A 40770-nucleotide genomic window follows, 5' to 3' on the forward strand; every position below is an offset into this window, starting at 1 on the left:
CAATCTGCTCGACCAGTGCCAGTTTAAAAGTCAGCGAGTAATCGCGCTGTGTCCGTTTCACACCTTGTCCCATCGGGCTCTCCGTTTATGTGGGGGAAAGGTGTAAACCATATTCAGGACGGGACACCACAATGAAAAAAGCCGCCCGGTCACAGACTGGGCGGCTTTTTTACTGGGAGCGACGGCATCACAGAAACGCTAGCTAACCTCGTACAGCTCCAGCGGCAGACCGTCTGGATCAGCGAAAAAGGTAAAACGCTTGCCGGTCAATTCATCCACCCGCACCGGCTCCACCTCTATCTGATGATGCTGCAAATGCCGCACGACCCTGTCCAGGTCGCTCACCCTGAACGCCAGATGGCGCAAGCCACAGGCCTCCGGGCGTGAGGGACGCTCAGGGGGGGCCGGAAAGCTGAACAGCTCCAGCTGACTGCCATCGGGCAGCCCCAAGTCCAGCTTCCAGGATTGGCGCGCCTCACGCAGGGTTTCAGCAATGATGGGCAGTCCCAACACCTGGTGATAGAAGTGACGCGAGCGGTCATAGTCGCTGGCGATGATGGCCACATGGTGGATGGCGTCAAACAATGGCAAAGACATGAGGACTCCAGTCAAACGGGCAGCCTGCGCTGCCCGTTTCATCTATCAGTTGAAGAAACCACCGAACCAGTCATCCAGTGCGCTGCGTGGCGATGGGCTGCTGCAGCTCATGGGCTCGGCCAGCCCGGCCAGCTTGGCAGGCACCTGCAGGCTGCCCGGGCAATCGCTGGCCACTCTGGCCCCGCTGGCGCGGGAGAAGTTGGCCCAGCTCACCCCTTGCGGCATCTTGATGGCAAGGCTGTTGACGCCACGCTGGCCCATGTAACCGCTAAACAGTTGCAGGGCGCCGTTGGAGCCTGTCAGCCCCGCCGGTGTGTTGTCGTCACGCCCCACCCAGACACTGACCAGCTCGTTGTTGTCCAGCCCTGCAAACCAGGAGTCACGCAGCTCGTTGGTGGTGCCTGTCTTGCCCGCCATGGTGGCGCCGGGGAACTTGGCGTTGAGTGAGCGGGCCGTGCCCTGGCTCACCGTCTTGGTCATGGCAAACAGGGTGAGCCAGCTGGTCTGCTCGTCCGTGACCCGCTTGGCGGTCTGATCATGCTGATAGAGAGTACTGCCATCGCTGTTGACCACGGCGCGGATGGCCGACAAGGGCTGGGTCATCCCCTGGTTGGCGATGGGCAGATACATCTGGTTCACCTCCATGGGGGAGAGGGCCACAGCCCCCAACACCAGTGACGGGTAGGGCTGGATCTCCTGCTCTACCCCCAGCTTGTGCAATGTGTCCACCACCTTCTCCAGCCCCACTTGCAGACCCAGGTTGACAGTTGGCACGTTGAGGGAGCTGGCCAGTGCATCCATCAAAGGCACGCTCTGGCGGAACTTGCGATCATAGTTCTGCGGTGTCCAGATCTGGCCATCCTTGCCACGAATGCGGATCGGTTGGTCCTTGAGCGGGCTCGCCAACGTCAGTCCGTTGGAGAGGCCGGTCAGATAGACGGCAGGCTTGACCAGAGAGCCAATCTGCCGGCGGGCATCCAGCGCCCGGTTGAAACCGGCGTAGCGCGGATCCCGGCCACCCACCAGTGCAACCACTTCACCCTTGTGCCAGTCGGAGACCACCATGGCCGCCTCCAGCTTCTTCTTGCCACGCTGCTTCTCGATGAGTGCCAGTCCCGATGCGACCGCCTGCTCGGCGGCATGCTGGGCGATGGGATCCAGGCTGGTGAAGATCTTGAGGCCGGACTGCTTGAGCAGATCAGGCCCGAAACGGCTCTGGATCTCGCGCTTGAGCAGGCCCATGAAGGCCGGGGTGCGGCCATAACTCATCTGGCCACGGGTAATGATGCCAAGCGGCTGCTTGCTGGCCAGCTCGTACTCTGCCGCTTGCAGGCTGCCGTGATCCATCAGCAGCTTGAGCACCAGATCACGACGAGCCTTGGCCCGCTCCGGGAAGCGCCAGGGATCGTAATAGGAGGGTCCCTTCACCAGCCCCACCAGCAGGGCGACCTGATCTATGTCCAGCTCGTTGACCGGAATGCCGAAGTAGAAGTAGGAAGCGAGCCCGAAGCCATACACACCCTGGGAGAAGTTCTGCCCCAGATAGACCTCGTTGAGATAGGCCTCCAGGATCTCGTCCTTGCTATAGCGGTAGTCAATCAGCACCGCCATATAGGCTTCCTGCAGTTTGCGCCACAGGCTGCGTTCGCGGGTCAGAAAGAAGTTCTTGGCCAGCTGCTGAGTCAGGGTACTGCCCCCTTGCACGGTACGACCGGCCAGCACGTTGGCCACCATGGCACGCATGATGGCCACCGGCGAGACGCCGCCATGCTGGTAAAAGTCGCGATCCTCTGTGGTCAGCAGCGTGATGAGCAGGCTGTCCGGCACCTCGGCGATGCGCACCAGCAGACGATCTTCCCGATCCTCGGTATTGAGGCGATCGAGCAGTACCGGGTCCATCTGGGCATAACCGAGTTGACGCTGGTTCTCCAGCGACTGGATCCCTTCCAGACGAGCGCCACTGAAGGTAAGGCGCAGGCCACGGGCACCGTCGGCGCCGTCATGGAAGGCGAATGGACGGCGGATGAGCTCGATACGATTGCCACTCACTGCGTACTCGCCCGGAGTATGGGGCTGGCGCACCTGCTTGTAGCTCAGCATGTTGAGCTCGCGCAGCATCTGGGCCTGGGAGAGGCGCTGGCTGGGATAGAGCTCCAGCGGACGACTGTAAACCATCACCGGCAGTTGCCACTTCTCCCCGTCAAAGCGCTCGCGCACCTTGGTATCGAGATAGATGCCAAATACCACCATGAAGGCCGCCACCACCAGGGAAAGCTTGAAGCCAAGCCAGAACAGCTTGCGCCAGATGGTGCGTTTGGGCGCCACCTTCTTGGGGGTGCGCTTGCGTCGTTGCGTTGCCATGAATCCTCTTTGCTATTCGTTATATCGCCATCGCGGGCATGATTACCGGTCGACTCATGCCGTCGACCCGACGAAAACCAAGGCTTTCGTCCCTGAACTCGTTTTTACTCTGTTGTCAGGCCCCTGATATGGCTCTGACCTTAATGGGAGAGGTTAATCCTGCAATCCCATCTTCTTCTTGGTGACCCTGGTTGGCATGGCTTCCAGCGGGTTATCCGGCCAGTAGTGACGAGGATAACGCCCCTTCATCTCTTTTTTTACCAAGGCGTAGGAGCCCGCCCAGAAGGCGGCGAGATCGGCGGTGATCTGCAGCGGCCGCTGAGCCGGGGAGAGCAACTCCACCACCAGCGCCACCCGTCCATCGGCCACGCACGGGGTTGTGCCTTGCCCGAACATCTCCTGAATACGCACCGGGATCACAGGCGCCTGGCCCGGCTGATAACGGATGCGTACCCGGCTGCCAGTCGGCGCCGTGAAGTGGCTCGGCAACGCCTCATCCAGCCGTTTGGGCAGCGGCCAGGACAGGGATTGACGCAGCACGTCGCAGAGATTGAGCCTTTTTAGCTGCTCCAGCCGGGTCATGCCACTCACCGCAGGCAGCAGCCACTCCTCGAGGCCCGCCAGCAGGCTTTCGTCGTCCATGGCAGGCCAGCCATCATCCGGCAGCCAGTCGCGGGCGCAACGCAATCGGGCCAGCAGCCCTTCGCTCTGCTCATCCCAGGGCAACACATGCAGCCCCTTGCGACGTATGCCCTGCAGCAAACAGCGCCCCTTCTGTTCATCGGAGAGATCCGTCAGCGGCCGCTGGCTCAGCACCAGTTCGCCGATCACCTGCTGGCGCTCGGCCCGTACCCGCTCCTCCCGCTCGTCCCAGTCGAACCACTGGCGCTCGCTTACCAGCTCCGGCAGCTGGCGCGCCAGCTCGTCCAGCTCCACCGGCTCGGCGATGAAGATGCGGCTGCCACGATCGTTTTGCCCCATCTCGATGGCGATCAGGGCTCCTTGTCCCTGGCATGGATGACCTTCTACCAGATCGCAGCTCACCCCACCACTGAGTTGATAGCGGCTGCCACTGCGCAACTTGCCGATCCGATCCGGCCAGGCGAGGGCGCAGAGCAACCCGAGCCATTCCCCCCGGGATTGGCGTTGAGAAGCGTCGGACCTGACACCGAGGCGTTCGAACCAGCGGGCCGCCCCCTGACGCAGGGCGCCCTGTCGGCGATGAAACAGCACGGAGAGGCGCTCCGATCCTCGCAGATCTTCTTCCAGCAGCGCCACCAGGAAAGCCGCATCGGCGACAATCCCTGTCAGACCCTCTGCTTCCAGCTCGCGGGCTCGCAGCAGCATGCGCGCCAACCGGGGGTGCGTACCGAACGCAGCCATGGCGCGGCCGGCGGGGGTAAGTTGTTGCTCACCCTCCGGCGTCATGGCGCCCAGGCTGACCAGCAGCCGCTGGGCGCTGGCCACGGCAGCGGCGGGAGGCATGTCCAGCAGTGGCAAGCTTTCTACTTTTGCCCCCCACTGGGCGGCATCCAGCAGCAGACCGGTCAGCTCCTGGGTCAGAATGTCGGGCGGACTCTGCTCGGCGAGCCGCTCTTGCACCTCGCCGCTCCAGAGTCGGTAGCAGACCCCGGGACCGAGACGGCCAGCACGGCCCGCCCGCTGGGTGGCAGATGCCCTGGCGATCTGGCGGGTCTCCAGCCGGGTGACGCCACTTTTCAAATCAAAGCTGGCGCGCCGCTCCAATCCGCTGTCGATGACCAAACTGATGCCCTCTATGGTAAGGGAGGTCTCAGCCACATTGGTGGTGAGCACCAGCTTACGCTGACCCGCAGGGGGCGGCTCGATGGCGGCCTGCTGGGCCGCCATGTCGAGGCGACCATAGAGGGGAGCCAGGCGCACGTCATCCGGCAAGCGCCCCTCCAGCCATTGCGCCAGCCGCTCTATCTCCCCCTGGCCTGGCAAGAACACCAGAGCACTGCCGGTATGGCTGGCCAGCGCTTCCAGCACCACGGCGCCCACCTGAGGATCCAGCCACTGCTGACGGTTGGCGGGACGGTAGTGGTAGTCGATGGGAAAGCCGCGCCCTTCGGAGCGGATGACGGGAGCATGGGGCAACAGACTCTCGAGCGCCATGCCATCCAGGGTGGCGGACATGATGAGCAGCTTGAGATCATCCCGCAGCCCCTGCTGGCTCTCGATGGCAAACGCCAGCGCGGTATCCGCATGCAGGCTGCGCTCGTGGAACTCATCGAAAATGACCAGGGAAATGCCGCTGAGCTCGGGATCCTGCTGCAACATTCGGGTCAGCACCCCCTCGGTGACAATCTCGAGTCGGGTCCGGGCGCTGGTACGACTCTCGCCCCGGACCCGCAAGCCGATGCGCTCCCCGACTTTCTCCCCCAACTGGCGAGCCAGGAAGCTGGCGATATTGCGCGCCGCCAGTCGACGGGGCTCCAGCATTATGATGCGACCGGGCAGCCGGTTCTGGCGCACCAGCTCCAGCGGCAGCAGAGTTGACTTGCCCGCGCCGGGAGGGGCCTGCAGGATCACGCTGGCATGGGCATCAATGGCGGCAAACAGCGCTGGCAGCACCGAAACAATGGGGAGTTGGGACAAAGCGGCAAACACCTTACGTTAGCGACCTTAAAACGGCGCCCATTCTGCCATAGCATTCGCGGCCACCGTGAGCAGATGTCGCCGGCACAGGCGACGGCAAGATGATCATCATGGCCGTCATCCCACTCGAACCATAGATATAAACGGGATAACAGGATGGCGAGACATGGCAGCGATGACTGCCATAGAATGGCGCCATGTTATGAGCGTAAAAAGGCATCCTCACCAAGATGGCCAAACTTTTCTTTGCCCTGCCCCTGCAACAGCTCGCCCCCGAGCTTATCGACTGGCGTGATCAGCGCCCCTGGCCCGGCCAACCTGTGCCTGAAGCAAACCTCCACCTGACGCTGGCCTTTCTGGGTGAAGCGGATCAGGTCACCACCGCCCGCCTGATGGCCGCCGCAGAACGTCAGCACTGTCCACCCCTTGCCATCACCCTCGATGAAACCGGCTGGTTCAGCCGCGCCAAGGCGGCCTGGGTGGGCCCCAAAACATGGCCCAACGAGCTCAATGTACTGGCCAGGGCCCTGCGCCGCCACGGCGAAAAGCTGGGACTGGGCAATGGGGAACAGGGCTACCGACCCCATGTGACCCTGTCACGCAAGGCGGGCGAGGCCCCCGCAGATCTGCCAGCACCTGACTTTGTGTTGCAGGCAGACCACTTCTGCCTCTATCAGTCGGTCACGGCGCCGGACGGGGTTCGCTATGAACCGCTCGCCTGCTGGCCCCTGCGCGCCAGAGAGAAGATGGCGTCGTGACAGTCGATCGCCCTCGCTTCCTGCCTATAAAAAAGAGAACCGCACCATGATCTTCGATCCCCCCCTGCAGTCCGGGCAGCTCATCTCCCGCTACAAGCGCTTCCTGACCGATGTGCGGCTCGACAACGGCGAGGTGATCACCATTCACTGCGCCAATACCGGCGCCATGACCGGCTGCGCCGACCCTGGTACCCGGGTCTGGTACTCCACCTCCGACAATCCCAAGCGCAAGCTGCCCCATAGCTGGGAGATCGCCGAGAGCCCGGCGGGCCACTTTATTTGCGTCAACACGGTGCGCGCCAACCAGATAGCCCGCGAGCTGATCGAACAAGGGGCACTGGCTCCGCTCACCGGTTATGCGAGGCTGCGCACCGAGGTGAAATATGGCGAAGAGAACAGTCGCATCGACCTGCTGCTGGAAGATGACGGCAAGCCGGATTGCTACATAGAGGTAAAGTCGGTAACCCTGCTCGATGAGCGGGAGCAGCCCGGCATGGGCTACTTTCCCGATGCGGTCACTGCCCGCGGTGCCAAGCACTTGCGTGAATTGATGGTCATGAAGGCAGCAGGTCACAGAGCCGTGCTGTTATTTATGGTTTTACACTCCGGAATCGTGAGAATGCGCCCTGCAGCACACATAGATCCGCACTATAGTCTGCTTATTGAGCAAGCAATTACAGCAGGGGTTGAAATTTTATGCTATCGACCCCATGTTGGGGTGCAGAGCATGGTGGCCCAAGATTTTATCCCGTTTGAATCTTGTCACCTGCTACCCGAGGGCAGCGAATAAATGTAGGTGTGGGTAACATAATTGGTACGGCTTGTTTGCCTACGCGTTACCCTTCTGCTATAGATGTCGCCCTCAATTTATGGATGGCACGGGTAGCGTGCTGAATTAGGAGACAGGGCATGCCAACAGGCGAAAACAGGAAATCTCTGGGCCCCCTGGCCGTTGCGGGTGTGGCGCCTTACCAGGAAAAACCGGGTGAGGAGTACATGAATGACCAACAAAAGGCACATTTTCGCAAGATCCTGGGAGCCTGGCGCAATCAACTGATGCAGGAAGTTGACCGCACCGTTGACCATATGAAGGATGAGGCAGCCAACTTTCCGGATCCCGTGGATCGTGCCGCGCAGGAAGAAGAGTTCGCTCTTGAACTGCGTACCCGCGACCGTGAGCGCAAGCTGATCAAGAAGATCGAGAAGACCTTGGTGCTGCTCGAAGACGATGACTTCGGTTACTGCGAACACTGCGGTATCGAGATCGGCATCCGTCGTCTGGAAGCCCGTCCGACAGCCGACCTCTGTGTCGACTGCAAGACACTCGCTGAAATCAAGGAAAAACAGATGGCCGGTTGATACCGACCACTGGCATAACTGAAAAAAGGGAGCTTGCAGGCTCCCTTTTTTATTGAGCTTTTCGCTGGGGCGTCCCAGAATGCAGCCTCAATGAACCGTTTGCCCGAATTGCCATGTCCGTGAATACAGTCCCGTCTCCCCAGACTCGCCCTTATATAGGCCGCTTTGCTCCCTCCCCGTCAGGCCCGCTCCACTTTGGTTCCCTGATAGCGGCGCTCGGCAGTTTCTTGCAGGCCAGGGCGCAGCAAGGACGCTGGCTGGTGCGGATCGAAGATATAGATCCGCCACGGGAGATGGCCGGTGCCGCCCCTCTTATCCTGCAGACACTGGAGGCCCATGGCCTTGAGTGGGATGGGGAGGTGATGTACCAGAGCCAGCGCCACGGCCGCTATGACGACGTCATAGCGCAGCTCTATCAGGCAGGGGATCTCTACTGGTGCCGCTGTACCCGGCGCGAGATCATGGCAGGCGGCGGCTTTTACAACGGTCACTGCCGCGCACTGGGGCTGGCGGCAGAAGGTTGCGCCGCCCGGCTGCGCCAGCGCCATCCCGTCTACCATTTCGACGATGCGCTGCAGGGACAAGTCTCTGTGCCCGCCGGTCTTGCCGATGAGGACTTCATCATCCGCCGCCGGGACGGCCTCTATGCCTATAACCTGGCTGTAGTGGTAGATGACATGGACTGCGGCATCACTGAGATAGTGCGCGGCGCCGATCTGCTGGAGCCCACGGTGCGCCAGATTGCCCTCTACCAGACCCTAGGGGCAAACGTGCCCACCTGGGTACACCTGCCGCTGGCGGTGCTGGCGGATGGCCACAAACTGTCGAAGCAGAACCATGCTCCGGCACTGGCGCTTGACGAGGTCAGGCCAGCCCTGTGGCAGGCACTCACGTTTCTCGGCCAATGCCCGCCACCCGAGCTGATGGCAAGCAGGATTGACGAGATGATCGGCTGGGGTATTGCCCACTGGCGGCTCGACCAAGTCCCATCCAGAGAGAAGATCAGCCTGGGCTCTCTGACATAGACAGCACAATTTTTTATTTAGCCAAGCCTGAAATTGTTGAATGAAGTACATCGTTTTTCATTTGGTCAGGCCTGAGCTATGATAGGCCGCTATTTTTTGGCCTCCCGTCAATTTAGAAGTCATGAAGAGGTGTACCATTTTTTCCCAGATCGCAAACTTTTGCCGCAAGGTGCTCGGCAAGGAAGACGGCGAGCAGTCGGTGGAGTCTCCCATCCCAGCCCACGTAACCGGGCAGCGTCGTACTTTAAGCCGTGACCAGCACCCTATCTCGCGCAAAGAGATCAGCGAGAATGCGCTCAAGGTGCTCTATCGCCTGAACAAGGGTGGCTATGATGCCTACCTGGTCGGCGGAGGTGTCCGGGATATTCTGCTCGGGAGAACGCCAAAGGATTTCGACATTGCCACCAACGCAACGCCGGAGCAGATCAAGGCGCTGTTCAGCAACTGCCGCCTGATTGGCCGCCGCTTCCGCTTGGCCCACATCGTCTTTGGTCGTGACGTGATCGAAGTGGCCACCTTCAGGGGTCACCACCATCAGGTCAATACCAGCAAGCATGTATCGGCCCAGTCTGATGAAGGCATGCTGCTGCGCGACAACGTCTACGGCACCATCGAAGAGGATGCCGAGCGCCGCGACTTTACCGTCAATGCCCTCTACTACAGTGCCCGGGATTTCACCCTGCACGATTTCGAAGGTGGCATAGAGGATCTCGCCCAGCGCAAACTGGAGCTGATCGGCGACCCCGAGACCCGCTATCGCGAGGATCCGGTGCGGATGCTGCGCGCCATGCGTTTTGCCGCCAAGCTGGACATGACCATCAGCCCGCGCAGCGCCGCCCCCATCAAGGAGCTGGCCCCGCTGCTGCAGGATATTCCGCCCGCCCGTCTGTTTGAGGAGACGCTCAAGCTGTTCCTGGCTGGCGATGGTCTGGCGACCTACAAGCTGATGCGTGAATACGGGCTGTTCCAGCCGCTGTTCCCGCAAGTGGCCGCTCTGTTCACCCCGCACGGCACCTCGCCGTTCGAGCAGTTCATCGAGCTGGCGCTGATCGATACCGATACCCGGGTGCGGGAAGACAAACGGGTCACCCCCGCCTTCCTCTACGCCACCCTGCTATGGGGCTGTGTCGAAGCCCGTGCCCGCGTGCTGGAAAACGAAAGCGGCCTGCCCTGGCACGACGCCTTCATGCTGGCGATCAACGAGGTGCTGGACAATCAGGTACGTATCATCGCAGTACCACGCCGCTTCACCACGGATGTCCGCGACATCTGGGCACTGCAGCAGCGCCTGACCCGCCGTCAGGGCCGTCATCCCGAGCGTGCCATGGAGCACCCGAAATTCCGCGCCGCCTACGACTTCCTGTTGCTGCGCAACCGGGTCGAGAGAGGCCTTGGCGAGCTCGCCAGCTGGTGGGAACGTTATGTGGAGTCCAACCCTGACGTACGCCCGCAACTGCAACGGGAAGCAACCCGCCGCCCTGCGAGCGGCGAGCATGCCCAAGCCGGTGAACCCCGCAGCGGTGACGGCGAGAAACGTGATAGCAACAGTCGCAGCCGTCGTCGCCCGCGCCGTCGCAAACCGAAAGCGGCGCAGTGACTACCAGCGTCATGACCGAGGTCTTCGTTGCCATCGGCTCCAATCTGGCTGACCCACTCGGTCAGGCTCGCTGCGCCGTCGCCGCACTGGCGGCGCTGCCGGAGTCCGAGTTGCAACAGGCTTCCTCATTTTACAGCAGCCGCCCCATGGGCCCTGCGGATCAGCCGGACTACGTCAATGCCGTAGTGCTGCTGACGACCCGGCTAGGCCCTTTGGCCTTGCTGGATCAATTGCAAAAAATCGAGCTGGGACAGGGACGTGTGCGCAAGGATGAGCGTTGGGGCCCGAGAACCCTGGATCTGGATCTGCTGCTCTATGGCGATCAGATCATAGGGCACGATCGCCTCGTCGTTCCCCATTACGGCATGAAGGAGCGGGAGTTCGTGCTGCTGCCCCTGGCCGAGATTGCGCCCGCTCTGGTGCTGCCCTGCGGCACCCCGCTCGCGGAACTGGTTGCCCGCTGCCCGACCAATGATCTTGCCATCATTGCCCCCGGTGCAGACGTTTAGGAGCCCTGAAACGTTATGAGCAAGATCACCACCGCCAGCCTGCTGAAGATGAAGCAGGACGGCCAAAAAATCACCGCCATCACCGCCTATGATGCCAGCTTCGCCAAGCTGTTCGACGATGAGGGCGCCCACGTGCTGCTCATCGGCGATTCCCTGGGCATGGTGCTGCAAGGGGGTCAGGATACCCTGGCCGTCAGCGTGGATGAGATGGTCTATCACACCCGTTGCGTTGCCCGTGGTGCCAGCAATGCACTGATCATCGCTGACATGCCGTTCATGAGCTATGCCACCCCGGAGCAGACCTACCAGACAGCCGCTCGCCTGATGGCGGCCGGTGCCCGCATGGTGAAGATGGAAGGGGGCGACTGGCTGTGTGACAGCATTCGCCACCTGACCCGCAACGGCGTGCCTGTCTGTGGTCACCTCGGTCTCACCCCCCAGTCCGTCCATGTGTTTGGCGGCTTCAAGGTGCAGGGGCGTGACGAGTATCAGGCCCAGGAGATCTACCGTCAGGCGCTCTGCCTGCAAGAAGCCGGCATCCAGCTGCTGGTGCTCGAGTGCGTGCCGGTCGCCCTGGCCGAGCGCATCACCAAGGCACTGCGGATCCCGGTGATCGGCATTGGTGCAGGCCCGGCCACCGACGGCCAGATCCTGGTGATGCACGATGCCTTCGGCATCACCTCCGGTTATGTCCCCAAGTTCACCAAGAACTTCCTGGCCGAAACCGGTGACATGCATGCCGCCATCCGGCTCTATGTGCAACAGGTGAGCGAGGGTACCTTCCCCGGCCCGGAGCACAGCTTCAACTGATCCAGGCCTCATGGACGGCAACGGGGGCGAAAGCCCCCGTTTCGCCATTCATGGCAGGCTGATTTAATCCGTATCCCTTTGATTTATTAACCCATATCTCTTTGATTAATCCGAAGGTGCACTGCTGATGTTGGTCGTTAACAATCCTCTCGTTTTACGTGAACAGATTAGCCTTTGGCGCCGTGAAGGGCGTTCCATCGCATTCGTGCCCACCATGGGCAATCTGCATCAGGGCCATCTCACTCTGGTTGAGCAGGCGCACAGCCACGCCGAGAAGGTGGTGGTCAGCATCTTCGTCAACCCGATGCAGTTCGACAAAGCCGAAGATCTCGCCAACTATCCGCGCACCCTGGAGCAGGATTGCGCTGCGCTGGAAGCTGCCGGCGTCGACCTGGTGTTCACCCCGACGCCGGAGATCATGTATCCGCAGGGACTGGCCAGCCAGACCTTCGTCGAAGTGCCGGGTCTCTCCGGCTTGCTGGAAGGGGCGCTGCGCCCGGGCCATTTTCGTGGCGTCAGTACCGTAGTGACCAAGCTGTTCAACCTGGTACAACCGGATGTCGCCTGTTTCGGCCAGAAGGATTACCAGCAGCTGGCGCTCATTCGCAAGATGGTGTCCGACATGGCCATCCCGGTCGAGATCGTCGGCGTGCCCACGGTGCGGGCCGAAGACGGGCTGGCGCTGTCATCGCGCAACGGCTATCTGACCGCCGCCGAGCGGGCCCTGGCCCCCGAGCTGGCGCGTACCATGAACTGGATTGCCGAGCAGATTGAAGGAGGCGATCACCACCTGCCCTCCCTGGTGGCCCAGGCCAGCCAGCGTCTCGACAACGCCGGTTTTCGCACCGACGCCATCGACATCGTCGATGCTGCTACCCTGGAGTCGGCCACCGACAAGAGCCGACATCTGGTGATCCTGATGGCAGCTTACCTGGGCAAGGCCCGTCTCATCGACAACCGAGTGGTAACGCTCAGCGCCTGAGCAACCCCGATCAGGAGAACTACATGTCCAAGAAGGTTTATTGCATCGCCCAGTTCCTGCCCAAGCCCGGCCAGGAACAGGCCCTGTTTCAGGTGCTGCAGGCACTCGAGCCAAACACGCTGCGGGAAGATGGCTGCCAGCAGTACATTGTCACCCGCCATATCCCCAGCCCGTTTGCCGAAGGGGAGAGCTTCCCCATCGTCTTCAACGAGATCTGGCGTGACATGGCCAGCTTCGAGGCCCACTGCCAGCGCGCCGAGATCAAATCCTTCTTCGAGCGTTACTGCCTGGCCGAGGATGGCCTGGCTGCCAAGTGGAACGTCTGCGTCTACAGCGACGAACCGGCGCAATATGATGCGCCCCTCCTCCGGGGCTAACCCTCATGCAGTAAAAAGGCGCCAACAGGCGCCTTTTTCATGGTTGCAACTCAGTGCCGCAATCCGGTCCCCCGGGAAATAAGCCACCAGGCCAACCCGTAGAGCGCGACTATGAAGCCGATGATGATGAGGTAGGCGGTGCCGAGCGGCACATCGGAGATACCGAGGAAGCCGTAACGGAAGGCGTTCACCATGTAGATGATGGGGTTCACCTGGGAGACCCCCTGCCAGAAGGGCGGCAGCAGGCTGATGGAGTAAAACACCCCGCCCAGATAGGTAAGCGGCGTCAGCACGAAAGTGGGGATGATGCTGATGTCGTCAAAAGTCTTGGCAAATATCGCATTGATGAGGCCGCCCAGGGAAAACAGGATCGAGGTGAGCAGCACGGTGAAGCAGACGCTGAACAGATGATGGATCTGCAACGGCACGAAGAACAGCGACACCAGAGTGACGATGAGACCGACACAGATACCCCGCGCCACGCCACCACCCACGTACCCGGCGATGATGATGTAGTTGGGCACAGGGGCTACCAGCAACTCTTCCACGTTGCGCTGGAACTTGGCGCTGAAGAAGGAGGAGGCGACGTTCGAGTAAGAGTTGGTGATCACCGACATCATGATGAGACCGGGCACGATGAACTCCATGTAACTGAAGCCCCCCATGTCACCGATGCGCGAGCCGATGAGGTTGCCGAAGATGACAAAGTAAAGGCTCATTGTGATGGCGGGCGGCACCAGAGTCTGGATCCAGATCCGGGTGAAGCGGCTTATCTCCTTGGCCAGAATGCTCTTGAAGGCGATGTAGTAGGTGGTCAGATTCATGCTTTTCTCCCCTCCTCGACCAGGTTGACAAACAACTCTTCCAGTCGGTTGGCCTTGTTGCGCATACTCAGCACCTGCACTTGCTGGCTAGACAACTGCTCGAACAGGCTGTTGAGGGACTGGCTCTTTTCCAGATCCACTTCCAGGGTGCGTTCATCCTGCATGCGGCCGTTGAACTCGGGCACGTTTGGCACGGCGGAGCCCGGCGCCAGATCCAGCATGAAGGTCTCGCGGCCCAGCTTGCCCAGCAGGTTTTTCATGCTGGTGTTCTCGATCAGCCGACCCTTGTCGATGATGCCGATGTTGCGGCACAGCATCTCGGCCTCTTCCAGATAGTGGGTGGTGAGAATGATGGTGACGCCCTGTTCGTTGAGCTCTTTGAGGAAGGTCCACATGGAGCGGCGGATCTCGATATCCACCCCGGCGGTCGGTTCATCCAGGATCAGCAGTCTGGGCTCATGCATCAGGGCGCGGGCTATCATCAGCCGACGCTTCATGCCGCCGGAGAGAGTGCGGGCCGGCATGTCGCGTTTGTCCCACAAGTCGAGCTGGCGCAGGTACTTCTCGGCGCGGATCTTGGCTTCCGCCCTGGGCACGCCGTAGAAACCGGCCTGATGGGTGACTATCTGACTCACCTTCTCGAACTGGCTGAAGTTGAACTCCTGCGGTACCAGGCCGAGCTGGGCCTTGGCCTGTTCGAGATCGCTGTCGATGTCGTAGCCAAACACCTTCACCTTGCCGGCGCTCTTGTTCACCAGTGAACTGATGACACCTATGGTGGTGGACTTGCCCGCGCCGTTCGGGCCGAGCAGGGCGAAGAAATCCCCCTGCTTGACGGTGAGATCTATGCCTTTAAGGGCTTCGACGCCCCCCTGATAGGTCTTTTTCAGGCCGCTGATTTCCAATGCGTTCATTGCAACCTCTGTGATGGCGGATCCCATCTCGATACAGAAAAGGCGGCCAAGGCCGCCTGCAGACAGAAGATGGCGCTAGACCACCTCGCCCGTGATCTTCCTGGACCTTGCTTACTCTTGCGGAACTACTTTGCCGATAAACGGCAGATTGCGGTACTTCTGGGCGTAGTCAATGCCACAACCCACCACGAATTCGTCCGGAATGGAGAAACCGATCCAGTCCACCGGCACCTGCACCTCGCGGCGGGACGGTTTGTCCAGCAGGGTGCAGATGGCCAGGGATTTCGGCTCGCGCAGTGACAGGATTTCACGCACCTTGTTGAGGGTGTAACCGGTGTCGATGATGTCCTCGACGATCACCACATCCTTGCCCTTGATGTCATCATCCAGGTCTTTCAGGATACGAACGTCACGGGTGCTGCGCATGCCGGAGCCGTAGCTGGAGGCAGTCATAAAATCCAGGGTAATGGGCAGCGGGGTCTGGCGGCACAAGTCGGCCAGGAAGACGCAGGAGCCACGCAGCAGGCCAATCATGACCACTTCGTCAGAACCCTGATAACGGGCGGTGATCTCTTCACCCAATTTGGCGATCCGGGCGGCAACATCGGCCTCGGAGATCATCACCTCGACAGTGTGTTTCATCACTTACTCCCTCATGGCCAAAGGGGATTTGGCCGTTCATTAACGTCAAAACCGAGGATTCTACCATCCAAGCCGAGAGGCGTCAGGCATACGTGATGCTTTTATCGGCTTATTTTAATTGATAGAGTTAGCAGGCCCTCGGGCATTATCGGTGACAATACTATAAACACCATAATCAATAACTATTAGATGAAAAAACTATGGAACCACGCGCAGAAATTAGACGTCGAACCCGGCTTTCTCCGGAAGCTCGGCGCAATCAATTGATGGAATGTGCCATCGAAGTGTTTTCCCGTCGCGGCATTGGCCGTGCGGGTCACGCCGAAATTGCAGAACAGGCCAAAGTCTCGGTAGCTACCGTGTTCAACTATTTCAACACCCGCGAAGAGCTGGTGGATGAGGTGTTGGCCGAGATCGAACGTTTCGTTCACCAGATGCTGGAACAGGCCTATACCGGCCAGGGCCCGGTCAAAGAGAGCATTCACCGTCACGTGAAGCTGTTTGTTGACGCCGCTTACGATCAGCCCGACCACGCCAGTATCTGGCTGGAGTGGAGCTCATCGGTGCGGGAAGAGGTCTGGCCCCGTTACGCCAAGTTGCTGGACAAGGCGCTGGAACGCATAGCGCCCCACTTGCAACAAGCCATGGATGCCGGTGAGATCCAGAGTGTGCTGTCCGCCCAGGACCTGGCTCGCTCCCTGACCGGCTTTGGTTACGTCATGATGCAGATGATCAATCAGCCACAACGCCCCTCACGGGAAGATGTGACCGATTTTCTGTTCAAGTACGTGACGGCCCCCATCCAGGCTGCATAACCCGCCTCGTGAATAAAAAGCGGCGCCGGACTGTTCAGGTCGGCGCCGCTTTTGTTTGTCTGCTATTTGTTCACATCTCGCCTCAAGATTTGGCGTAGCCCCAACGCTCTGTCAGGCCATGCTCGATCCCGAGGTGATCCAGGATCCGCGCCACCATGAAGTCCACCAGATCATCGATGCTTTTGGGCTCATGATAAAAACCGGGGGCGGCCGGCATTATAGTCACCCCGAGCCGCGCCAGTTTGAGCATGTTCTCCAGATGGATGGCGGAGAAGGGGCTCTCGCGGGGCACCAGGATCAGCTGGCCGCGCTCCTTGATCACCACATCCGCCGCCCGCTCCAGCAGGTTGTCGGAAGCGCCGTTGGCAATGGCCGACACTGTACCCATGGAACAGGGGCAGACCACCATCTGTTTCGGCGCCGCCGACCCTGAGGCCACCGGCGAGAACCACTCCTCCTTGCCGCAGGCCACTATCTGACCCTCTTTGGCGCCGTACTGGCGACAGAGGTAGGCGGAGAGATCCCTGGGGGAGCCGGGCCAATCCTGCTGCTGCTCTGTCTTGAGCACGACTCTGGCCGCCGATGAGGCCAGCAGATAAACCCGATAGTCCGCCTGCACCAGACACTGAAGCAGACGCAGGGCGTAGGGGGCGCCGGAGGCGCCGGTCAGCGCCAGGGTGACTTGTTTCAGCATGATGGTCCTTGGCTCTTCTGGCATGGGAACAAACAACCGCAAGGGATCAGCAACGACGTCATAGTTCGCCGTGGTAATCCTTGAGACGGGCGATCAGCTTGTCATGAATGCCGCCGAAACCGCCGTTGCTCATGATCAGAATATGATCGCCGTCGCGGCACTCGGCCACCAGGCGGTTGATCAGGGTCTCCAGCTCGTTGAACACCTTGGCCGGACGGCTCATGTGAGCGGTCACCTCCCCGAGATCCCAACCTATGTTGGGTGGCTGGAAGAAGAACACCTCGTCAGCGCCGTCGAAACAGGCTGCCAGCTCCTCCTTGTGGACTCCCAGCTTCATGGTGTTGGAGCGTGGCTCCAGCACCGCCAAGATGCGGGCCTTGCCCACCTTGGCACGCAGGCCGCCCAGGGTGGTCTCGATCGCGGTGGGGTGGTGGGCAAAATCGTCATAGACGCTGATGCCCGCCACCTCGCCCTTGAGCTCCATCCGCCGCTTGGGGGACTTGAACTGGCAGAGGGCGGCTATGCCATGCTCCACCATGACACCGGCGTGACGAGCAGCGGCGATGGCCATCAGACCGTTGTTGACGTTGTGCTCGCCGATGCACTCCCAGTGCACCTCGCCCTGCTTGCTCCCATCCAGCCACACCTCGAAGGCGGAGCCGTCGTCGGTCAGCTTGACCGCCTTCCACTTGGCGTCGTCCTGACCCACCAGCTCGACTTCGCTCCAGCAGCCCATCTTGCGCACCGCAGTGAGGTTGTCATCGGCCTGCGGGAACAGCACCCGGCCATTGCTCGGCACTGTGCGCATCAGGTGGTGGAACTGGCGCTGGATGGCGGCCAGATCCGGGAATATGTCAGCGTGATCGAACTCCAGGTTGTTCATCACCAGGGTGCGCGGATGGTAGTGAACAAACTTGGAGCGCTTGTCGAAGAAGGCGCAGTCATACTCGTCCGCTTCGATGACGAAGAAGGGCGCTGAGCCCAGACGGGCCGAGACCGGGAAGTTGCCCGGCACCCCACCGATAAGGAAACCCGGCTCCAGCTTGGCGTATTCCAGCACCCAGGCCAGCATGCTGGCGGTGGTGGTCTTGCCATGGGTGCCCGCCACGGCCAGCACCCAGCGATCCTGCAGCACATGCTCCAGCAGCCACTGAGGACCGGAAATATAGGGCAGATTGCGATCCAGCACATACTCCACACAGGGATTGCCACGGCTCATGGCGTTGCCGATCACCACCAGATCCGGAGCCGGATCAAGCTGGGAGGGATCATAACCCTCGGTCAACTCTATGCCCTGTTGCTCGAGCTGGGTACTCATGGGGGGATAGACGTTGGCATCCGAGCCGGTCACCCGATAGCCAAGCTGTTTTGCCAACACCGCCAGACCACCCATGAAGGTGCCGCAGATCCCGAGAATGTGAATATGCATACCGCTGCCTTTTCCAGTAAAGGGAGTGCGCATTCTAGGGGTTGTTGAGGTTGCGGCACAAGCCGCGGTCGCGACGAGAAATCACCAACCCCGGAGAAGGTGGCAGCAATTTGGCAGACCCAGGCTGCGCGACATCAGCCAACTCTGTCACAGTGCCCTCGAAATATGGTCATTTGACGCGACATCGCTATAATATCGGCCTGCAAACTTGACTCCAACACTGAAGGAAACGTCATGAGCCTGAACCTGGTACCGGCTGGCAAGAGCCTGCCCGACGACATCTATGTCATCATCGAAATCCCGCAGAATGCCGATCCGATCAAATACGAAGTCGACAAGGACAGCGGCGCCATCTTTGTTGATCGCTTCATGTCTACCCCTATGTTCTATCCGTGCAACTACGGTTACGTGAACGCCACCCTGTCTCTGGATGGGGACCCCGTCGACGTGCTGGTACCGACTCCTTACCCGCTGCTGGCCGGCTCCGTCATTCGCTGCCGCCCGGTTGGCGTGCTGAAGATGACCGACGAATCTGGCGAAGATGCCAAGATCGTGGCCGTTCCGCACTCCAAGCTGACCAAGCAGTACGACCACATCAAGGATGTGAACGATCTGCCCGAGCTGCTGAAAGCCCAGATCCAGCACTTCTTCGAGCGTTACAAAGAGCTGGAAGCAGGCAAGTGGGTCAAGGTTGAAGGTTGGGGCGACAAGGCCGCTGCCGAAGCCGAGATCGTTACCTCTGCCGAGCGTTACGCAGCCAAGTAAGCGTCTCTCTCGTTAAAGGGCCCCCGTGGGCCAATACCAAAAATTAAGGCGCCAATGGCGCCTTAATTTTTTAGGGCTTTCGCCCGCCTCAACGGCCGTGGTACTGAGCAGAAAGCTCGTGCACAGCGTTGACGAACACACCCGCGTGTTCCGGGTCAACATCCTGATGGATGCCGTGCCCCAGGTTGAAGACGTGGCCGTTGCCGCTGCCAAAGCCCGCCAGTATGGTCGCGACCTCTTCACGAATACGCGCAGGTGCCGCATAGAGCATGGAAGGATCCATGTTGCCCTGCAACGCCACCTTGTCACCGACCCGGCGCTTGGCGTCCGCTATGTCTATGGTCCAGTCCAGCCCCAGGGCATCGCAGCCGGTGGCAGCGATCTGCTCCAGCCACTGGCCGCCGTTTTTGGTGAACAGAGTGACCGGTACGCGGCGACCTTCGTTTTCGCGGATCAGACCGTCGACGATCTTGTGCATGTACTGCAGGGAGAAGTCGCGGTAATCCCGCGGGGTCAGCACGCCGCCCCAGGTGTCGAACACCATGACGGACTGGGCACCGGCCTTGATCTGGGCATTGAGATACCCGATCACGCTGTCGGCCAGCTTGTCCAGCAGCAGGTGCAGTGTCTGCGGCTCTGCATACATCATCTGCTTGATCTTGGTGAAGGCCTTGGAGCTGCCCCCCTCCACCATGTAGGTGGCCAGGGTCCAGGGGCTGCCGGAGAAGCCGATGAGCGGCACTTCGCCCTTGAGCTCGCGGCGTATGGTGCGCACCGCGTTCATCACGTAGCCGAGCTCGTCTTCCGGATCCGGAATGGGCAGCGCCTGCACGTCAGCCATGGATTTGATGGGTCGCTCGAAGCGCGGGCCTTCACCCTGTTCGAAATAGAGACCCAGCCCCATGGCGTCGGGCACGGTCAGGATGTCGGAGAAGAGGATGGCGGCATCGAGCGGATAGCGGCGCAGGGGCTGCAAGGTGACTTCACAGGCCAGCTCGGCGTTGCGGCACAGGGACATGAAGTCCCCCGCGACGGCGCGGGTCGCCTTGTATTCCGGCAGATAACGGCCAGCCTGGCGCATCATCCATACTGGTGTCATGTCCACGTCCTGGCGCAGCAGGGCACGCAGGTATCGATCGTTCTTCAGCTCTTTCATCCCAGTTCCTGAGTCATGTCATGCATAAAATGGCGGATATGATACCACTTTGTACGCGGTGGGGGACGGCCCAAAGATGCGGCCAGGCCGCTGCAAGCGCAAAGATGTGAAGGGGCGCAAACAAGCGCCCCGTTTTTACCCTGATGACAAGGTCAGACCGGCCTCAACCCTCTTCGGCCAGGCTCTGCTCAATCAAACGCCGCGCTATGGTGCCATGGGGCGGCAACCGTGGCAGCCGGTCGGCGGTGAAGAAATCAGCTGCCACCAGTTCATCGTCCTGCACCCGGATCTCGCCGCTCTCGTAGTCGGCGGTGAAGCCCATCATCAGGCTGTGGGGGAAGGGCCAGGGCTGGCTGGCCACATAGCGCACGTTGCGCACCCGGATGCCGCTCTCCTCGAACACCTCCCGCGCCACGCACTGCTCCAGGTTCTCCCCCGCTTCCACGAAACCAGCCAGCACCGTATACATGGGGTCCTCCACCTGATAGTGACGGCGATGGGCCGCCAGCAGGATCTCGGGCCCCTTGCGCACCGCCACTATGATGCAGGGGGAGATGCGCGGATAGACGGTGTGGCCAAGCTGGCACACCTGGGCCCACTCACCCGCCTTGGGGGCCATGGGGGCACCGCACTCGCCGCAGAAGCGGTGGCTGTGCCGAAAGGTCGCCAGCTGCCAGGCGCGACCCGCGAGACGAAATCCCTCTTCATCCCCCGCTACCATCAGCTGGCGCAACGGGGTGAAATGGCTGGCATCGGCATCAGCCCCCAGCTCCAGCAAATAGCAGGGCAGGCCATCCCACTCATCGAAACGCTCGAATGACGCCGGGTGAAAATGGGCAGGCAAACAGGCTCGGGGGCCTTGCGGAATATGGCCCTGTTCATCCAGCAGGACGAGGTGATCGCCCCCCAGTACGAACCAGCGGGCCTGTTCGGTTAATGGCATCAGATGCAGACTCTCGTTGAAAATCAGGTTGAAATCCCTTGTCGAGAACAGTGTGCAAGGCACGGACAAGTGGCGACCATATTACGGCCGGGCAGGCACCTTGGCGACCCCAAGATGGCGGATCCACCCCACTCCACGGCCAAGAAAAAGGCTGCCCGCAGGCAGCCTTGATGTAAAGACCTCAACGCCAATCAGGCATCGCCCATCGCCAGCAGGGAGGCATTGCCGCCCACCGCAGTGGTGTTGATGGTGCGGGTCTTCTCGGTGACGAAGCGGCCGAGGTAGTGGGGACCGCCCGCCTTGGGGCCTGTGCCGGAGAGGCCCTGACCACCGAACGGCTGTACCCCGACCATGGCGCCGATCTGATTGCGGTTGATGTAGACGTTGCCCACGTTGATGCGGCTGGCCAGCTCCTCGGCGTGGGATTCGTTGCGGCTGTGGATCCCCAGCGTCAGGCCGTAGCCGGTGCCGTTGATATCCGCAATCACCTTGTCCAGCTCACGGGCAGCGTAGCGCACCACATGGAGGATGGGACCGAACTGCTCCTTCACCAGCTCACGGATGGAACCAATCTCCAGCGCCGTCGGTTGCACGAAGTGACCCGCCAGCGTCGCGGATGGCATGGGGGCCTGGGCGATCAGACGTGAGCGCGGGATCATGTGCGCCAGGTGCGCATCCAGCCCGGCCTTGGCCTCGGCGTCGATGACGGGCCCCACGTCCGTGTTGTGCTCGGCCGGATTGCCCACTTTCAGCTCCTGCAGGGCGCCGGTCAGGATCTCCAGTACCCGCGGCGCTATCTCCTCCTGCAGGTAGAGCACCCGCAGGGCGGAACAGCGCTGACCGGCACTCTGGAAGGCGGCGCTCACCACGTCGCGCACCACCTGCTCCGGCAGAGCGGTGGAGTCGACTATCATGGCGTTCTGGCCGCCTGTCTCGGCGATGAGCGGCAATATGGCGCCATCACGCTGGGCCAGGGTCAGGTTGATGAGCTTGGCGGTCTCGGTGGAGCCGGTGAAACAGACGCCACCAATGCGGGCATCCGCCGTCAGCCTGGCCCCCACAGTGGCGCCATCGCCCGGCAGCAGTTGCAGCACATCGCCCGGGATGCCGGCCTGATGAGCCAGGGTCACCGCCAGATGGGCGATGAGGCCGGTCTGCTCCGCCGGTTTGGCGATGACGGTATTGCCGGTGGCCAGCGCCGCAGCGACTTGCCCGAGGAAAATGGCCAGCGGGAAGTTCCACGGGCTGATGCAGACGAAGACGCCCCGGCCCTGCAGGAACAGCTCGTTCTGCTCGCCGGTGTAGCCGGGCAGCAGGGTCGCCTGTCCCATCAAACCACGGGCCTGCAGCGCGTAGTAACGGCAGAAGTCCACCGCCTCGCGCACCTCGTCGATCCCATCCTGCAGCAGCTTGCCCGCCTCGCGAGTACAGAGCGAGATGAACTGCTCGCGGTTGGCTTCCAGCAGATCTGCCAGCTTCTCCAGCGCAGCTGCACGCACGCTTACCGGCGTCTCGCGCCAGCGCGGGAAGGCGGCATGAGCCGAGGCCAGCGCCTGCTCTACCGCCTGTGCGTCGGCCCAGTGGATCTTGCCCACCAGCTGGCTCACATCCTGCGGACTCAGCACTGTGCGGGCTTCGCTGCGCTTGAGGGTTTCGCCATCAACGATGGGCCCGGCCAGCCACTGCTTGCTCTCCAGCTCTTTCAAACGGGCGAAGAAGGGACGCTGGATGGAGACGATATTCATGTTGACGCCGCTGGAGTTCTTGCGGTCGCTGAACAGATTCACCGGCTGTGGAATGCGATCGTTGGCCAGACTGGTGTAGCGCTTGAGGGTGCGCAGCGGGTGTTCGGCCAGTGAATCCACCGGGGTGTTCGGGTCCACCAGCTTGTGAACGAAGGAGGTGTTGGCCCCGTTTTCCAGCAGGCGACGTACCAGATAGGGCAGCAGATCCTTGTGGGCACCGACCGGGGCATAGATGCGGCAGTGCAGGCCGGGATGGTCGTTCAGCACGGCATTGTGCAACTCCTCCCCCATGCCGTGCAGGCGCTGGAACTCAAACTGGCGATCACCGGCCATTTCCAGAATGCAGACCACGGTATTGGCATTGTGGGTCGCAAACTGGGGAGAGATGAAACCACGGGTCGGCTCGCTCAGCAGATAGCGGGCGCAGGCCAGATAGGATATGTCGGTACCCGCCTTGCGGGTAAAGAGCGGGTAGCCGGGCAGGCCAGCCTGCTGGGCATATTTCAGCTCACTGTCCCAGTAGGCACCCTTCACCAGCCGCACCGGGATCAGGTCCCCCTGCTCCCGGGCCAGCGCCGTCAGCCAGCAGAGTACCGGCAGAGCGCGCTTGGAGTAAGCCTGCACTACCATGCCGAGCTTGCCCCAGCCACGGTTGGCGTCAGAACGGTAGAGCTGCTCGAAGAGATCCAGTGACAGCTCGAGGCGGTCCATCTCCTCGGCATCGATGCTGATGGCCACGTCCTTGTCGCGGGCCAGGCGCACCAGACCCACCAACCGCTCGCTCATTTCGCCGAGCACCCGCTCGCGGTTCGCCACGTCATAGCGCGGATGGAGCGCCGACAGCTTGATGGAGATGGAGGGGGCCGGGCCGCCGTCGCTGATGCGCTCATTACCGACCGCCTCGATGGCGCGCTGGTAGTCGCCGAAATACTTGTCCGCATCGGCCAGGGTCAGGGCGGACTCCCCCAACATGTCATAGGTGTGGGTGTAACCCTTCTCGCGGGACTTGCGGCTCGCCTTGAGGGCCTCTTTCATGTCGCGCCCCAGCACGAACTGCTTGCCCATTATCTTCATGGCGGCATACATGGCGGAGCGCACCACAGGCTCGCCGAGCTTGTTGACCATGCGCCCCAGCATGTTGGCCGGATTGCCGTCCAGCTTCTTGTCCAGCTTGATGATCTTGCCGGTCAGCATCAGGCCCCAGGTGGAGGCATTGACCAGGGTAGAGTCGCTCTTGCGAAAATGGGAGGACCAGTTGGCGCCGGAGAGCTTGTCCTTGATGAGGGCGTCGGCGGTCTCTGCATCGGGGATGCGCAGCAGGGCCTCTGCCAGGCACATCAGTATGATCCCCTCCTGGGTATCCAGGCTGTACTCCTGCAAGAAGGCATCGATGCCATCTCCCGAACCACTCTCCTTGCGTACCTTGGTGACCAGGGCGCGGGCGCGCTGGGTCACCTGCTCCAGCGAGGCCCCATCCCCCGGCAACATGGCGGAAAGCTCCGCCAGATAGGCGTTTTCATCCACCACGTAATTCTGGGTGATGGCTTCGCGCAAGGCGGCCAGATCGGAGGGAATGTAGTCAGCAGCAAGCACTTGAGTAGCTTTGAACATAGGGGGTCTTCCTGTACGCCCGCAGGCTATATCGACGAAGGCGGTCGTGCCGCCGAAACGCCGATAATGTATACAATATCCACCCATAGATGAAATGAAATTGTTGCCTGTTATTAACAAAAATCGCTGACTGGCCAATTTAGCCCGTATTCAGACCAGTAGACGGCGAGACAGACAAGTTTATCGCCTTATTTTGTATACAATTTTATGCGAGGCAAAAAAGAGGGGCCGCTATTGCGACCCCTCTTCATCCGACCGACAGGAACCGTCAGTTCATCCAGCGCTCACCGCGACTGCGGCGGCGGGGCAGCATGGGCAACAGTATGCCAAGCAGGATGCCGCCACCCACCATGGCACCACCGCGGATGAACCAGTCCATCTGCATGTCGTGCTCCTGGTTGTCATAGCTGCGGGTCAGGGCCTCGTTCTGCTCCTTGAGGTTACCCATCTCCTCGCTCTGGCTGGCAAGCTGAGCCTTCAGGCTGTCGATCTCCTTGCTCTGCTCGGCGATCTTGCCATCCTTCTCGGTGAAGCGTTTTTCATTGTCACCGTTGAGGTTCTGCAGGCGAGCCTTGAGATCTTCCAGCTCTTGCTGGACCTGGGGCAGACGCTCGCGCAGGCTGATCTCGCCCTGCAGCTCGGCGTTCTTGATCCAGCCTTCACGGCCACGGCCGTCCACCACCTGGGTGAAACCGGCTTCGTTGTTCACCGCCTTTACTTCCAGCGGTTCACCCGCCTTGACGCTGCCGAGGATCCGGAACTGGGTACCCGGACCATTGTGGATGAAGGTAAAGATGTTGTCTGAGACATAACGGGTGTCGGCCAGTGCCTGTTGGGCACACAAGCAGATAAAGATCCCGAGAAGGGCGCGCATGGTCGATCGGTTCTCTTCTTTTGGTTAGGTGACAGGCCGAATGTTAAGCCGCCAGCGGGTCAAAGGACAAGCAAAGAAAAGCGCTTCCCCCCGAGCTGAGAGCTGACTCGCAACTTGCCCCTCACTCACGCGACCATTCCGGACGTCGCAGGCTATTTCTGTTTCAGTGCCTTCACCTCTTCGCGCAGGGCACGCAGCTCCTGAAGCAGCAGATCCTGCTGCACACTCTGTTGATGGCGCCACTTTTCCAGTTCGTTGTCACCCCGCCCGTGTTGCAGGAACAGGCTGGCCATGAAGCCGCTCAGGGCGCTGAACAGACCGACCCCGAAGATGATCATCAGGCTGGCGACGAAACGCCCCTCCTCGGTTTGCGGCACTATGTCGCCGTAACCAATAGTAGAGAGCGTCACCAGGGTCCACCAAAAGGCGTCATAGGCGTTGTGGATCTGGCTGCCGGGTCTGTCTCCCTCGACCCAGTAGATGAGTGCCGTGCCCACCCCGATTTGCAGGAAAAAGATCAGCAGTATCCCGGCCAGACGGCTCTCGTTTCGCCCCCTGCGCACTATGGCGAGCAGGTCCGGGTTGCTGCGCAGCAGCTGGATCACCCGGTAGAGCTGGATCAGCCTGGCCCAGCGCAACTGCTCCACCATGGGCAGACTGCCCGGCAGATAGAACCAGTTCGCCTTGAAGAAGGCTCGCTTGTCACTGGCACGGAACCAGCCATAGGTGAAATGGGCGAGGAAGACGTAGCAGATCAAACTGTCCAGATCATAAAAGAGGGAGAGCGTCTCGGGAGTGAAGTGGCGAGTCCCCAGCCAGCGGAATCCCACCAGTACCACTGAGACGATGGAGAGCAGGGCCATGAGCAGATCCATGGATCTCAGGCCAGAAGAGTGATGTCGCATACATTTTCCTACTTTAGGCACGGTGCGAATTAATAAAAAGGAAGATAATGCCGATAGTCCTGAGGACAAAGGAAAACCGGTCATTAAAAGGAGAAAAATTATGCAGTTAAACCCGCTGGAGAGGCGAATGAGCAATATCCGGCTGGTACCCAAAGTGGTACTGCTCATGGTGTTCAGTACTGTGCTGCTGCTGGCCAAGCTCTGGTTCGATGCCAGCAATCTGGAAACCACACTGCTTAGTGAGGGCATAGACGCGGACAAGGCCAACGCCATTGCCGATCGCCTGCTCTGGAGCGGCGTGATGGAAACCGCCGTGATGGGAATCTTCTTCGTCGTGTTGTTGCTGACCGGCTCCCGCCTCATGGTCAAGCAGGTGCACTATCTGGTAGGCCTGCTTGAGCGTTTCGCCCGCAAGGATCTGAGCCACAAGGTGCTGCTCAAGTCTCGTGATGAGTTCGGCGACATCGCCAAGGCCGTGGCCCACTCACAGGAGAATCTCAAGGAGGTGTTCGGCACCCAGCGCGTCGCCTGCAAGGAGCTCAATGACATCGCCTCCCAGGTCACCCTTTGCATGGAAGAGGCCAACGAGGCAATCAACGAAGAGTTCACCCAGATAGAACAACTGGCCAGCGCCATGAGCCAGATGGTGGGTGCCATCCGCGAGGTGGCCGCCCATGCGGAACAAGCTTCCCATGCCACCGCCGAAACCAGCCTGCTGGCCGAAGAGGGCAGCCGCTGCGTGGCGGCGACCGTCAACACCATAGATACCCTCTCCGGCAACATCCAGCGCTCCTCCAACGTGGTCAATCAGGTGGAACAGGGGGTCGAGCAGATAGGCTCAGTGGTGGATACCATTCGCAGCATTTCGGAGCAGACCAACCTGTTGGCCCTCAACGCAGCCATCGAGGCCGCCCGTGCCGGTGAGGCGGGTCGCGGCTTTGCCGTGGTCGCCTCCGAGGTGCGCGAGCTGGCCAACCGGGCCCAGGCCGCCACCGTCGAGATCCAGAAGATGATCGAGCAGTTGCAGGGCAATGCCCACCAGGCTGCCGAGTTGATGGCCCAGAGCGTGCAACAGGCCGACAAGGGGGTGGAGCAGGTGACCCAGGCCGGCGATCAGCTCGCCACCATAGTGCAGCGGGTACAGGGTGTGGCGGACATGAATCGCCAGATCGCGGCCGCCTCCGAGCAACAGAGCTCGGTGGCCGAGGAGATGAGCGGCAATCTGGAGCAGGTAAAACAAGTCGTGGAAGGTTCAGTGGTGGTACTGCGGGAGTTGCAGGAAGCCTCCGAGCTGGTGGAACATCACAGCCAGACGCTGGATACCCATATTCAGGCCTTCAAACTGGCCTGATGGCATAACGTGAGCCAACCTGTGGGCTCGTGGTGCCCGCTACCGAATACCGGATAACCCCTAGTCTGGCCCAGACAGGCCTCCGGCAATGCTGCAGCGGTAGGGACACACAAAAAAACGGCGCCTCTGTTAACAGAGGCGCCGTTTTTCCCATCAGTGGGTGAGCCCGTCAGGCGTCCGGGTCGAAATCCAGACTCAGGCTGTTGACGCAGTAACGCTGGCCTGTCTCGGTCGGTCCGTCGGGGAAGACGTGACCCAGATGGGAGCCGCACTGGCTGCAGGTGATCTCCACCCGCTTCATGCCGTGGCTGCTGTCTTCTGTGTAGGTCACTGTGCCTTCGATGGCTCGATCGAACGAGGGCCAGCCGCAGCCGGAGTCAAACTTGGCATCCGAGTGAAACAGCACGCTCTTGCAGCAAACGCAGAGATAGTCACCACTCTTGCGGTTGTGGAGCAAGGCACCGCTGTAGGGCTGCTCGGTGCCTTTCTCCCAGCAGACACGAAACTGTTCCGCACTCAGCTTGTTGCGCCACTGCTCGGGATTGTTGTTGCTCATACCGACTCCTTGCCATTAATCACGGCGCCCAGCATACCCAGTCAGGCCGCTTTGCTCTACCCCGCCAGCGGGAACTGTGATCCCGTTGGCAACACGGTGGCAACATCCGGTGTAACGGCGACCTCCTCTTTGGCCAAGGCAACCGCTGGCAACGAAACCCGCTCCAGCAACTTGAGGGAGTGGGCGCGGCCAACCGCCACCTGACGCTTGATGTCATCGGGCAGGAAGGGCAGGCCGTCATTGGTGGCCGTGTCTATGGTCTGGATCCACTCCAGCCCCTCCCCCGGTGGCGGCAGACGGAACTGGATATCGTAATCGCTGGCGTTGAACAGCACATACCAGCGCTCCCCTTCGCACTGCTGCATGCCGATGTCCATGGCAAACGCCTGTCCCATGGGGGCGTGCCAATCCTGATCCGTCAGCTGATGGCCGTCCGGATGATACCAGTTGACCTGATGGCAGCTGGTGGGTGCCCCGTTCCAGCTGTCATCGCTCAGTTGCAGATTGGCGAAGACGGAGGACTCCGCCCGCAGGGCCATCATCTGCTGGGTGAAGGCGAGCAGCCGCTCATCCTCCGGCCGCCACTGCCAGTTGACCCAGCTGATCTGGTTGTCCTGGCAATAGGCGTTGTTGTTGCCCAGCTGGCTGCGGCCCATCTCGTCCCCGGCCAGGAAGTGCGGTGTGCCCTGGGAGAGCAGCAGGGTGGCAATCAGGTTGCGCTTCTGCTGCTGACGCAGGTTGTTGACACAGGGATCCAGGGTCGGCCCCTCTACCCCGTGGTTGCTGGAGAGGTTGTTGCCGTGGCCATCCCGGTTGTCCTCGCCATTGGCCTGGTTGTGGCGCTGGTTGTAGGAGACCAGATCCTCCAGGGTGAAACCGTCGTGATAGCAGAGGTAGTTGACGCTGGTATGGGGAGCGCGCCAGTTCTTCGGGAAGAGATCCCGCGAGCCCACCAGCCGGGTGGCAAAATCCCCCATCTTGCCGGCATCGCCGCGCCAGAAGGCGCGCACCGTGTCGCGGTAACGGTCGTTGATCTCCAGCCACTGGCTCGGGAACTGGCCGAGGCGATAGCCGAACGGCCCTATGTCCCAGGGCTCTGCGATGAGCTTGACCCGCGCCAGCACGGGATCCGCCATCATGGCCTTGAAGAAGGCCCCCATGGGATCGAACTCCCCCGCCTCCCGCGCCAGGGTGACCGCAAGGTCGAAACGAAAACCATCCACCTGCATCTCCGTGACCCAGTAACGCAGGGCGTCCAGCACCAGCCGCAGGCTGTTGGGGTGATCCAGATTGACGCTGTTGCCGCAGCCGGTGACGTTGGCGTGACGACTGTAGTCGGGGCCGTGAGCCCCCGCCTCGAAGGCATAGTAGCCCGCATTGTCAAAGCCCTTGAATGACAAGATGGGGCCATCGAAACCGGATTCGGCAGTGTGGTTGTAGACAACGTCGAGTATGACTTCGAGCCCAGCCCTGTGCAGCTCGCGCACCATGGTCTTGAACTCGGTCACCGCCTCCCCCGCGCTGTAGCGCGGCTCGGGGGCAAAGAAAGCGATGGGGTTGTAGCCCCAGTAGTTGGTGAGCCCCAGCTGCTCGAGCCTGGGCTCGGACATGAAGGCCGCCACCGGCATCAGCTGGACAGAGGTTATGCCGAGGGACTTCAAGTGCTCGATGATCACCGGATGGCAGATGCCAAGGTAGGTGCCCCGCAGTTCGCTCGGCACCCCCTGATGCTGGCGGGTGAACCCCTTGACGTGGGTTTCGTAGATGACGGTACGCGCAGGCTCTATGCCCGGCTTGCCGACCCCCTGCCAGTCGAAGGTGTCATCCACCACCACTGACTTGGCCACCATGGCGGCGCTGTCGCCCTCATACAGTGTGTCATCCCAATGGGTCGCCCGGCTGAGCGCCCTGGCATAGGGGTCGATCAGCAGCTTTTGCGGATCGAACAGCATCCCCTCCTGGGGTGCACCATGTACCCGATAACCGTAACGCTGACCGGCCTTGACACCGCGCACATAGCCGAAGCGATATTGGCCGCGCCGGCCGGGCAATGCCAGCCGGACCAGCTCTTGCTCCTGCTCGTCGAACAGGCAGAGCTCTACCATGTCCGATTGGGGGGCCCAGACGCAGAAGTGACAACCCGTCTCATCGAGCAGGACACCCAGCGGGTGGTCCTGCCCCTTTTCCATTGCAAACATCAAGACTCCTGTTTGATGAACAAGGTCGCGAGCGGCGGCAGATCCAGCACTATGCTGTGCCCCAATCCCTGCCAGGGGGTCGGCTCGGCGACGAAGACCAGACCCACATCATAGTTGCTGCCCCAGTAATGCTCGCTATCCGTATTGAGCACCACGCGGTAATTGCCGGCGGCAGGCACCCCGAGTCGATAGGCGATGCGCGGTACCGGCGTGAAGTTGCAGGCCACCATGATCGGGTGGGCCCCCTGCTTGTCGGCCCGCAGCCAGGCAAAGACACTGTTGTCGGCGTCGTTGTGATCCAGCCAGCGGAAACCGGTCTGATCATAATCGGCCTGATACAAGGCAGCTTCATGACGGTAGAGGTGGTTGAGATCACGGATCAGGCGCTGCTGACCGCCGTGCTTGGGATACTGCAGCAGGTGCCAGGGCAGCTGGGCATCGTGGTTCCACTCGTTGCTCTGGGCGATTTCGGTGCCCATGAAGTTGAGCTTCTTGCCCGGGTGGGCATACATGAAGCCCATGTAGGCGCGCAAGTTGGCCGACTGCTGCCACTCGTCGCCGGGCATCTTGTAGAGCATGGAGTGCTTGCCGTGCACCACCTCATCGTGGGAGAGCGACAAGATGAAGTTCTCGTCATAGTGGTAAACCATGGAGAAGGTCATGTCGTTGTGGTGATAGCGGCGGTGAATCGGCTCTTTCTGCATGTAAGTGAGGGTGTCGTGCATCCAGCCCATATTCCACTTGAAGCCAAAACCGAGGCCACCGAGGAAAGTGGGACGAGACACGCCGGCAAAGGCGGTGGACTCTTCGGCTATGGTCATGGCGTGGGGATATTTGCCGTACACCTCTTCGTTGGTCCACTTCAGCAGGCTGATCGCCTCGTAGTTGTGGTTGCCACCGTCGACGTTCGGCACCCACTCGCCGGCATTGCGCGAGTAATCCAGATAGAGCATGGAGGCGACCGCATCCACCCGCAGGCCGTCGATGTGGAACTTATCGAGCCAGAACAGGGCGCTCGCCACCAGGAACTGGCGCACCGTATTACGGCCAAAGTCGTAGATGTAGGAGTTCCAGTCCGGGTGCCAGCCACGGCGCGGATCTTCGTACTCATAGAGCGGCGTGCCGTCGAAACGGGCCAGACCGTGGGCATCGGACGGGAAGTGAGCCGGCACCCAGTCCAGGATGACGCCTATGCCGGCCTGGTGGCACTGATCCACGAAATATTTGAAGTCGTCGGCGCTGCCGTAACGGCTGGTGGGGGAGAACATGCCCACCGGCTGATAGCCCCAGGATCCGCTGAACGGATGCTCGGAGACCGGCAGCAACTCGATATGGGTGTACTCCATCTCCTTGATGTAGGCCACCAGATCCACCGCCAGCTCGCGCCAGCTCAGGCTGTCGCCGTTGGGATGACGCTTCCAGGAGCCGACATGCAGTTCATAGATGGAGAGGGGCTGATCCCGCTTGTCATTGTGCTGGCTGGCAATCCAGGCTGCATCTTGCCACTGGTATTGATCGTGGTCATACACCACTGAGGCGAACGACGGATACTGTTCGCAGTAGAAACCGACAGGGTCGCTCTTGTGAGGCAGACGATGACCGGCAGGATCCTTGAGTTCAAACTTGTAGCGATCCCCGGCCTTGAGGCCCGGCACGAACAACACCCAGTGACCGCACTGGCTGCGCTGCATGGGGTGACGACGGCCGTCCCAGAAGTTGAAATCACCGATCAGGCTCACGGCGGTGGCGCTCGGCGCATAGACGGCAAAACGCACCCCTTCCACCTGCACGCCAAGATGCTCCACGCTGCGCAGTTGCGCACCCAGGGTGTGGTAGATGTTTTCCGGCTGTGAGGTCAGTTCTGCCAGACCGGCCCAACCCGCATCCTGAAACTGATAGGGGTCGACAAATTCGGTACTGGCATCGGGGTAGCTGGCGAGCAGCTGATAGGGAAAGGGATTTTTACGGCGGGTGAAAACAGTTTCAAAAAGGCCCGATTCATCGGTGGGTGCCAGGGTGGCAACGACTTTGCCCGACTTGAGATCCTTGACGCGCACCTCAAGGGCATCCGGCAACCAGGCGGTCAGTTTGAGGCCAGGCCCATCCGGATTGGCCTGCAGGCCTAAATGAGAGAAGGGATCGGCACAGCGGGCAGCAACCAAACGTTCAACGAGCATCGAGATTTCCTTTCATAGCTGAGCATCCGCTCCGGCCAGGGCCGAAGCGGATGTAAGTGAGTCACGTTTTGTCGGCAGTGGCTCAACGACTGGCCTCATCACGGGCCTGGCTCATCTTGCCTGCCAGCGCCTTGAGCGCTTCATTGGCAAAAATATCCTCCAGATCGGTGGACAGCTTGCGACGCCAGTTGGGGTATTCGTAACTGGTGCCCGGCACGTTGACCGGCTTGTCCATCTCCAGCCAGTCTTCCAGCTGGGTGCTGAACAGGGCACAGCTGCCGCGGGACATATGCAGTTGCAGACCATGGTTGAGCTCGGTATTCATGCCGACCCAGTTCACGTCATGACTGATGTCGTCAGAGATGACCCCATGGGCATGCAGGCTGTCGAGGATCCGCTGCTTGGCCTGGTGGCGATCAGCATACAGTGTCTTGAGAACGTCTTCATCCGGATACAATCCCAACTCGCGACCCAGCGCCAAATCATCGCAATGCCAGAAGCCCTTCAAGGTCGGCATGTCGTGGGTGGTCAGGGCAGACATCGCCTGCTCGGTGTAGTGCGCAGGAGAGATGAAACCGCCATCGGCCTTGGATCGCTCGAAGAAGAACACCTTGTAGGAGTGAACCCCGTTCTCTTTGAGCGTGACGTCTATGCCTTCCGGCACAGTTCCCAGGTCTTCACCGATCAGCAGGCACTGATTGCGGTGGGATTCGAGCGCCAGGATCCCCAGCAGGTCGTTGACCGGATAATAAATGTAGGCCCCCTTGGCGGCAGACTCTCCGGGCGGCACCCACCACAGGCGCAGCAAGGCCATCACATGGTCGATGCGCAGCGCGCCGCAGGAGCGCATGTTGGCGCGGAACAGATCCACCATGGGCTGATAGGCCGCTTCAAACAGCTGGTTCGGGTTCATGGGGGGCAGGCCCCAGTTCTGACCAAGCGGGCCCAAAATGTCAGGCGGTGCACCGACCGAGGCTTTCGGGCAGTAGAGATCCCGGTTGGCCCAGATCTCGGTGGAGCCTTCGGAGACGCCGACCGCCAGATCCCGATAGATCCCCATCACCATGCCAGCGGCCTTGGCGTGAGCATCGGCTTGCGCCAGCTGCTCGTCGGCCAGGAACTGCAAGTAGAGATAGAAATTCACATCCTGGCTGTGCGCGGCCATCCAGGCAGCCACCTCGGGGTTGTGGTAATCCCGCAACTCTTGCGGCCATACCGGCCAGCCCCAGGCATTTTCGCCCTTGGCATAGAAGTGGGCCTGCAGGGCATCAAACGCCGCCTGCTGTTGCAGGCTGTCACCACCGGCCGACACGAAGGCATCGAAATCAGCCTGACGCTCGGCACTGAAGCTGGCTTCATCGAACACCTGACGCAGCATGCCGATCTTGGTCTGGATGACGCCGGTGTAATCCACATTGCTCTTGGCACGCAGTTCATTGAGGTGCTGCTGGAAGGCCTGATTGGCCACTTCGGCCTTGAGGCGATCGTTGGCCAGAAACTCGGGCACGGCTTCCACGTTGATATAGGCCACATTGAGCCAGCGACGGGAAGAGGGGCTGTAAGGGCTGGCACTCTCGGGGTTGGCCGGATAGAGGGCATGAATGGGGTTCAGGCCGACGAAGTGGGCCCCCCAGGCGGCCGCTTTCTCGACCAACTGGCCGAGATCGCTGAAATCGCCTATGCCCCAGTTGTGGCGGCTGCGCAGACAGTAGAGCTGCACGCTCGGCCCCCACACCTTGCGGCCATCGGCAATGGGAGCCTGCTTGTAGCAAGCTTTGGGCGCGACGATAAGACGCATGCTGGCGAGCGGCTCATCATTGCCCTCTTCCAGCAAGGTCAGCTGGTGATAGCCAAGCGCTGGCTGTACATCCAGCGCGACCTGGTAGGCCTGGCACTCCATCTCTTCGAATTCAGCCACGCCAACCAGCTCACCCTCAATGGGGGTGATTTGGCCGGACAACACTGTCCCCTGCTCCAGCGCAAGCTGCCAGGTAAGGGCGTCATTGACGAAATCGATGGGCAGACGGACTTCAAGGGTGATGGGCTCACCGCTGCGGACCACCATGACGGGATCCAGCGCGCGCAGCCAGTGCTGACGGTGCTCCTCTTCCAGCTGCTCGGTCAGGGCGGCCTCGTCATCGACGCGGTAGCCCATGGCGCCCAGCATGGCAGACTTGCTCTCTTCGGATACCTGGGCCGGGTGGCCCCAGGCATCAACATACTCGCTGGCGATACCTTTGGCGGCAGCCAGCTGTTCAATCAGGGTGGTCATAGTTTGAGAATTCCCGCTGTGGATTCTATCTATACTATTTTGATTAATTTTTATGGGTGGTACTTGAACAGTGGCTCTGTGGCCATGCTAAACCGCGCACATTTTTACACATCTGCCGGGCTGGTTGTGTGACAGAGCAGGCACTATTGTTGATCTCTGTGACGCTGACCAATAGATAGTTATTTCGACAAAAACTGGTAGTCAGTTACATAAACAGAAAATAAATTTCACAGTTTTTCATGATATAGCGCAATTTCAGACAGATTGTTGGTTGACTCACAGGGGAGTTCTAGTAAATTTACAAACGGAATTTTCTTTGACTACTGAACAGTTAGGTAACCAAATATGACTATCAAAGTAGGTATTAACGGTTTTGGCCGCATCGGTCGTTTCGTGTTCCGTCTGGCCGCTGAGCGTGCTGACATCGAAGTGGTTGGCATCAACGACCTGATCGACGTTGACTACATGGCTTACATGCTGAAGTACGATTCAACTCACGGTCGTTTCAACGGTACCGTTGAAGTTAAAGACGGCAACCTGGTTGTTAACGGCAAAACCGTACGTGTTACCGCTGAGCGTGACCCGGCCAACCTGAAATGGGATGCCATCGGTGTTGACGTTGTTGCCGAAGCCACCGGTCTGTTCCTGGACGACGCAACTGCTCGCAAGCACATCGCTGCCGGCGCCAAGAAAGTCGTTCTGACTGGCCCGTCCAAAGACGCCACTCCTATGTTCGTCATGGGTGTCAACGACGCTACCTACGCTGGCCAGGACATCGTTTCCAACGCTTCCTGCACCACCAACTGCCTGGCTCCGATCGCCAAGGTTCTGAACGATACCTTCGGTATCGAATCCGGCCTGATGACCACTGTCCACGCTACCACTGCTACCCAGAAGACCGTTGATGGTCCGTCTGCCAAAGACTGGCGCGGTGGCCGCGGTGCGGCTCAGAACATCATCCCGTCCTCTACCGGTGCTGCCAAAGCTGTTGGCGTTGTTATCCCGGAACTGAACGGCAAGCTGACCGGTATGGCCTTCCGCGTACCGACTCCGGACGTGTCCGTTGTTGACCTGACCGTCAACCTGAAGAAAGCCGCTACCTACGCCGAAATCTGTGCAGCCATGAAAGCAGCCTCCGAAGGCTCCATGAAGGGTGTGCTGGGCTACACCGAAGATCAAGTGGTCTCCACTGACTTCCTGGGTGAGCGTCAGACTTCCGTGTTCGATGCCAAAGCCGGTATCGCACTGAACGACAAATTCGTTAAAGTTGTATCCTGGTACGACAACGAAATGGGCTACTCCAGCAAAGTTCTGGACCTGATCGCTCACATCTCCAAGTAATTTGGGATGCGCAATCAAGTAGCTTGAAAAAGGCGGCCATTGGCCGCCTTTTTGTATTTCGGCCCCTGGATTTTCCGACCCTCTCTTCTGAATGTGCGCGAGCACAGGAGTCCTCATGCAACCGATACGCTCTCTGACTGCCCACTGTACCCTCAGCCACAACGCAGCTGGCCAACCTCTGCTCACCATCGACAATGGCGATGCCAAGGCCGAGATCAGCCTGTTTGGCGCCCATGTGTTGCGCTACCAGCGTCACGGCGAACCCGCCTCGATCTGGCTCAGCGACAAGGCAGTGCTGGATGGCAGCAAGCCCATCCGCGGCGGTATCCCCGTCTGCTGGCCCTGGTTTGGCCCGGCGCCAGCCCGCGTTGGCAGTGGCAAGCCTTCCCATGGCTTTGCCCGCACCACTCTCTGGACCCTGGACGGCGTCTCCGATCACGGCGATGGCACCCTGGTACATCTCTCTCTGCGTGACAATGAGTCAACCCGTGCCCTCTGGCCGCACCCTTTCGAGCTGGAACTGGACGTGCTGATAGGCAAGGAACTCTCACTGGTGCTGACTACCCGCAATACGGGTAAAGCCCCCGTCGCCTATAATGCCGCCTTGCACACCTATCTGCAGATAAGCGCCCCAGAGGCTGTCAGCGTGACCGGGCTGGGTGAGCCTTATGCCGACAAGCTGACCGGTCAGGATGGGCAGCAGCAGGGCGCTCTGACGCTCACAGCTGCCATTGATCGGGTCTACCACCAAGCCGAGGCCATGGTGATGGTCAAGGACGGCGATCGCACCACTAAAGTAGTGAGCGGTAACAACGACAGCGTCGTGGTCTGGACCCCCTGGCTGGAAGGGGCCACCGCCATGGCGGACATGAGCAACGACGGCTACCGCACCATGCTCTGTGTCGAAGCGGCCATCACGGCCGAGGCTGGCATCGTTATCGCACCGGATGAGGAGCACAGCCTCTCAACCGTGATCATCTGATCTTCGTCTTCGCGAACCCCATAACGAAAGAGGGCACCCAACGGGTGCCCTCTTCTATTCAGCCTTTCTATTCAACTCTTCGCGCACTCAGGCGTTACCCCGAGTCTTTAGCTTGAGTTCCGCAGCGAAGTCCAGCATGCGATCCAGCGGGATCAGCGCCTTCACCCGCAGGGCTTCATCCACCAGGATCTCGTGACGCTCGGCGCCATCGGTCAACGCCTCCTTGATCGCCACCAGGCCATTCATCGCCATCCAGGGACAGTGGGCGCAGCTACGGCAGGTGGCACCATCGCCACCGGTCGGCGCCTCGACCATCTCCTTGTCCGGACAAGCCTGCTGCATCTTGTAGAAGATGCCGCGATCGGTCGCCACTATCAGCTTCTGCTGGGGCAGCTCTTTGGCCGCCTTGATCAGCTGACTGGTGGAGCCCACCGCATCGGCCAGCTCGATGACGGAAGCCGGAGATTCCGGGTGCACCAGCACGGCCGCATCCGGGTTCTGCTCCTTGAGCTCGCGCAGGGCCTTGGCCTTGAATTCGTCATGGACGATGCAGTGGCCCTGCCAGCGCAGCATCTGGGCCCCCGTCTTCTTCTCGATATAGGCACCGAGGTGTCTGTCCGGGCCCCAGATGATCTTGTGGCCCTGGCTGTCGAGGTGTTCGACTATCTCAAGCGCAATGCTGGACGTCACCACCCAGTCCGCCCGTGCCTTCACCGCCGCCGAGGTATTGGCATAGACCACCACTATGTGGTCGGGGTGGGCATCGCAAAAGGCCGAGAATTTATCGATGGGACAACCCAGATCGAGGGAACACTCGGCCTCCAGGGTCGGCATCAGTACCCGCTTGTGAGGGCTCAGGATCTTGGAGGTCTCCCCCATGAAGCGAACCCCGGCGACGATCAGGGTCTGCGCGGCATGATCCCGACCAAAGCGGGCCATCTCGAGAGAGTCACCGACGAAACCGCCACTGGCCTCGGCCAGCGCCTGGATCTCGGGATCCGTGTAGTAGTGGGCAACCAGCACGGCCTGACGCTCTTTCAGCAGTGCCTTGATGTCTGCGATCAGGGTCGTTTTCTGCTCGGCGGTCAGCGGGGCCGGTTTGACCGGGAACGGGTAGTCCATCTCGACCACCGGAGGGATATTGCTCAGTGCATTGCTCATTGCGACTGTTCCATCAAGGCTCGGAAAGGCAAAAATTATAACCAGAAGCCGGCCACAAACCCATCAACAAATCCGGTGATACGCAAGTGTCCGAATATACTCAAGTAATTCGTTGTCATTCTTGCCAAAAGGAGTTGTCGAATGAAACAACGCTCTCTCAAAACCAAGCTGCTGTTGCTCACCATGGGCCTTTTTCTGTCCAGTGGACTGGCCATGACACTGATGCAATCCTCCTCCTTGCAATCCCTTCGCAGCGACATCATGGCCCAGACCCGCAGTGCGCTGGAGCAGGAGGTCTCTCGCACCCTGCAGTTCCAGGCCGAGCGTTACGCAGTACAAATAGGGGCCCTGTTGCAACAGTCCTATCAGGTACCGCTGGGGATCGCCGCCCAGCTCGAGGGCAGCATGGCTCAGCCTGATCGCGCCCTCTCCCGTCCCCAGGTCGAAACCCTGCTGGGCAGCCGCTTGCAGCAGGCGAGCGGGATCAGCTCCATTTATGTCCAGTTTGAAACCGATGGCTATGATGGCCAGGATGCCAGCTGGCAGTCCGGCGCATCCCACTCAGTGCCCGACAAGGGCAGTCTGGAGATCTACTTCGTCCGGGACCAGGGTGGCCAGGTCTCGCAACAGCAAGTGGACGCTGCCTCCAGCGAGGCCAAGTACGACACCTCGGTCAACGAATTCGGTATTCGCAACAGCGAATGGTACCTGTGCGGCCGGGATACTCGTCGCCCCTGCCTGATGGAACCCTACCTCTACGAGATAAGCCCGGGCAACCAGATGCTGATGACCAGCCTGACGGTGCCCATCCTCAAGGAGGGCAAGTTCGTTGGCATAACCGGTGTCGACATGAACTTGCCCATTTTCCAGCAATTGGCAGAAAGCCTGGGTAAAAGTCTGTATGACAATCAGGCCGACGTGACCCTGGTCAGCAAGATGGGGCTCATCGTCGGCAGCAACCGCCATGCCGACAAGCTGGGCCGTCCGCTGACGGAGGTCGGGCTGAGCGCCCCCACAGGACAAACCCTGGATACCGATACCGACTTCATCCTGCAACAACCTGTGCGGATCGAGGCGGCCGATACCCAGTGGTGGCTGCTGATCAAGGTACCCAAGGCGCTGGCACTGAGTCAGGCCAACACTATCAGCACTCAGCTGGGGGATCTGATGCAGGCGGCCCAGCGCCAACAGCTGATCACAGTGACCCTCATCACCCTGCTGGCACTGGGCCTGCTCATCTGGTTCATCCAGACCATCACGGCCCCCTTGTCGCTCATCAGCCGCCATGTCTCCCACCTCTCCAGCAACGAGGGAGACTTGACCCAGCAGATGCAGATAGACACCCACCAGGAGCTGATCGAGCTGGCAGGACACCTTAACGCCTTTCTCGGCAAGCTGCGCGGCATGGTGCAGGGCAGCAAACTGATAGGCCAGCAGGTACACCAGCAGGCACAGGGCATGAAGCAGACGGCCGATACCATGCGCACCAGTCTGGATGAGCAGAGCATAGAGCTTGAGAGCGTGGTCAGCGCCATGCACCAGATGAGCACCACTGCGGTCAGCGTGGCGGGTTACGCGGAACAGGCCGCCCAGGAGTCAGAAGCAGCCACCCATCACATCAATACCGCCCAGCAGACCCTGAGCAATGCCCGCAACGAGATCCATACCCTGGTTGAAGACATGCATCAGGCTGACAAGGCGGTGGCGCTGGTGGCCCAGCGCAGCACCAATATCAGCCGCATTCTGGATGTGATCCGGGCCATTGCCGAGCAGACCAACCTGCTGGCACTGAACGCCGCCATAGAGGCAGCGCGGGCGGGAGACATGGGACGAGGTTTTGCTGTGGTGGCAGACGAAGTACGGGCCCTTGCCAACAAGACCCGGGAGTCCACCGACGAGATAGGCCAGCTCATCGGCAGCCTGCAAACCGAGGTGAGCAGCAGCCAGCAACTGATGAGCACAGGTATCACCCGCTCGGCCAGCACGATCGAGGGCACGGAACAGGCGTTCGAGGCCCTCAACCGGGTGGTCGCCCAGATCCAGCAGATCCACGATCACATCAGCCAGGTGGCCACCGCCGCCGAGCAGCAGAGTGCGGTCAGCGACGACATCAACCAGAACCTGATGCGCATTGGTGATGCCGCCACCACCATTGGCCAAGAGGCCAGTGCCAGTCATCGCCTGAGCGAAGAGCTGGAGCAGGCCTCAACTGCACTGGCAACCCAGCTGGACCGCTTGAGAACCTGATGACAAACGACCATAAAAAAAGCCCGCATCGTTGCGGGCTTTTTGATCTGGTGGTCGTTACTGGGATCGAACCAGTGACCCCCTCCTTGTAAGGGAGGTGCTCTCCCAGCTGAGCTAAACGACCTGGGATTCTGGAAATGATGGTGGGTCGTGCTGGATTCGAACCAGCGACCA

Annotated in this window: 33 protein-coding genes and 1 tRNA gene; 15 read left to right on the plus strand and 19 right to left on the minus strand. The window is 60.5% G+C overall.

The features are described 5' to 3' along the window. Positions 1 to 198: 198 nt before the first annotated feature. From GWQ27_RS20785 to hrpB, 3 genes are all read right to left on the minus strand, one after another. Entirely contained in the window at positions 199 to 597 is a 399-nt protein-coding gene (locus GWQ27_RS20785) for a VOC family protein (RefSeq protein WP_265431275.1), read from the minus strand. 45 nt (positions 598 to 642) lie between these two features. Then, complete coding sequence (gene mrcB, locus GWQ27_RS20790) at positions 643 to 2958, minus strand: penicillin-binding protein 1B (protein ID WP_275908222.1); 2316 nt, start codon at positions 2956 to 2958, stop codon at positions 643 to 645. 153 nt (positions 2959 to 3111) lie between these two features. Beyond that, a complete protein-coding gene (gene hrpB / locus GWQ27_RS20795; RefSeq protein ID WP_275908223.1) occupies positions 3112 to 5577 on the minus strand; it encodes an ATP-dependent helicase HrpB in 2466 nt (821 codons plus the stop codon). 230 nt (positions 5578 to 5807) lie between these two features. Here hrpB and thpR point away from each other — a divergent pair, with 230 nt between their 5' ends. The 9 genes from thpR to GWQ27_RS20840 all read left to right on the plus strand — a co-directional run bounded on the left by thpR (position 5808) and on the right by GWQ27_RS20840 (position 12994). Continuing rightward, positions 5808 to 6335 carry an RNA 2',3'-cyclic phosphodiesterase gene (thpR, locus tag GWQ27_RS20800; protein ID WP_275908224.1) on the plus strand — a complete coding sequence of 176 codons (528 nt, stop codon included), beginning with the start codon at positions 5808 to 5810 and terminating at the stop codon, positions 6333 to 6335. 46 nt (positions 6336 to 6381) lie between these two features. Further along, positions 6382 to 7125 carry a DNA/RNA nuclease SfsA gene (gene sfsA / locus GWQ27_RS20805; protein ID WP_275908225.1) on the plus strand — a complete coding sequence of 248 codons (744 nt, stop codon included), beginning with the start codon at positions 6382 to 6384 and terminating at the stop codon, positions 7123 to 7125. Positions 7126 to 7244: 119 nt separating this feature from the next. Next, positions 7245 to 7694: an RNA polymerase-binding protein DksA gene (gene dksA, locus GWQ27_RS20810; RefSeq protein WP_005313182.1), complete on the plus strand. Its 450-nt coding sequence runs from the start codon at positions 7245 to 7247 to the stop codon at positions 7692 to 7694. A gap of 113 nt (positions 7695 to 7807) precedes the next feature. Further along, positions 7808 to 8719 (plus strand): tRNA glutamyl-Q(34) synthetase GluQRS, encoded by a 912-nt coding sequence (gene gluQRS / locus GWQ27_RS20815; protein ID WP_275908226.1) that lies wholly within the window; start codon positions 7808 to 7810, stop codon positions 8717 to 8719. A gap of 121 nt (positions 8720 to 8840) precedes the next feature. Continuing rightward, positions 8841 to 10316, plus strand: coding sequence for a polynucleotide adenylyltransferase PcnB (pcnB, locus tag GWQ27_RS20820; protein WP_087756442.1), 1476 nt, complete (start codon positions 8841 to 8843; stop codon positions 10314 to 10316). A gap of 11 nt (positions 10317 to 10327) precedes the next feature. Next, the gene (gene folK, locus GWQ27_RS20825; RefSeq protein ID WP_275908236.1) at positions 10328 to 10825 is read left to right on the plus strand and encodes a 2-amino-4-hydroxy-6-hydroxymethyldihydropteridine diphosphokinase; all 498 of its coding nucleotides are present in this window, start codon (positions 10328 to 10330) and stop codon (positions 10823 to 10825) included. Between the two features lie 15 nt (positions 10826 to 10840). Next, the gene (panB, locus tag GWQ27_RS20830; RefSeq protein ID WP_021139406.1) at positions 10841 to 11635 is read left to right on the plus strand and encodes a 3-methyl-2-oxobutanoate hydroxymethyltransferase; all 795 of its coding nucleotides are present in this window, start codon (positions 10841 to 10843) and stop codon (positions 11633 to 11635) included. Between the two features lie 127 nt (positions 11636 to 11762). Next, positions 11763 to 12617 carry a pantoate--beta-alanine ligase gene (gene panC / locus GWQ27_RS20835; RefSeq protein ID WP_275908227.1) on the plus strand — a complete coding sequence of 285 codons (855 nt, stop codon included), beginning with the start codon at positions 11763 to 11765 and terminating at the stop codon, positions 12615 to 12617. A 23-nt stretch (positions 12618 to 12640) separates the two neighbouring features. Then, entirely contained in the window at positions 12641 to 12994 is a 354-nt protein-coding gene (locus GWQ27_RS20840) for a putative quinol monooxygenase (protein WP_021139408.1), read from the plus strand. Positions 12995 to 13044: 50 nt separating this feature from the next. Here GWQ27_RS20840 and GWQ27_RS20845 read toward each other — a convergent pair whose 3' ends face one another. The 3 genes from GWQ27_RS20845 to hpt all read right to left on the minus strand — a co-directional run bounded on the left by GWQ27_RS20845 (position 13045) and on the right by hpt (position 15374). Continuing rightward, positions 13045 to 13818, minus strand: coding sequence for an ABC transporter permease (locus GWQ27_RS20845; protein WP_005313201.1), 774 nt, complete (start codon positions 13816 to 13818; stop codon positions 13045 to 13047). Then, positions 13815 to 14732, minus strand: a complete 918-nt coding sequence (locus GWQ27_RS20850; RefSeq protein WP_005313204.1) for an ABC transporter ATP-binding protein — start codon at positions 14730 to 14732, stop codon at positions 13815 to 13817. Before GWQ27_RS20850 ends, GWQ27_RS20845 begins: the two co-directional genes overlap by 4 nt. A gap of 111 nt (positions 14733 to 14843) precedes the next feature. Further along, positions 14844 to 15374, minus strand: coding sequence for a hypoxanthine phosphoribosyltransferase (gene hpt / locus GWQ27_RS20855; protein ID WP_005313207.1), 531 nt, complete (start codon positions 15372 to 15374; stop codon positions 14844 to 14846). A 200-nt stretch (positions 15375 to 15574) separates the two neighbouring features. On the opposite strand from hpt, the gene GWQ27_RS20860 reads away from it, so the two are divergent. Continuing rightward, positions 15575 to 16189: a TetR/AcrR family transcriptional regulator gene (locus tag GWQ27_RS20860; protein WP_011898368.1), complete on the plus strand. Its 615-nt coding sequence runs from the start codon at positions 15575 to 15577 to the stop codon at positions 16187 to 16189. An 82-nt stretch (positions 16190 to 16271) separates the two neighbouring features. On the opposite strand, the gene GWQ27_RS20865 is transcribed toward GWQ27_RS20860, so the two are convergent. Then, a complete protein-coding gene (locus GWQ27_RS20865) occupies positions 16272 to 16883 on the minus strand; it encodes a flavin prenyltransferase UbiX (RefSeq protein ID WP_265434244.1) in 612 nt (203 codons plus the stop codon). Positions 16884 to 16941: 58 nt separating this feature from the next. Continuing rightward, positions 16942 to 18312: a UDP-N-acetylmuramate:L-alanyl-gamma-D-glutamyl-meso-diaminopimelate ligase gene (gene mpl / locus GWQ27_RS20870; protein ID WP_059168929.1), complete on the minus strand. Its 1371-nt coding sequence runs from the start codon at positions 18310 to 18312 to the stop codon at positions 16942 to 16944. A 234-nt stretch (positions 18313 to 18546) separates the two neighbouring features. Between mpl and ppa the strand changes: the two genes are divergently transcribed. After that, positions 18547 to 19077 (plus strand): inorganic diphosphatase, encoded by a 531-nt coding sequence (gene ppa / locus GWQ27_RS20875; RefSeq protein WP_005313216.1) that lies wholly within the window; start codon positions 18547 to 18549, stop codon positions 19075 to 19077. Between the two features lie 88 nt (positions 19078 to 19165). On the opposite strand, the gene hemE is transcribed toward ppa, so the two are convergent. The 5 genes from hemE to GWQ27_RS20900 all read right to left on the minus strand — a co-directional run bounded on the left by hemE (position 19166) and on the right by GWQ27_RS20900 (position 26311). Further along, complete coding sequence (gene hemE, locus GWQ27_RS20880; protein WP_005313219.1) at positions 19166 to 20233, minus strand: uroporphyrinogen decarboxylase; 1068 nt, start codon at positions 20231 to 20233, stop codon at positions 19166 to 19168. 163 nt (positions 20234 to 20396) lie between these two features. Next, positions 20397 to 21176: an NAD(+) diphosphatase gene (nudC, locus tag GWQ27_RS20885; RefSeq protein ID WP_275908228.1), complete on the minus strand. Its 780-nt coding sequence runs from the start codon at positions 21174 to 21176 to the stop codon at positions 20397 to 20399. Between the two features lie 191 nt (positions 21177 to 21367). Next, positions 21368 to 24532, minus strand: a complete 3165-nt coding sequence (gene putA / locus GWQ27_RS20890; RefSeq protein ID WP_125729636.1) for a bifunctional proline dehydrogenase/L-glutamate gamma-semialdehyde dehydrogenase PutA — start codon at positions 24530 to 24532, stop codon at positions 21368 to 21370. Between the two features lie 268 nt (positions 24533 to 24800). Then, the gene (locus tag GWQ27_RS20895) at positions 24801 to 25406 is read right to left on the minus strand and encodes a TIGR04211 family SH3 domain-containing protein (protein WP_275908229.1); all 606 of its coding nucleotides are present in this window, start codon (positions 25404 to 25406) and stop codon (positions 24801 to 24803) included. 152 nt (positions 25407 to 25558) lie between these two features. Then, entirely contained in the window at positions 25559 to 26311 is a 753-nt protein-coding gene (locus GWQ27_RS20900) for a potassium channel family protein (protein ID WP_275908230.1), read from the minus strand. Between the two features lie 100 nt (positions 26312 to 26411). Here GWQ27_RS20900 and GWQ27_RS20905 point away from each other — a divergent pair, with 100 nt between their 5' ends. Further along, positions 26412 to 27662, plus strand: a complete 1251-nt coding sequence (locus GWQ27_RS20905) for a methyl-accepting chemotaxis protein (protein ID WP_275908231.1) — start codon at positions 26412 to 26414, stop codon at positions 27660 to 27662. 169 nt (positions 27663 to 27831) lie between these two features. On the opposite strand, the gene msrB is transcribed toward GWQ27_RS20905, so the two are convergent. The 4 genes from msrB to malQ form a co-directional block, all read right to left on the minus strand. Next, positions 27832 to 28218 (minus strand): peptide-methionine (R)-S-oxide reductase MsrB, encoded by a 387-nt coding sequence (gene msrB / locus GWQ27_RS20910; RefSeq protein WP_058395907.1) that lies wholly within the window; start codon positions 28216 to 28218, stop codon positions 27832 to 27834. 56 nt (positions 28219 to 28274) lie between these two features. Next, entirely contained in the window at positions 28275 to 30416 is a 2142-nt protein-coding gene (glgX, locus tag GWQ27_RS20915) for a glycogen debranching protein GlgX (RefSeq protein ID WP_275908232.1), read from the minus strand. Next, on the minus strand, positions 30416 to 32593 hold the full coding sequence (glgB, locus tag GWQ27_RS20920; RefSeq protein ID WP_099991638.1) for a 1,4-alpha-glucan branching protein GlgB: 2178 nt from the start codon (positions 32591 to 32593) through the stop codon (positions 30416 to 30418). Before glgB ends, glgX begins: the two co-directional genes overlap by 1 nt. 82 nt (positions 32594 to 32675) lie before the next feature. Then, entirely contained in the window at positions 32676 to 34865 is a 2190-nt protein-coding gene (malQ, locus tag GWQ27_RS20925; protein ID WP_275908233.1) for a 4-alpha-glucanotransferase, read from the minus strand. Positions 34866 to 35210: 345 nt separating this feature from the next. Between malQ and gap the strand changes: the two genes are divergently transcribed. Beyond that, on the plus strand, positions 35211 to 36206 hold the full coding sequence (gene gap, locus GWQ27_RS20930) for a type I glyceraldehyde-3-phosphate dehydrogenase (protein ID WP_005313250.1): 996 nt from the start codon (positions 35211 to 35213) through the stop codon (positions 36204 to 36206). A 115-nt stretch (positions 36207 to 36321) separates the two neighbouring features. Further along, on the plus strand, positions 36322 to 37188 hold the full coding sequence (locus GWQ27_RS20935; RefSeq protein WP_275908234.1) for a D-hexose-6-phosphate mutarotase: 867 nt from the start codon (positions 36322 to 36324) through the stop codon (positions 37186 to 37188). An 87-nt stretch (positions 37189 to 37275) separates the two neighbouring features. Here GWQ27_RS20935 and nadA read toward each other — a convergent pair whose 3' ends face one another. Then, entirely contained in the window at positions 37276 to 38349 is a 1074-nt protein-coding gene (nadA, locus tag GWQ27_RS20940; protein WP_005313257.1) for a quinolinate synthase NadA, read from the minus strand. A gap of 141 nt (positions 38350 to 38490) precedes the next feature. Here nadA and GWQ27_RS20945 point away from each other — a divergent pair, with 141 nt between their 5' ends. Continuing rightward, positions 38491 to 40596 carry a methyl-accepting chemotaxis protein gene (locus GWQ27_RS20945; protein WP_275908235.1) on the plus strand — a complete coding sequence of 702 codons (2106 nt, stop codon included), beginning with the start codon at positions 38491 to 38493 and terminating at the stop codon, positions 40594 to 40596. 48 nt (positions 40597 to 40644) lie between these two features. On the opposite strand, the gene GWQ27_RS20950 is transcribed toward GWQ27_RS20945, so the two are convergent. Further along, positions 40645 to 40720: transfer RNA gene (locus GWQ27_RS20950), tRNA-Val, on the minus strand. Between the last annotated feature and the right edge of the window lie 50 nt (positions 40721 to 40770).

Source organism: Aeromonas sp. 5HA1, from assembly GCF_029237245.1.
GTDB lineage: Bacteria > Pseudomonadota > Gammaproteobacteria > Enterobacterales > Aeromonadaceae > Aeromonas > Aeromonas salmonicida.

What these genes read in the sequence shown, in the direction of transcription:
- GWQ27_RS20785 (WP_265431275.1), bottom strand. Translation starts at nt 597, where the DNA reads ATGTCTTTGCCATTGTTTGACGCCATCCACCATGTGGCCATCATCGCC.
- mrcB (WP_275908222.1), bottom strand. Translation starts at nt 2,958, where the DNA reads ATGGCAACGCAACGACGCAAGCGCACCCCCAAGAAGGTGGCGCCCAAA.
- thpR (WP_275908224.1), top strand. Translation starts at nt 5,808, where the DNA reads ATGGCCAAACTTTTCTTTGCCCTGCCCCTGCAACAGCTCGCCCCCGAG.
- sfsA (WP_275908225.1), top strand. Translation starts at nt 6,382, where the DNA reads ATGATCTTCGATCCCCCCCTGCAGTCCGGGCAGCTCATCTCCCGCTAC.
- dksA (WP_005313182.1), top strand. Translation starts at nt 7,245, where the DNA reads ATGCCAACAGGCGAAAACAGGAAATCTCTGGGCCCCCTGGCCGTTGCG.
- gluQRS (WP_275908226.1), top strand. Translation starts at nt 7,808, where the DNA reads ATGTCCGTGAATACAGTCCCGTCTCCCCAGACTCGCCCTTATATAGGC.
- pcnB (WP_087756442.1), top strand. Translation starts at nt 8,841, where the DNA reads ATGAAGAGGTGTACCATTTTTTCCCAGATCGCAAACTTTTGCCGCAAG.
- folK (WP_275908236.1), top strand. Translation starts at nt 10,328, where the DNA reads ATGACCGAGGTCTTCGTTGCCATCGGCTCCAATCTGGCTGACCCACTC.
- panB (WP_021139406.1), top strand. Translation starts at nt 10,841, where the DNA reads ATGAGCAAGATCACCACCGCCAGCCTGCTGAAGATGAAGCAGGACGGC.
- panC (WP_275908227.1), top strand. Translation starts at nt 11,763, where the DNA reads ATGTTGGTCGTTAACAATCCTCTCGTTTTACGTGAACAGATTAGCCTT.
- GWQ27_RS20840 (WP_021139408.1), top strand. Translation starts at nt 12,641, where the DNA reads ATGTCCAAGAAGGTTTATTGCATCGCCCAGTTCCTGCCCAAGCCCGGC.
- GWQ27_RS20845 (WP_005313201.1), bottom strand. Translation starts at nt 13,818, where the DNA reads ATGAATCTGACCACCTACTACATCGCCTTCAAGAGCATTCTGGCCAAG.
- GWQ27_RS20850 (WP_005313204.1), bottom strand. Translation starts at nt 14,732, where the DNA reads ATGAACGCATTGGAAATCAGCGGCCTGAAAAAGACCTATCAGGGGGGC.
- hpt (WP_005313207.1), bottom strand. Translation starts at nt 15,374, where the DNA reads ATGAAACACACTGTCGAGGTGATGATCTCCGAGGCCGATGTTGCCGCC.
- GWQ27_RS20860 (WP_011898368.1), top strand. Translation starts at nt 15,575, where the DNA reads ATGGAACCACGCGCAGAAATTAGACGTCGAACCCGGCTTTCTCCGGAA.
- GWQ27_RS20865 (WP_265434244.1), bottom strand. Translation starts at nt 16,883, where the DNA reads ATGCTGAAACAAGTCACCCTGGCGCTGACCGGCGCCTCCGGCGCCCCC.
- mpl (WP_059168929.1), bottom strand. Translation starts at nt 18,312, where the DNA reads ATGCATATTCACATTCTCGGGATCTGCGGCACCTTCATGGGTGGTCTG.
- ppa (WP_005313216.1), top strand. Translation starts at nt 18,547, where the DNA reads ATGAGCCTGAACCTGGTACCGGCTGGCAAGAGCCTGCCCGACGACATC.
- hemE (WP_005313219.1), bottom strand. Translation starts at nt 20,233, where the DNA reads ATGAAAGAGCTGAAGAACGATCGATACCTGCGTGCCCTGCTGCGCCAG.
- nudC (WP_275908228.1), bottom strand. Translation starts at nt 21,176, where the DNA reads ATGCCATTAACCGAACAGGCCCGCTGGTTCGTACTGGGGGGCGATCAC.
- putA (WP_125729636.1), bottom strand. Translation starts at nt 24,532, where the DNA reads ATGTTCAAAGCTACTCAAGTGCTTGCTGCTGACTACATTCCCTCCGAT.
- GWQ27_RS20895 (WP_275908229.1), bottom strand. Translation starts at nt 25,406, where the DNA reads ATGCGCGCCCTTCTCGGGATCTTTATCTGCTTGTGTGCCCAACAGGCA.
- GWQ27_RS20900 (WP_275908230.1), bottom strand. Translation starts at nt 26,311, where the DNA reads ATGCGACATCACTCTTCTGGCCTGAGATCCATGGATCTGCTCATGGCC.
- GWQ27_RS20905 (WP_275908231.1), top strand. Translation starts at nt 26,412, where the DNA reads ATGCAGTTAAACCCGCTGGAGAGGCGAATGAGCAATATCCGGCTGGTA.
- msrB (WP_058395907.1), bottom strand. Translation starts at nt 28,218, where the DNA reads ATGAGCAACAACAATCCCGAGCAGTGGCGCAACAAGCTGAGTGCGGAA.
- glgX (WP_275908232.1), bottom strand. Translation starts at nt 30,416, where the DNA reads ATGTTTGCAATGGAAAAGGGGCAGGACCACCCGCTGGGTGTCCTGCTC.
- glgB (WP_099991638.1), bottom strand. Translation starts at nt 32,593, where the DNA reads ATGCTCGTTGAACGTTTGGTTGCTGCCCGCTGTGCCGATCCCTTCTCT.
- malQ (WP_275908233.1), bottom strand. Translation starts at nt 34,865, where the DNA reads ATGACCACCCTGATTGAACAGCTGGCTGCCGCCAAAGGTATCGCCAGC.
- gap (WP_005313250.1), top strand. Translation starts at nt 35,211, where the DNA reads ATGACTATCAAAGTAGGTATTAACGGTTTTGGCCGCATCGGTCGTTTC.
- GWQ27_RS20935 (WP_275908234.1), top strand. Translation starts at nt 36,322, where the DNA reads ATGCAACCGATACGCTCTCTGACTGCCCACTGTACCCTCAGCCACAAC.
- nadA (WP_005313257.1), bottom strand. Translation starts at nt 38,349, where the DNA reads ATGAGCAATGCACTGAGCAATATCCCTCCGGTGGTCGAGATGGACTAC.
- GWQ27_RS20945 (WP_275908235.1), top strand. Translation starts at nt 38,491, where the DNA reads ATGAAACAACGCTCTCTCAAAACCAAGCTGCTGTTGCTCACCATGGGC.